Annotated in this window: 35 protein-coding genes and 3 pseudogenes; 24 read left to right on the forward strand and 14 right to left on the reverse strand. The window is 72.6% G+C overall.

Annotated features, from left to right (window positions below):
• Nucleotides 1-21: 21 nt before the first annotated feature.
• Nucleotides 22-630 (forward strand): annotated as a pseudogene (locus AOK23_RS18730) (beta-xylosidase family glycoside hydrolase); the annotation flags it as partial.
• A 126-nt stretch (nucleotides 631-756) separates the two neighbouring features.
• Nucleotides 757-2,466 (forward strand): cellulase family glycosylhydrolase, encoded by a 1,710-nt coding sequence (locus AOK23_RS18735; RefSeq protein ID WP_079049553.1) that lies wholly within the window; start codon nucleotides 757-759, stop codon nucleotides 2,464-2,466.
• 378 nt (nucleotides 2,467-2,844) lie between these two features.
• On the opposite strand, the gene AOK23_RS18740 is transcribed toward AOK23_RS18735, so the two are convergent.
• The 4 genes from AOK23_RS18740 to AOK23_RS18755 form a co-directional block, all read right to left on the reverse strand.
• Nucleotides 2,845-4,068, reverse strand: a complete 1,224-nt coding sequence (locus AOK23_RS18740; protein ID WP_055713843.1) for a DUF418 domain-containing protein — start codon at nucleotides 4,066-4,068, stop codon at nucleotides 2,845-2,847.
• Between the two features lie 198 nt (nucleotides 4,069-4,266).
• The gene (locus AOK23_RS18745) at nucleotides 4,267-5,247 is read right to left on the reverse strand and encodes a LacI family DNA-binding transcriptional regulator (protein WP_240496442.1); all 981 of its coding nucleotides are present in this window, start codon (nucleotides 5,245-5,247) and stop codon (nucleotides 4,267-4,269) included.
• A gap of 193 nt (nucleotides 5,248-5,440) precedes the next feature.
• Nucleotides 5,441-6,370, reverse strand: coding sequence for a sensor histidine kinase (locus AOK23_RS18750; protein ID WP_206336235.1), 930 nt, complete (start codon nucleotides 6,368-6,370; stop codon nucleotides 5,441-5,443).
• Nucleotides 6,367-6,726 (reverse strand): STAS domain-containing protein, encoded by a 360-nt coding sequence (locus AOK23_RS18755; protein WP_055713845.1) that lies wholly within the window; start codon nucleotides 6,724-6,726, stop codon nucleotides 6,367-6,369. Before AOK23_RS18755 ends, AOK23_RS18750 begins: the two co-directional genes overlap by 4 nt.
• 229 nt (nucleotides 6,727-6,955) lie before the next feature.
• Here AOK23_RS18755 and AOK23_RS18760 point away from each other — a divergent pair, with 229 nt between their 5' ends.
• The gene (locus AOK23_RS18760) at nucleotides 6,956-7,903 is read left to right on the forward strand and encodes a hypothetical protein (RefSeq protein WP_240496443.1); all 948 of its coding nucleotides are present in this window, start codon (nucleotides 6,956-6,958) and stop codon (nucleotides 7,901-7,903) included.
• A gap of 83 nt (nucleotides 7,904-7,986) precedes the next feature.
• On the opposite strand, the gene AOK23_RS18765 is transcribed toward AOK23_RS18760, so the two are convergent.
• The 7 genes from AOK23_RS18765 to AOK23_RS18795 all read right to left on the reverse strand — a co-directional run bounded on the left by AOK23_RS18765 (nucleotide 7,987) and on the right by AOK23_RS18795 (nucleotide 21,874).
• The gene (locus AOK23_RS18765) at nucleotides 7,987-10,368 is read right to left on the reverse strand and encodes a SpoIIE family protein phosphatase (protein ID WP_240496447.1); all 2,382 of its coding nucleotides are present in this window, start codon (nucleotides 10,366-10,368) and stop codon (nucleotides 7,987-7,989) included.
• A gap of 241 nt (nucleotides 10,369-10,609) precedes the next feature.
• Nucleotides 10,610-14,875, reverse strand: a complete 4,266-nt coding sequence (locus AOK23_RS18770) for a HAMP domain-containing protein (RefSeq protein WP_055713847.1) — start codon at nucleotides 14,873-14,875, stop codon at nucleotides 10,610-10,612.
• Between the two features lie 299 nt (nucleotides 14,876-15,174).
• Nucleotides 15,175-16,020 (reverse strand): carbohydrate ABC transporter permease, encoded by an 846-nt coding sequence (locus tag AOK23_RS18775; protein ID WP_055713848.1) that lies wholly within the window; start codon nucleotides 16,018-16,020, stop codon nucleotides 15,175-15,177.
• Nucleotides 16,017-17,375, reverse strand: a complete 1,359-nt coding sequence (locus AOK23_RS18780; protein WP_055713849.1) for an ABC transporter permease — start codon at nucleotides 17,373-17,375, stop codon at nucleotides 16,017-16,019. Before AOK23_RS18780 ends, AOK23_RS18775 begins: the two co-directional genes overlap by 4 nt.
• Before the next feature lie 5 nt (nucleotides 17,376-17,380).
• On the reverse strand, nucleotides 17,381-18,709 hold the full coding sequence (locus tag AOK23_RS18785) for an ABC transporter substrate-binding protein (protein ID WP_055713850.1): 1,329 nt from the start codon (nucleotides 18,707-18,709) through the stop codon (nucleotides 17,381-17,383).
• Nucleotides 18,710-18,762: 53 nt separating this feature from the next.
• Nucleotides 18,763-20,409 carry a glycoside hydrolase family 13 protein gene (locus AOK23_RS18790; RefSeq protein WP_055713851.1) on the reverse strand — a complete coding sequence of 549 codons (1,647 nt, stop codon included), beginning with the start codon at nucleotides 20,407-20,409 and terminating at the stop codon, nucleotides 18,763-18,765.
• A 196-nt stretch (nucleotides 20,410-20,605) separates the two neighbouring features.
• Nucleotides 20,606-21,874, reverse strand: a complete 1,269-nt coding sequence (locus tag AOK23_RS18795; RefSeq protein ID WP_055713852.1) for an ABC transporter substrate-binding protein — start codon at nucleotides 21,872-21,874, stop codon at nucleotides 20,606-20,608.
• Nucleotides 21,875-21,999: 125 nt separating this feature from the next.
• Between AOK23_RS18795 and AOK23_RS18800 the strand changes: the two genes are divergently transcribed.
• The 4 genes and pseudogenes from AOK23_RS18800 to AOK23_RS18815 all read left to right on the forward strand — a co-directional run.
• Complete coding sequence (locus AOK23_RS18800; RefSeq protein ID WP_055713853.1) at nucleotides 22,000-22,515, forward strand: PadR family transcriptional regulator; 516 nt, start codon at nucleotides 22,000-22,002, stop codon at nucleotides 22,513-22,515.
• Nucleotides 22,512-23,261, forward strand: coding sequence for an ABC transporter ATP-binding protein (locus AOK23_RS18805; RefSeq protein WP_055713854.1), 750 nt, complete (start codon nucleotides 22,512-22,514; stop codon nucleotides 23,259-23,261). The genes AOK23_RS18800 and AOK23_RS18805 overlap by 4 nt, the downstream gene beginning before the upstream one ends.
• Before the next feature lie 3 nt (nucleotides 23,262-23,264).
• Nucleotides 23,265-25,556 carry an ABC transporter permease gene (locus AOK23_RS18810; RefSeq protein WP_055713855.1) on the forward strand — a complete coding sequence of 764 codons (2,292 nt, stop codon included), beginning with the start codon at nucleotides 23,265-23,267 and terminating at the stop codon, nucleotides 25,554-25,556.
• Nucleotides 25,557-25,596: 40 nt separating this feature from the next.
• Nucleotides 25,597-26,796: pseudogene (locus AOK23_RS18815) on the forward strand (amidohydrolase); the annotation flags it as partial.
• A 79-nt stretch (nucleotides 26,797-26,875) separates the two neighbouring features.
• On the opposite strand, the gene AOK23_RS49930 reads toward AOK23_RS18815, so the two are convergent.
• Complete coding sequence (locus AOK23_RS49930) at nucleotides 26,876-27,289, reverse strand: response regulator transcription factor (protein WP_079049554.1); 414 nt, start codon at nucleotides 27,287-27,289, stop codon at nucleotides 26,876-26,878.
• 254 nt (nucleotides 27,290-27,543) lie between these two features.
• On the opposite strand from AOK23_RS49930, the gene AOK23_RS18825 reads away from it, so the two are divergent.
• The 11 genes and pseudogenes from AOK23_RS18825 to AOK23_RS49935 all read left to right on the forward strand — a co-directional run.
• Nucleotides 27,544-28,233, forward strand: coding sequence for a response regulator (locus AOK23_RS18825; protein ID WP_055713856.1), 690 nt, complete (start codon nucleotides 27,544-27,546; stop codon nucleotides 28,231-28,233).
• 170 nt (nucleotides 28,234-28,403) lie between these two features.
• Nucleotides 28,404-29,675, forward strand: coding sequence for a sensor histidine kinase (locus AOK23_RS18830; RefSeq protein WP_240496444.1), 1,272 nt, complete (start codon nucleotides 28,404-28,406; stop codon nucleotides 29,673-29,675).
• 207 nt (nucleotides 29,676-29,882) lie between these two features.
• Nucleotides 29,883-31,298 carry a phytoene desaturase family protein gene (locus AOK23_RS18835; RefSeq protein WP_055713857.1) on the forward strand — a complete coding sequence of 472 codons (1,416 nt, stop codon included), beginning with the start codon at nucleotides 29,883-29,885 and terminating at the stop codon, nucleotides 31,296-31,298.
• Nucleotides 31,299-31,510: 212 nt separating this feature from the next.
• Nucleotides 31,511-31,801, forward strand: coding sequence for a hypothetical protein (locus AOK23_RS18840; protein ID WP_240496445.1), 291 nt, complete (start codon nucleotides 31,511-31,513; stop codon nucleotides 31,799-31,801).
• Nucleotides 31,802-31,948: 147 nt separating this feature from the next.
• Nucleotides 31,949-33,919, forward strand: coding sequence for an alpha/beta fold hydrolase (locus AOK23_RS18845; protein WP_055713858.1), 1,971 nt, complete (start codon nucleotides 31,949-31,951; stop codon nucleotides 33,917-33,919).
• The gene (locus tag AOK23_RS18850) at nucleotides 33,916-34,548 is read left to right on the forward strand and encodes a hypothetical protein (RefSeq protein ID WP_055713859.1); all 633 of its coding nucleotides are present in this window, start codon (nucleotides 33,916-33,918) and stop codon (nucleotides 34,546-34,548) included. Before AOK23_RS18845 ends, AOK23_RS18850 begins: the two co-directional genes overlap by 4 nt.
• 2 nt (nucleotides 34,549-34,550) lie before the next feature.
• On the forward strand, nucleotides 34,551-34,676 hold the full coding sequence (locus AOK23_RS51425; protein WP_276205744.1) for a hypothetical protein: 126 nt from the start codon (nucleotides 34,551-34,553) through the stop codon (nucleotides 34,674-34,676).
• Complete coding sequence (locus AOK23_RS18855; RefSeq protein WP_079049555.1) at nucleotides 34,673-36,508, forward strand: ABC transporter ATP-binding protein; 1,836 nt, start codon at nucleotides 34,673-34,675, stop codon at nucleotides 36,506-36,508. Before AOK23_RS51425 ends, AOK23_RS18855 begins: the two co-directional genes overlap by 4 nt.
• A 40-nt stretch (nucleotides 36,509-36,548) precedes the next feature.
• Complete coding sequence (locus AOK23_RS18860) at nucleotides 36,549-36,740, forward strand: hypothetical protein (protein ID WP_055713860.1); 192 nt, start codon at nucleotides 36,549-36,551, stop codon at nucleotides 36,738-36,740.
• Entirely contained in the window at nucleotides 36,737-37,615 is an 879-nt protein-coding gene (locus AOK23_RS18865) for a class I SAM-dependent methyltransferase (protein ID WP_079049556.1), read from the forward strand. The genes AOK23_RS18860 and AOK23_RS18865 overlap by 4 nt, the downstream gene beginning before the upstream one ends.
• 158 nt (nucleotides 37,616-37,773) lie before the next feature.
• A pseudogene (locus tag AOK23_RS49935) lies at nucleotides 37,774-37,943 on the forward strand (RICIN domain-containing protein); the annotation flags it as partial.
• A 49-nt stretch (nucleotides 37,944-37,992) separates the two neighbouring features.
• Here the strand turns inward: AOK23_RS49935 and AOK23_RS18870 are convergent.
• Nucleotides 37,993-38,472, reverse strand: coding sequence for a DUF5709 domain-containing protein (locus AOK23_RS18870; protein ID WP_055713862.1), 480 nt, complete (start codon nucleotides 38,470-38,472; stop codon nucleotides 37,993-37,995).
• Nucleotides 38,473-38,662: 190 nt separating this feature from the next.
• Between AOK23_RS18870 and AOK23_RS18875 the strand changes: the two genes are divergently transcribed.
• From AOK23_RS18875 to AOK23_RS18890, 4 genes are all read left to right on the forward strand, one after another.
• Nucleotides 38,663-38,896 carry a DUF6480 family protein gene (locus tag AOK23_RS18875; protein WP_055518518.1) on the forward strand — a complete coding sequence of 78 codons (234 nt, stop codon included), beginning with the start codon at nucleotides 38,663-38,665 and terminating at the stop codon, nucleotides 38,894-38,896.
• 93 nt (nucleotides 38,897-38,989) lie between these two features.
• Nucleotides 38,990-39,709 (forward strand): YqjF family protein, encoded by a 720-nt coding sequence (locus tag AOK23_RS18880; protein ID WP_169800310.1) that lies wholly within the window; start codon nucleotides 38,990-38,992, stop codon nucleotides 39,707-39,709.
• Complete coding sequence (locus tag AOK23_RS18885) at nucleotides 39,706-40,404, forward strand: hypothetical protein (RefSeq protein WP_240496446.1); 699 nt, start codon at nucleotides 39,706-39,708, stop codon at nucleotides 40,402-40,404. Before AOK23_RS18880 ends, AOK23_RS18885 begins: the two co-directional genes overlap by 4 nt.
• A 66-nt stretch (nucleotides 40,405-40,470) precedes the next feature.
• A complete protein-coding gene (locus AOK23_RS18890) occupies nucleotides 40,471-41,745 on the forward strand; it encodes a cytochrome P450 (protein ID WP_055713864.1) in 1,275 nt (424 codons plus the stop codon).
• Nucleotides 41,746-42,007: 262 nt separating this feature from the next.
• On the opposite strand, the gene AOK23_RS18895 is transcribed toward AOK23_RS18890, so the two are convergent.
• A complete protein-coding gene (locus AOK23_RS18895; RefSeq protein ID WP_055713865.1) occupies nucleotides 42,008-42,988 on the reverse strand; it encodes an SDR family oxidoreductase in 981 nt (326 codons plus the stop codon).
• Nucleotides 42,989-43,273: 285 nt separating this feature from the next.
• Between AOK23_RS18895 and AOK23_RS18900 the strand changes: the two genes are divergently transcribed.
• Nucleotides 43,274-43,687: an SRPBCC family protein gene (locus tag AOK23_RS18900; protein WP_055518512.1), complete on the forward strand. Its 414-nt coding sequence runs from the start codon at nucleotides 43,274-43,276 to the stop codon at nucleotides 43,685-43,687.
• A 229-nt stretch (nucleotides 43,688-43,916) separates the two neighbouring features.
• On the forward strand, nucleotides 43,917-44,428 hold a 512-nt coding region (locus AOK23_RS18905), incomplete at its 3' end, for a hypothetical protein (protein ID WP_055713866.1).

Below are 44,428 nucleotides of genomic sequence, written 5' to 3' on the forward strand. Positions count from 1 at the left end.
AGATTTGTATAACAGACAGCCCCCGCCCCCGTCGAGGAACGGCGCGACGACTTCGACCTCGCCGAACTCCGGCCGTGCTGGATCTCCCCACGGGACCGGCCCGCCGAGCACTACGGCACCAAGGAGCGCCCCGGCTGGCTGACGCTCCGGGCGCGCGGCGGCTCCCTGGACGAGCCCGACGTGGTGTTCGCCGGCCGCCGCCAGCAGCATCCGCGGTGCCGGGCGCGCGCGGTGGTCGACGCCGCCTCGGGGCGTGGTGGCCTCGCCGTACGCCTCGACGAGCGGCACCACTACGAGATCGAGGCGTCCGCCACGGACGTCCGGGTGATCGCGCGCGTCGGCTCGCTGCGCACCGTCGTGGCCTCCCGGCCCCTGCCCGACGGGCCGGTCACCGTCCTCCGCGTGGACGTCGGTGAACCGTCGGCCCCGCACGACGCGCGCACCGGGCCCGACGCGCTCACCTTCGGCGTCGAGGCACCGGACGGCACGTTCACCGCGCTGGCGACCCTCGACGGCCGCTATCTGTCGACCGAGGTGGCCGGCGGTTTCACCGGCCGGGTCCTCGGCCTGTACGCCGCCGAAGGCACCGTCCGCTTCGACTGGTTCGACTACGAGCCGCTCGCCCCCTGAAGCGGACGCCGCCCCCCCTTCCGCCACCCCAGCCCGCACGACCGACCGAGAGAGGAACAGCACGTGCACACCTCGCAGTTCAGACGCCGCCGAGGACGCGGCCCAGGACGACTGACCGGACTCCTGATGACGCTGGTCGTCATCCTCGGACTGTCCTCCGCCACGGTGTCCGCCGCCCCGGACGACAGGACGGCTCCGACCAGGTCGGCGGTCCGGGTCCCGGCCCGCGCGATGGACGTCGTCGCCGCGATGCAGCCCAGCTGGAACCTGGGCAACACCCTGGACGCCATTCCGGACGAGACGAACTGGGGCAACCCGAAGGCCACACGGGACCTGTTCGCCGCTCTCCGCCAGGAGGGTTTCCGCAGCGTCCGGATCCCGGTGACCTGGAGCGACCACCAGTGGGCCACCGCCCCCTACACCGTCGACGCCGCGTACCTGAGCCGTGTGAAGGAGGTCGTCGACTGGGCGCTCGACGAGGGCCTGTACGTCGTGCTCAACGTGCACCACGACTCGTGGCAGTGGATCGACGACATGCCCACCGACCACGACCGGGTGCTGGCCCGCTTCGACGCCACCTGGTCACAGATCGCCAGGACGTTCCGCGGCGCGCCGCGCGCCCTGATCTTCGAGAGCGTCAACGAACCGGTCTTCGACAAGGCCACCGCCGAGGAGAAGACCAGGCTGCTGCGCGAACTGAACACCTCCTTCCACAGAAACGTCCGCTCCTCGGGCGGCGGGAACACCGACCGGCTGCTCATGCTGCCCACGGAGGGGTGCACACCCTCCCAGAGCCTCATGGACGACCTTTACACCACGATCAAGTCGCTGAAGGACCGGCACCTGATCGCGACGGTGCACTACTACAGCTGGTACCCGTTCAGCGTGAACATCGCGGGCGGCACCCACTACGACGCCGCCGCCCGGAACGACCTCGACGACGCCTTCGCCCGGATGCGCGACACCTTCGTCGCCAGGGGCATCCCCGTCTACCTCGGTGAGTACGGCCTGCTCGGCTGGCCCGACCACAACCATCCCTCCCGTGTCGAGCGGGGCGAGGCGCTGAAGTACTACGAGCACCTCGGGCACGCGGCCCGCCTCGCCGGGGTCACCACCGCGCTGTGGGACCCCGGGACCTGGGCCTATCTGAACCGGGAGACCCTGAAGTGGACGGACCCCGCCCTGTTCGCCTGGATCAGGTCCAGCTGGACCACCCGTTCGGGCACGGCCTCCTTCGACAAGGTGTTCGTGCCGAAGTCGGAGCCGATCACGGCCAAGGGGCTCACCCTGCACCTCAACGGCACCACGTTCCGGGGCCTGTGGCACGGGAAGAAGCGGCTCGTCGAGGGACGGGACTACACCCTCTTCGACAGGACGCGGCTCGTCCTCACCGCCGGCGCGCTGACCCGGCTGACGGGCGACCGCGCGTACGGGGTCAACGCCACGCTCCAGGCCCGGTTCTCCCGAGGACTGCCCTGGCGGATCGAGGTGGTCACCTCCGACGACCCGGTGCTGTCCGACGCCACGGGCACGACCGACGCGTTCGCCGTCCCGACCCAGTACAGGGGTGACTCGCTGGCCACGATGGAGGCCCGGTACGGTGACGGCGGCAACGCCGGACAGACCGGCTGGACCCCGTTCCAGGAGTTCAACAAGGCGTTCTCGCCGGACTATCCGAACGACAGGATCGTCCTGCGGCCCGAGTTCCTGGACGCGCTGCGCGACGGCGACCTGGTGACCCTGACCTTCCACTTCTACAGCGGCGAGAAGGTCCTGTACCACGTCAAGCGGTCCGGCGACTCGATCACCGGCACACGCGTCACGCCCGCCTCCTGACCCGACCGTCCCCGCGCCCGAACCCCTCCCCGAATCCCGTCGCCGGGGTCCGCCCGCCGGATCCCGGCGACGGCACGCCGCAGCACCGAGGCACCGCAGTGCTGCCTCGCACCCGCACCCCGACCCAACGGCTGGGGCGACCTCCCCGCCTCCGTCACCGTCGCCGCCTCCCCACCGGCCCCGACGGGCGCCGCGTGCACGTGGTCCGCAACTGGAGCTGGACGCCGAGCGGGGTACGGGCGCCCGTGGACCTCGTCGACGCCCTGGGGAACCACTCGGTCCCGGCCGGCACGGTGGTCGATCTCGGCGCGTGGGACGTCCGTGTGTTCACCACCGTGCCGGGTGAACTCCGGCCGGTCCTGGAGGCGGTCCCGACCGTCACCGGACGTGGCGTGCGACGCCGGTCGCCTTCGCCATCAGCCACTCCAGCGGGCCGCGGGAGGCATACCGCGACCAGACGGTCGCGAAGACCATCACCGCCGCGATGAAGCCGAGGAGGACGTGCAGCGGGGAGCCCGGCAGTTCCTCGATGCCCAGGAGCTGGATGCCGACGATGTGGAAAACGTAGGCCGTCAGCGACATCGAGCCGACCGCGACGACCGGCCGCGCCAGACGGCCCAGACGGGGGAAGGCGTCCATCGCGGACAGGCAGCCGGCCACGACGGCGATCGCCACACCGGTGTTGGCGACGATCGACAGGGTCGTCTCACTGTGCGGGGAGGCGACCAGCAGCGCATGGGCGCTGCCCCAGGGGTAGCCGCCCGTGTCGGACCACCACAGGTCACCGGGGTCACCGCCCCAGGTGGACGCGCCGAGCGCCGCGTACGCGCCGGGCACGAGATGGATCGCCAGCCACGAGCCCCCGTAGCCGGCGACCGCCAGCGCGGCACCCGTCAGCGCGAGCCGTGCGCGGACGGCGGTGGCGGTGAGGTCGAGGCGGACGACGGCCATCCCGGCGATGACGAACGGGATCCAGGTCAGCGCGGGGTAGCTTCCGGTGAAAAGCAGTGAGACGGGCCCGTCGTAGCCGCCCTCCGGTCCGAGCCCGCTGTCCAGGACCGTCTGCCGCAGCACGTACAGGATCTGCGGCAGCACCAGCGCCGTGCCCGCCGCGATCATCGCGAGCGGACCCGCGCCGAGCCGGTACAGCGGCAGGACGAGGAGGAAGTACACGCCGTAGAAGGCGAGGATCACCTCGACCGGGGTGCCGGACATCGTCAGCGCCGTGCCCACGGCCAACAGGATCACCGCCCGGATGACCACCTTGGCGACGGCCTGGCGGCCCGCCCGGCCCGTCTTCGGCACGCTGCGCCCGGTGATGAGCACGACGGCGAACCCGGCCAGGAACGCGAACAGGGCGGAGGAGCGGCCGTGGGCCAGCTCCATCAGGAAGCCGGTCACCCCGCCCTCGCTGGGGTCGGGGCCGACATGGGCCGCGTACATGCCGAAGACGGCGAGACCACGGGCCAGGTCCAGGCCGATCAGCCGGCCCACGCCGGGCGCGCCGGGCGAGGGATCGGCCGAGCGGGGTACCGGTGACGTCCCGTCGGCCGGGGGCGGCGCGATGCCCGGGGGCAGCGTGGTGGCCGAGTGCTGTGTCATGGCGTTCAGCCTGGAAAGAACGCGCCCCGCGGAGTATCCGGCGACCGGCTGCACCACCCCTGCCGACCGGAGGGCGCATCCCCACCAGGCGGCGGGAGGCGTCCTTCGTGAGGGCGACGAGGACATGACTCAGGACGGCATGGAGCGACCGCCCTGCGCACCGCTCCGCACCACGTGACCGCCGTCCGGCGGCCCGGCTCACTGCTCCTTCGGCGGGGCCGTGCTCTCCCGAAGGGTCAGGGTGGTCGCGATCTCCAGTCCGACCTGCGGCACTTCGTCACCGCGGCCGAGGGCGAGCGCCAGTTCCGTGGCAGCCGTCGCCATCTCGGCGAGGGGCTGGTGGACGGTGGTCAGGGGCGGATCCATCCAGGCCACGGCCGGAACGTCGTCGAAGCCCACCACGCTGAGATCGTCCGGGACGCGCAACCCGAGTTCACGGGCGGCCTGGTAGACGCCGACCGCCTGCATGTCGTTCGCGGTGAACACGGCGGTGGGCCGGTCGGGCCGGGACAGCAACTCCCGTGCGGCCGCGTACCCGTGCTCGCGGGTGAGCTGGGTCCTGACCACCAGGCGGGGTTCCGACGGCAGGCCGGCCTCCGCGAGAGCGGACGTGTAGCCGGACAGCCGGGCGAGGCAGAAGGCGTGGTCGGGCCCGCTGATCATCGCGATGCGCCGGTGCCCGAGTCCGATGAGGTGCCGGGTCGCCGCCTGACCGCCCCTCCAGTTGGTGGCGCCCACGAACGGCACATCGTCGGGCAGCTCGTCGATCGGGTCGAAGACGACGAACGGAATGCCCCGCGCCCTCAGTTGCTCGCGCTCCGCCTCGGAGAGCTGCGCCACCGACAGGACGCACCGGGGACGTCGGCCGACGGTGTCGTCGATGGTCATGCCGGAGGTGTCATGGAGCCCGAACTCCGACACCAGCACACCGATCCGGTTCTTCCGGGCCACCCGTTCGACCCCGCGGATGATCTCCACGGCCCACATGCTCTCCAGTTCGCGGAAGACCAGCTCCACGAGGTTGCTGCGGTTCTTGGGAGGCTTGCGGTAGCCGTGCTGGTGGATCAGCTGCTCCACGCGGGCCCGTGTCTCGTCCGACACCCCGGACCGGCCGTTGAGCACCTTCGACACGGTGGGTACGGAGACGCCCGCGGACTCGGCGATGTACGCGATCGTCACCGATACGGGTCCCTCGCCGCGCTCCCCGTGGTCCTCCGTCGAAGGTTGTCCCGCTCGGTTGTCCGGCACGGTCGCCCTCTCCCCTCCCCTGGCCTGCTGCCCCGCCATTCTGGCACCTCGCGCCGGGGAACCGGTGATCGTCCGTCGCGCAGCGACGGCGCCCCGTCGGCGGCCGGCGGCCGACGGCCGGCGGTCAGCGGTCGAGGTGGAAGCGGACGGTGGTGCCCTCGGACGCGGTGTGGAGGCGGACCAGGTCGGTGATGTGGTGGACCAGCAGCAGGCCGCGTCCGCCCAGTTGGTCGCGTGCCGGGGGCCTGCGGCCGACCAGGGGGTCGGTCAGCTGCCCGAGGTCGTGGACCTCGCAGACGATCTGCTCGCCCTCGGCCCAGATCCGCAGCGTCCCCGATCCACCGCCGTGCACCACGGAGTTGGTGGTCAGCTCCGCGACCGCCAGCGTCAGATCCTGCATCCGCGCCTCCGCCAGGCCGAGCCGGCGGGCCTCCCGCACCGCGAACGCGCGGGCCCACGGCAGCGCTTCCGCGTCGAACGGCAGGGCCGCCGCTCCGGGCGGGCCGGCGAGGGGCTCGTTGTAGCGGGCGACGACCTGCTCGGGAGCGTAGGTGGCGCTGGGCCGTTCGACACCGGAGTCGATGACGACGGGATGCGTGGCGCGGGCGTCGTCGAGCACCGCCGGGGTCAGGGCGTCCGCGTCGTACGGGCAGAGGATCGTCACCGCACGGCCCTGGAAGGCCGCGTTGATGAGGGCCTCGTGCTGGACGCACGCCGGGTACTCCGCCGCCGAGCGGCCGGCCCAGATCGGCTCCCCGATGATCCTCACCCGGCCGCCCGGGTGGGCGTCGGCGAAGGCGCGCAGGACGCCGGGGATGATCCGCCCGGGGTTGCGGCCCGCCCGCGTCATGTCGAGGAACTCGACCCCGGCGGCGTCGGCGCCCAGCCCTGCCTCGATGAGGGCGAGGCGGGGGCCCGGTACGGCGACGGCGACGGCCTCCCCGGCGGCCAGACCGTCCCGGAGGAACGGCACGGTGCCCGCCAGGTACTGCTCCTCACCGCGGTAGAACAGCGCCGGGTGCACGAAAGGTCCAATGTCGGCGGCCGTGGTCATCGCTCCGCCACCTCGATCGCCGCGAGGCCGGGCCAGAACAGGTCGAGGATGCGCGTCAGCTCCGGCGGCGGACGGTGCACGACGATACGGCCGGTGGTCAGTCGCTGCGCGGTGACCGCCAGCACCGCCGCCCCGCCCACGTCGATGGACATCAGCCCCGACAACTCCACGTGGGAGACGCCCCCATGGGTGCTCGCCACCTTCTTCAGGGCCTGTTCCCAGGATGAACGGGTGATCACGTTGATCTCTCCAGCGGCACGGATACCAGGACGGCCGGACAGCGAACGGATCTCCAGCGCGGCGCCCCCGGGCCGCGGTGCCGGGACCCTCGCGTCCTCGTCGTCGGCGGCATCCACGTTCCCTCCCTGTGTCGGGTACCGGGGGGCGACGCTCCCCCGTGTCGCCGCTCACCGCATCCCCGGAAACGACGGACCTAAAGACACGTCATCGTATAACCCACCGGTCGACCGGACCTGATTGCGTGTCCGGTGTTTACGGATGGGCTTTCGGGACAGTCCAGTGCCTGTCATGGACACAGGCGTTCGAGCGCCCGGTGGGGCGATCGACCGACGGAGGGGGAACAACGTGCTCACCCACACAAGACGGTGGCGCCGCTTACTCGGCGCCCTGACGGGCGTGACCGTCGCGCTCGGACTCACGGCGGGGGCGGCGCAGCCCGCCGCGGCGGCCGGCGGTACGCCCCGGGCCGTGACCGCCTACCGCCACACCAGCGAGGCCGGCGACTGGATCGGGCAGGGCTCCGCCGTCGCGTACACCCCGTCCACGGCGAGCATCACCGTCGAGGGCGCTCTGGAAGTCGTACGGTTCCGGGTCGAGAACGACACCGCGTGGTGGGACGTGGTGCTCGCCGCCCCGCACGGCGAGAAGCTGCACCCCGGCGTCTACCGCGACGCGGAGCGGGCGCACTCCGCGACGGGCCGGGCCCCCGGCCTCGACGTGAGCGGACAGCACCGCGGCTGCAACGTGGTGTACGGGCAGTTCGCCATCCACCAGATCGAGGCCGACGCCTCCGGGGACATCACCCTGCTGGACGCCACCTACACCCAGCGCTGCGAGGCTCCGGACGCCCCCGCGCTCAAGGGTGTCGTCAAGTACCGCGCGTATCCGCTGTCGTTCACCTACGCCAGCGACCCGGGCGACTACCCCGGACAGGGCCGCTCGGGCACCCACACGGGGGCCACGAGCATCTTCGCGCTGCGGGAGTGGGGCGTCGGCGGCCTGTCCTGGGACGCGTCCGGCAAACGGGAGTCCTGGTCGGCTCTGCTCGTCCCGCCCACCGGCGAACGCTTCGAGGCGGGGCGCACCTACCGGACCGAACGCGGCAGCGGCCCCGGCATCGCCGGCCTCGACGTGTCCGGCTTCGGCGGCTGCAACCGCAGCCACGGCACCCTGACCCTCACCAAGCTGGCCCGGGACGCCGACGGTACGGTCACCGCCTTCGCCGCCACGTTCGAACAGCACTGCGAGGGAGCCGAGCCCGCACTGCGCGGGACGATCCACTACTACGCCTGACCGCACGGAACGGCGCGGACCCGCGGGGCACACCCCGGGTCCGCGCCGCACGCGACCCGTCTCCGGGAGCCGGCGTCGGACGTCTAGTCGACCCGGACGCCCACGATGCAGGTGTCGTCGTCCGTGTCGGACTTGCTGTAGGTGAGCAGGCGGTCCAGTTGCTGGTCGAGCGTGGGCGGGACCGTGCTCGCGGCCGTCAGCAGCTGGGCCAGCGACTCCTCCACGGAACGGTCACGGCGTTCGATCAGACCGTCCGTGTACATCAACAAGGTGTCGTCGACGGCCAGTTGGAGTTCGTGCTCCTCGTACGTCGCCTCCGGCACGGCGCCGAGCAGCAGGCCCTTGACCAGGGGCAGCGGTGCCGCCTCGCCGTCGCGCACCAGGACGGGCGGCAGATGGCCTGCCCTCGCCCAGCGCAGGGTGCGGACCTCGGGGTCGTACAGGCCGCAGACCGCCGTGGCGGTGACGGCGCCGTTCAGATGGTGGGCCACCATGTTGAGCCAGGACAGCAGTTGGGCCGGTCCCGCTCCCGTCACGGCGAGGCCTCGCAGCGCGTTGCGCAGGACCACCATGCTGGTGGCCGCCTCGATGCCGTGTCCGGCGACGTCCCCCACGCACAGCAGCACCAGCCGGGACGGCAGCACGACCGCGTCGTACCAGTCGCCGCCGACCAGGTTCTGCGTCTCCGCGGGCCGGTAGCGGACGGCCACCCGTAGTCCGGGGGCCTCCAGGGGGGCCTGCGCGGGGGGCATGATCGCGTGCTGGAGCTGGAGGGTCAGCCGGTTGCGTTCGCTCGCCTGCTGCTCGGTGTGGGCGAGCTGGTCGCGGGTCGCGGCAAGGGCGACCTCCGTCCAGTGGTGGGCGGAGATGTCCTGGTAGGCGCCCCGTACGACGAACAGCCGGCCGTCGGAGTCGAGGACCGGTTCGGCCACCACGCGGATGTGCCGGGTCACGCCGTCGGGCCGCTGGAGCCGGAACGCCGTGGACGCCGGGCGGCGGTGGTGCAGCAGGGTGCGCAGGAACCTCCCGATCGCGACGGCGTCGTCGGGGTGGGCGTGGGCGGGCAGTTGCTCCAGCGGGACCGGGCCGCCGACGGCGGGCTTGCCGTAGAGGCTGTAGAGCTGCCCGTTCCAGGTGATCTCGCCGGTGAGGAGGTTCTCCTCGAAGCCGCCGATACGGCCGAGGCGCTGGGCGTGCTGGAGCAGACTCGCCAGGCGCGCCGTCTCGTCCTCTATCCGCCAGATGAGCAGGACGCTGCCCCCGTGGCGGCTGATGTTGACGTCGGCGACCGCGGCCAGCGGGACGTCGTCCACGAGGGCGGTGAGCCGCATGCGGTGGGCGCGGAACGGCTCGCCCGTGGCGTAGACCCGTTCGACCTGGCCGAAGAGTTCGCTGTCGCCGGCGGCCATCGGGTAGGCCTCCAGCAACAGCGCCCCGTTGACGACGCCGCGGGGCCGGCCCGCCGGGTCGAGGAAGCGCCGGTTGACGTGGTGGATGCGGAAGTCGACCAGTTCCCCGTCGGCGTCCAGGTGCGGGACGAGCACCAGCGCGGGGTCGTGGAGGCCGTCGGCCAGGTCCATCAGCTCGGCGACGGCCGGCAGGACTCCGGGCCGGGTGTCGCCGTCGGGCCGGCGCGGGACGTATGTCTCCAGCGTGTGCGCGCACAGCTCCGCCAGGGCCTCCACCTGACGGACGATCTGCGGGGGCTGGGGCTCCAGCGGTGTGGGCCAGACGATCTCCAGCACGCCGTGGATGCGGCCGCCGGTGCCCGCGGGGAGGGCGACGCGGCCTCCGTCGGGGTGGTGGTGCTGGCCGATGGACGGCAGCCCCGTCTTCGACAGACAGCCGATCCACTGGCCCGTCCGCTCGCCCAGTCCGCGGCGTGCCACGGTCGCCACGCCCGGCGGCACATACCGCCAGCGGCCGGCCTCCGCCGTCGAGAACCCGGCGCTGCCCGCCAGGGTGAGGGAGCCGTCGGCGTCCAGCGCCCAGATGGCGACGGCCTCCGCGCCGAGCGGTGTCAGGGCGTGTTCGAGCAGGGAGTCGGCCACGGCCTGCGCGTCGTCCGCGGCCAGCGCCCCGCTCTCGGCGGTCCGCAGCCGTACGGCGAAGGAGTCGCGCCCCGCCTCGGTGGTGTCGCCGCGGTGCGCGGTGGTCGCGAGGAACGCGGTCGTGACCTCCGAGAGCCGGTCGCGCGAGGCCTGGTTGATGACCTCGACGGCGAACTCCAGGGGGGTCACGCCCGCCTGCTCGGTCAGCTCGGCGAGCTGCCGTGCCGCCTGGGCCGGCCCGCAGTGGAGGCGTTCGACGAGGATGCCCTTGGCCAGCTCGACCAGGGCGCGGCCGTCGGCTTCCGCCTGGGCGGCCTGCACCTCGCGGCGCAGGCGCTCGACGGTCGCGGCGAGCCGTCCGACCGGGGAGGACTGCCCTGTGCCGTCCTTGTCGTCCGGGCCGGTGACGGCCACCGCGTCATCGTCCGGGGCCCGGTCGGCGGGGGGCGGGGCGACGGTCGTCCCGGCGGTTCGGCCGCTGGCGAGCAGATCGGTGCCCGCCGCCGGGTCGGCGGCGGACGGCTCGCCCGTCGGGGCGCCGGGGCCCGGCGGGTCGGTGGGCTGGTGGAGGTTGCTCACGGTTGGCCTGTTCCTGGGCTCGGGCGTCCGGGGACGCCAGGCGGTCGGCTGCTGTGCGTGGCGGGGCGGCTCCCCGTCACGTGGACAGCCAGCGTCGGACGCGGCCGATGAGGTCGTTGGTGTCGACGGGCTTGGTGACGTAGTCGTTGGCGCCCGACGCGAGACTCTTCTCCTGGTCGCCGGGCATGGCCTTCGCGGTGACGGCGATGATGGGCAGCTCGGCGTACTGGGCCATCGCGCGGATCTCCGCGGTCGCGGTGTACCCGTCCATCTCCGGCATCATCACGTCCATCAGGACGAGCGAGATGTCGGGGTGGGCGAGCAGCATCTCGATGCCCTTGCGGCCGTTGTCGGCGTGCAGGACCTGGAAGCCGTGCAGTTCGAGGACCCCGCTGAGGGCGAAGAGGTTGCGCGCGTCGTCGTCGACCACGAGCACGGTACGGCCGAGGAAGGCGTCGTCGACGACCTCGGCGGCCGGGCGCTGCAGGTCGTCGCCCCGGACCAGGGACAGCACGTCGCCCGGCTCCTCGGCGGACAGGTGCAGGGTGATCCGTTCGCGCAGTTCGTCCAGGCTGGACAGGAAGTCCAGCGGGCGGCTCTCCGCGCGGGAGCGCAGCGTCTGCTCCTGCGCCAGGTCCACGCGGTGTCCGGTGTGCACGAGGACGGGCACGCTGGCGAGCGCCGAGTCGCCCTCCATGGCCTCCAGCAGCCGGGCGCCCTCGCCGTCGGGCATGCCGAGTTCCAGGACGACGCAGTGGCAGGGGTCGGCGGCCAGGGTGCTGGCCGCTTCCTGCGCCCCGACTGCCGTGATGATGTCGATGGCGCCGAGCGGGTCGTCGGGGTCGGGCGCGATGTCCGCGACGGCGCGTTCGGCGACGAGGGTCAGCAGCCCGCGGGGCCGTTCCTCGACGACGAGGAGGCGCCGCCTGCGCCGTTCCGCCGACACGGTGGGAGCGGTGTCCGGCCGGGTGGCCGGAGGGAGTTCGGCGGTGTCCGACTGCTCCACGGGCCGGGCGCCGCCGACGAGCCCGTCCTCGAAGTCGGCGCGCGCCACGGGCAGGTAGAGCGTGAAGGTGCTGCCCTGACCGGGTGTGCTGTCGACCGTGACGGCGCCGCCCAGCAGATGGGCGATCTCCCGGGTGATCGACAGACCGAGGCCGGTGCCGCCGTACTTGCGGCTGGTGGTGCCGTCCGCCTGCTGGAACGCGCCGAAGATCGCCTCCAGCTGCTGCTGGGGGATACCGATGCCGGTGTCCTTCACCCGGAAGGCCACCACGGGGCCGCCGCGGAGGACGCCGAGGGGCACCTCCCGGTCGGCAGCGGGTTCGATGCGCAGTTCGACACCGCCCTGCTCGGTGAACTTCACCGCGTTGGAGAGCAGGTTGCGCAGGATCTGCCGCAGCCGGGAGTCGTCGGTGAGCAGGTCGGCCGGTGTGCCGGGGGCGGTGGCCACCGTGAATTTGAGGCTCTTCTGCGTCGTCATCGGCCGGAACGTCGCCTCGACGTACTCCAGCAGCTTGCGCAGCGGGACCCGTTCGGGGGTGACGTCCATCTTGCCGGCCTCGACCTTCGACAGGTCGAGGATGTCGTTGATCAGCTGGAGCAGGTCCGAGCCGGCCGAGTGGATGATGCCCGCGTACTCGACCTGCTTGGGGGTGAGGTTGCGGGAGGGGTTCTGTGCGAGCAACTGGGCGAGGATCAGCAGGCTGTTGAGCGGGGTGCGCAGTTCGTGGCTCATGTTGGCCAGGAACTCCGACTTGTACTTGGACGCGAGCGCCAGTTCCTGGGCGCGGGTCTCCAGTTCCTGCCGGGCCTGTTCGATCTCCAGGTTCTTGGCCTCGATGTCGCGGTTCTGCGAGGCGAGCAGCGACGCCTTCTCCTCCAGTTCGGCGTTGGAGCGCTGGAGTTCGTCCTGCTGCACCTGCAACTCGGCGGAGCGGGCCTGGAGTTCGGCGGTGAGCCGCTGGGACTCGTCCAGCAGTTCGTCGGTGCGGGCGTTGGCCACGATGGTGTTGAGATTGACGCCGATGGTGGGCATCAGCTGGGCGAGGAAGTCCTGGTGGATCTGGGTGAAGCGGGTGACGGAGCCCAGTTCGATGACGCCGAGGACCTGGTCCTCGACCACGATGGGCAGCACCACCAGGGCGCTGGGCACGGCCTGTCCGAGGCCGGAGGAGATGGTGACGTAGCCCGGCGGCAGTTCCTCGACGCTGATGGGTCGGCGGTTGCGGGCGGCCTGCCCGACGAGGGAGCGCCCCACGGGGATGCGGTCGGGCCGGTCGGTGTCGTCGGGGTAGCCGTACGAGCCGACGAGCCGCAGCTCGGGGCCGCGGGTGGTGTCCTCGGCGAGGTAGAAGGCGCCGTACTGCGCCGAGACCAGCGGCGCGAGTTCGTCCATGACGAGTTCGGCGACGACGGGCAGCTCGCGGTGGCCCTGCATGAGGCCGGAGATCCGGGCGAGGTTGGTCTTCAGCCAGTCCTGCTCCTGGTTGGCCCGCGTGGTCTCGCGCAGGGACTCCACCATGGAGTTGATGTTGTCCTTCAGTTCGGCGACCTCACCGGACGCCTCCACGGTGATCGAGCGGGTCAGGTCGCCCTCGGCGACGGCGCTCGCGACCTCGGCGATCGCGCGGACCTGGCGGGTGAGGTTCCCGGCGAGTTCGTTGACGTTCTCCGTCAGCCGCTTCCAGGTGCCCTCGACGCCCTCGACCTCGGCCTGGCCGCCGAGCCGGCCCTCGCTGCCGACCTCGCGGGCGACGCGGGTGACCTCGGCGGCGAACGACGACAGCTGGTCGACCATCGTGTTGATGGTGGTCTTCAGCTCCAGGATCTCGCCGCGCGCGTCGACGTCGATCTTCTTCGACAGGTCGCCGTTGGCGACGGCGGTGGTCACCAGGGCGATGTTGCGGACCTGGCCGGTGAGGTTGTTGGCCATCGAGTTGACGTTGTCGGTGAGGTCCTTCCAGGTGCCGGCGACGTTCGGCACGTGCGCCTGGCCCCCGAGGCGTCCCTCGGTGCCGACCTCGCGGGCGACGCGGGTGACCTCGTCGGCGAAGGCGGAGAGGGTGTCGACCATCGTGTTGATGACGTCGGCGAGGGCGGCGACCTCGCCCTTGGCCTCGACCGTGATCTTCTGCGAGAGGTCGCCGCGTGCGACGGCGGTGGCGACCTGGGCGATGGAGCGGACCTGACCGGTCAGGTTGGACGCCATCACGTTGACGTTGTCCGTGAGGTCCTTCCAGGTCCCCGAGACGCCCCGGACGATCGCCTGTCCGCCCAGGTTGCCCTCGGTGCCGACCTCGCGGGCGACACGGGTCACCTCGTCGGCGAACGCGGAGAGCTGGTCGACCATCGTGTTGATGGTGTTCTTCAGCTCCAGGATCTCCCCACGCGCGTCCACGGTGATCTTCTGCGACAGATCGCCCTGGGCCACCGCGGTGGCGACCTGGGCGACGTTGCGGACCTGTGCGGTGAGGTTGCCCGCCATGAAGTTCACGGAGTCCGTGAGGTCGCGCCAGGTGCCCTTGACGCCCTTGACGTCGGCCTGCCCGCCGAGGCGCCCCTCGGTTCCGACCTCACGGGCGACACGGGTCACCTCGTCGGCGAAGCCGGAGAGCTGGTCGACCATCGTGTTGATGGTGTTCTTCAGCTCCAGGATCTCCCCACGCGCGTCCACGGTGATCTTCTGCGACAGATCGCCCTGGGCCACCGCCGTGGTCACCTGGGCGACATTGCGGACCTGCGAGGTCAGGTTGCCCGCCATGAAGTTGACCGAGTCGGTCAGGTCGCGCCAGACGCCGGCGACACCGGGCACCTGGGCCTGGCCGCCGAGGCGGCCCTCGCTGCCGACCTCGCGGGCGACCCGGGTGACCTCGTCGGCGAACGACGACAGCTGGTCGACCATCGTGTTGACGGTCTCCTTCAGCTGGAGGATCTCGCCACGCGCGGGGACGTCGATCTTCTGGGACAGGTCGCCCTTGGCGACCGCCGTCGCCACCTGCGCGATGTCGCGGACCTGGGTGGTCAGATTGCCCGCCATGGCGTTGACCGAGTCGGTCAGGTCCGCCCAGGTGCCCGAGACCCCCGGCACCTCGGCCTGACCGCCGAGCGTGCCCTCGGTGCCCACCTCGCGCGCGACGCGGGTGACCTCCGAGGTGAACACCGACAGCTGGTCCACCATGCCGTTGAAGACCGTGGCGATGTCCCCGAGCAGACCGTCGCCGTCGGACGGCAGCCGGGTGCCGAAGTCGCCGTCCCGTACGGCGGTCAGTCCGGCCAGCAACTGCCGCAGTTCCTGCTCGCCCGGGGCCCGCTCGGGAGCCTCGATCGTCTTGCCGCTCATGCGCACCCTCGTTCCGCTCCCCTAGAGCCCTCACCCCGAGGACTCGGAACCCGCGCCGGGCCCCTGGCGAGGCCCGCTCCTCCTCCGCATTTCCGCAGTTCACGGAAGAGCCGGATGAGAAAATCCGGTGAAGGTTAACTCAGTTGTCGCGCCACGACCAAAGCCTCGTACGGACATCTCGGCCGCCACGAAAAGACCCTGCACCGAGCGGCATACATCGGTGAACGGGGGGCACTCGGCGTGGTTCGGCCCGGCCGTCCGGCCGGCGCCGGAGCTGCGCCGCCGGCGGCCTCGGGGCGCTATTTGACCGACCCTGCCATGACCCCCTGCACGAAGTGCCGCTGGAAGGCGAAGAACACGACCACCGGCACGATCAGCGACAGGAACGCGCCCGGCGCCAGCACGTCGATGTTGCTGCCGAACTGGCGGATCTGCGACTGGAGCTCCACCGTCAGCGGCTGGGAGGAGCTGTCGGCGAACAGCAGCGCCACCAGCATGTCGTTCCACACCCACAGGAACTGGAAGATGGCGAGGCTCGCGATCGCCGGCCGTCCCACCGGCAGGACGAGCCGGGTGAAGATGCGCCATTCGGTTCCCCCGTCCATCCGGGCCGCCTCCAGCATCTCCTTGGGGATCTCGGCGAAGTAGTTGCGCAGCAGGAAGACGGCGAACGGCAGGCCGTAGGAGACGTGGAAGAGGACGACACCCGGGATCGTGCCGAACAGCCCGAGCTGGCCGAAGAGTTTCGCCACCGGCAGCAGACCGATCTGCACCGGCACCACCAGCAGGGCGACCACCAGCAGGAACAGCGTGTCGCGGCCGGGGAAGTCCAGCCAGGCGAAGGCGTACCCGGCGAGCGCGGCGATCACCACCACGAGCACCGTCGTGGGTACGGAGATCAGCACCGTGTTCCAGAACGCGCGGGTGATTCCCGCGTTCTCCAGCAGCGCCGTGTAGTTGTCGAAGGACAGCTGCCCGGGGCTGGTGAACGTCGTCCACCATCCGCCCCTGGCGGTGTCCTCGGCGGACCGCAGGGACGACAGGAGCAGTCCGGCCAGCGGGGTGAGCCAGATCAGCCCGATGACCACCAGGAAGGCCTGAACCAGGCTGTTGCCCAGTCCGCGCCGGAGCGCACCGAGATTCATCGCTGACTCCCTCGGAATCGACGGACGTTGAAGACCATGGCCGGGATCACCAGCAGCAGGAGCAGGACCCCGAGGGCGCTGCCCAGGCCCTGGTTGTTGCCGCCGCCGAAGGACACCAGCCACATCTGGGTGGCCAGCACGGTCGCGTCCTCCTGCACGGGTCCGGGCGCGATGATGTAGACGAGGTCGAACACCTTCATCACGTTGATGACGAGGGTCACGAAGACCACGGTCAGCACGGGCGCCAGCAGGGGCACGGTGATCCGGCGGAACACCTGCCACTCGTTGGCGCCGTCCATCCGCGCCGCCTCCAGCGTGTCCCGCGGCAGCGTGGACAGGCCCGCCCCGATGAGCACCATGGCGAAACCGGTCCAGATCCACAGGTAGGCGCCGATGATCGCGGGCGTGACGAGCGCCGGGCCGAGCCAGGAGACGCCGTCGTAGGGCGGGGCGAAGTTCGAGCCGGGGAGCGCGACGGTGTACGTGCCGTCGGCGAGGCCCGCGAAACGGAAGGAGCCGTCGGCCCCGGTGGTCGTGCTCGCGACCGCCTTCCCGTCGCGCACCGCCTCGACGGTCATCCGGGGCAGCCCGCTCTCCTCGGGGTCGACCCGGCCGGGCTCTCCGCCCCCGCCACGCGTGAAGTCGAGGTAGACGACGCCGCGCAGCTCGTCGGGGGCCGCCTCGCGGGCGGCCGCCGTACGGGCCGGTCGGGCACCCTCGGGCAGGTCCTTGGGCGCGACGCCGACCAGGCCGAGGGCGACCGTGTCGCCGGGCGAGACCGTCGTGCTGGTGCGGTAGGAGCCGTCGGCGCCCTCGCTGAGGCCCTGGCCGTCACGGGCGCGGGCCGTCGGGTACGACGAGGAGCCCTGGAATGCGTCGTGGACGCCGACCACCGCCGCGTTCAGGACGCCCTTGTCGGGGTCCTCGTCGTAGGCGAGCCGGAAGATGATGCCGGCGGCGAGGAAGGAGACGGCCATGGGCATGAAGAGGAGCAGCTTGAACGCGGTGGCCCAGCGGACCTTCTCGACGAGCACCGCGAGGATCAGCCCGAGCCCGGTCAGCAGGGCCGGCGCCACCACGACCCAGATCGCGGTGTTGCGGACCGCCTTGAGGGTGGCCGGGTCGCGGAACATCTCGGTGTAGTTCTCGCCGCCGACGAACCGGGTGCCGGTGGCGTCGAAGAGGCTGCGGCCCACGGAGAACAGCACGGGGTAGACGACGAGCGCGCCGAGCAGGAGCAGGGCGGGGAAGACGAAGAGGAGGGCGACGATCCGGCCCCGCCGCCGGGCGCGCCGTTGACGCACGGCGGGTTCGGCGGCGGGGGGAACGGCCACCTTCGTGGCAGTGGCGGTCATCGCGGTCAGCCCTTGTACGCCTTGGCCGCGGCGGCCTCCAGCTGTGCGGCGGTCCCCTTCGGGTCGGACGGGTCGCGCAGGAAGTCCTGGAGGATCTTCCACTCGCCGGCGCCCTTGGTCCCGCCGAAGGCGGCCGGGGCCTGGTCGGACATGTCGAAGCGGACGGAGTCGCCGGCGGCTATGAGGGATTCGGCGGTGGTGCGGGTGACGTCGTCGCCGTAGGCGGCGGGGTCGACCTTCTTGTTCGGGGAGAGGAAACCGCCCGCCTCGGCCCACACGGCGGCGGCCTCCGGGGTGGCCAGGTACTCCAGCAGGGCCATGCCGGCCTCGGTGTTCTTGCCGTCCTTGAGGACGACGGCCGCGTCACCGCCGCTGACCACGGGTGCCTTGCCGCCGTCGACCGGCGGGAACGGGAAGAAGTTCGCGTCCTCGCCGATCTTCCGGCCGAACTGGTCCTTGGCGACGCCGGCGACGAAGTCGCCCTCGTAGACCATGCCGGCCTCGGGCTCGGGGCCGAAGACCTTCTCGACGGAGCCGGGGAAGTCGGTGTTGAGGGCGCCCTTCTGCCCGCCCTCCAGCAGCTGCTTGTCGCCGAACAGCTCGCCGAGCGTGGTGAGCGCGTCGACCACGCTGTCGTCCGTCCACTTCAGCTTGTGGGCGGCGAGGGCGTCGTACTTCTCGGGGCCCGCCTGGGAGAGGTAGACGTTCTCGAACCAGTCGGTGAGCGTCCAGCCGTCCTGCCCGGCGACGGAGAAGGCGGCGAGACCCGAGTCGGAGACGGTCCGCCCGGCCTTCAGCATCTCGTCGTACGACTTCGGCGGCTTGACGCCGGCGGTGTCGAGGGCGTCGGGGCTGTACCAGACGGTCGACTTGTGGGCGGCCTTGAAGTACAGGCCGTAGAGGGTGCCGTCGACGCTGCCGTAGTCCTTCCACACGGTCGCGTAGTTGGCGTCGACGGACTTCCGCGTGGTGCCGGACAACGGCTTGAGCCAGCCGTTCCCGGCGAACTGCTGGAGCACGCCGACCTGCGGGACCATCACCACGTCGGGGGCGTTGCCGCCCTCGATCTTGCTGCCGACGACGGTGGAGACGTTGTCACCGGTGGAGACGAACTGGGTCTTGGCGCCGGTCTTCTCGGTGAAGGCGTCCAGCACCTTCTGGAAGTTCTTCTGCTCGCTGCCGGACCAGACGCCGGCGACGGTGACCGTCTGGCCGTTCAGCGCCTTGTCGCCGCCGCCCGCGGCGACGGGTCCGCCGCCTCCGCAGGCGGTGGCGCCGAGCGCCAGGGCGAGGGCGGTGCAGCCGGTGAGCAGGGTGGTACGTCGTCGCATCATCGTTGATGTCCCTTCGGAGCGGGGGGAATGGACGGTGTGAGGGGTGTGGGGGCTCAGGAACCGGCGTCGTCGCCGATCCACCAGGCGGCCGTGGAGCCGGGGAGGACCCCGGCCGGGCAGGGGCCGCTGGACAGCAGGGGGGTGCCGGCGACGGGCGCGGGCGAGGGGGCGGTGCCGAAGTTGACGGCGCAGACCAGGCCGTCACCGCGGACGAAGCCGAGGACGCCGGGCTGGGTGTCCAGCCAGCGCATCTCGCCCTCGCCGAGCTGGGGCAGGGCGGCGCGCAGTTGGAGACCGTCGCGGTAGAGGTGCCAGAAGGAGCGGGTGTCGGCGAGCGCGCGGTCGGTGGCGTACTCGGCGAAGTACTCGGGCTGCGGCAGCCACGGCTTGGCGCCCTCGACCCCGGAGGTGAAGCCGAACGGGGAGGCCTGCCCGGACCACGGCAGCGGCACCCGGCAGCCGTCGCGGATCCGGGCGCGGCTGCCGGTGCGGCGGAAGATCGGGTCGGTGAGCACGTCGTCGGGCAGGTCGACGACCTCGGGCAGGCCCAGTTCCTCGCCCTGGTAGATGTAGGCGGCTCCGGGCAGCGCCAGCATCAGCAGGGCGGCGGCGCGGGCGCGGGCGGCGCCGAGGCCGCTGCCCTCGACGGCGGGCTCGCCGTAGCGGGTGACCGTGCGGACCTGGTCGTGGTTGTTGAGGACCCAGGTGACGGTCGATCCCGTGCCCGCGATGTCCTGCATGGCCTCGGTGATCACCTTGCGGAAGGCGTCGGCGTCCCAGGAGGCGCTCAGCAGGTCGAAGAAGAACGCCTGGTGGAGTTCGTCGGGGCGCACGTACAGGGCGTGCTCACGTGCCGTGGGGACCGAGACCTCCCCGACGAGGAGCCGCTCGCGGCCGTCCCGCTCGGTGTACTCCTCGCACACCGCCCGCCAGTGCCGCCACACGTCGTGGACCTCGGGCTGGTTCCAGGCGAGCGGGTTGACCGAGTCGCGGGTGCGGGCGTCGGCCTCGGGGTCCGGCGAGTCGGGCAGCTCGGGGTGCTTGAAGAGGCCGGCGGCGACGTCGATGCGGAAGCCGTCGACGCCCCGGTCGAGCCAGAAGCGCAGGACGCGGTCGAAGTGGGCGCCGACCTCGGCGTCACGCCAGTTCCAGTCGGGCTGCTCGGGCGTGAACATGTGCAGGTACCACTGGCCGGGCCGGCCGTCGGCCTCGGTGACGCGGGACCAGGCGGGGCCGCCGAACATGGCGTGCCAGTTGTTGGGCGGCTCGGCTCCGTCCGCTCCCCGCCCGTCGGCGAAGTGGAAGCGGGCGCGGGCCTCGCTGCCCGGCGCGGAGGCCAGGGCCTCGCGGAACCACGGGTGATCGCTGGAGCAGTGGTTCGGCACGATGTCGAGGAGCACCTTGACGCCGAGCCGCCGGGCGGCCGCCACCAGCAGGTCGAACTCGGCGAGGTCGCCGAAGAGCGGGTCGACGTCGCAGTAGTCGGCGACGTCGTAGCCGTGGTCGTGCTGCGGGGAGGGATAGAAGGGGCTCAGCCAGATGCCGTCGACGCCCAGCTTCTTGAGGTACGGCAGTCCGGCCCGGACCCCGGCGAGATCGCCGACGCCGTCGCCGGTGCTGTCCAGGAAGCTGCGGACGTACACCTGGTAGATCACTGCGTCACGCCACCAGTGACGCGATTCGATGCGCTTGGAGCTCACCCCGTTGGCCTGTCTGTGCGAGCTGACGGTTATGCATGCATGTTATGTAGGCGTTTCACGGGGGTGTCAACGAGTGAACAGCAGGTATCTGGAACCTGGCCCTTTATATGCGGATATTCCGCCCCAAGAGGAGGCAGGCCGATACGGGGGCGTTACCTAACATGTAAGTAGGCGGGGAGAGGCGACGGTGAAGGGGTCAGCCGCGGCTGGAGATGTCGGCCAGCTCCCGGGTGAGCCGCCGCACCGCTGCCTCGGGCGTCGAGTGGCCCGTCATCGCGTCCTGGACGACCGCCTGCACGACCATGCTGACCTGGTCGTAGCGCGGGCTCTTGGGGCGCGGCGCGGCCGCGAGGACGCTCCGGCGCAGCGTCGGCAGATAGGGGAACTCCCGGATCAGCTCCGGATCCCGGTAGAGGTCCGCGCGCACGGGGGGCAGCGCGCCCCGGGTGAGGACCTGCCGCTGGACGCGCTCACTGGTGAGGTACGTGATCAGGCGTGCGGCGGTGTCGGGGTGTTCGGCGTGCGCGTTGACGGCGAGGTTGGAGCCGCCGAGCACACTCGTGCCGGGCCCGTCGGGGCCGGGCAGCGGTGCGGCGCCGATCTTCCCGGCGACCGCGGAGCCAGGGGCGGAGGCGCCGACGTAGGCGTAGGGCCAGTTGCGCAGGAAGAGCAGCCGGCCGTCCTGGAAGGCCCGCTTGGACTCCTCCTCCTTGTACTCCAGCGCCTCCCGGGGTATCCACCCGTCGCGTACGCCGCGGGCGAGGAACCCGATGCCCTCGCGGGCCGCCGAGCCCACGGTGACGCGTTCGCCCTCGTCGCCGAGGATCGTGCCGCCCGCCGAGTAGACGGCCTCGGCGGCGTTGACGGTGAGGCCCTCGTAGGGCAGGAACTGGCCGGCGTAGCCGTCGAGGCCGTGCTCGGGCGCGATGGTCCGCGCGTAGTGCTCCAGCTCGGCCCAGGTGCGAGGCGGCGGGACGCCCTCCTCGGCGAGGACGTCCTTGCGGTAGAGCAGAAGACCGGCGTTGGTGACGTAGGGGACGGCGTAGAGGCGTCCGTCGTACGTCGCCGTGTCCACGACCGGCCGGAGGAAGCTACCCAGCGGGAAACGGTTGCGCGGCAGCGGGCGGATCCACCCGGCGGCGGCGAACTCCGAGGTCCAGGTGACGTCGATGTTGAGCACGTCGAAACGGCCCCGGTCGCCGCCGCGCAGATCGGTGATCATCTGGGCGCGGGTCTCGTCCGCGGAGTCCGGCAGTTCGACGAGGGTGACCCGCTCTCCGGGGTGGGCGCGGTTCCAGCCCTCCAGGAGGGGGCCGAGGTAGCCGGTGAGGTCGCCCGCGGTGGCCAGGGTCAGCGGACCGCGGCCCCGGAGTCCGCCCTGGGCCTGCGCGCCGGAGGCGCCGTAACCGGCCAGGACGACCGCGAGAACGAGGAGGCCCCTACCGGCGGCGCGTATCCACCGCATAGGTTCCTCCTTGTGCACCCGGCGCCGGGCACCTTCGCCCGGAGTCAGAGGCTATGTATACCCGTTAGGTATGGGCGATACTAGGGCCTGGAACACAATACGAGGCTGCGAGGAGGACAGCTCGAGTGCGCCTGCCCCTCCTGGCCTTGCTGGCGCGCGGCCCGGCCCACGGCTACGAGCTCAAGCAGGACCTTGAGCAACTCCTGGGTGCCGCGTACCCTCAGCCGAACATCGGCCAGATCTATGTGACCCTCGGCCGCCTCGAGAAGTCGGGTCTGATCGAGGGCGAGGAGGTCGAGCAGTCGAGCCGGCCCAACAAGAAGATCTACCGCCTCACCGCTGCCGGGCAGGAGGCGCTGAGCGCCTGGTACGAGGAGACGTCGGACGAGCCGCGGGTACGGGACGAGTTCTTCATGAAGCTCGCGCTCGCCCCGCAGACCGGTCTCGCCGACCAGGTCGTCCTGATCAACCGACAACGGCGCCACTACTTGAACACCATGCGCAATCTGTCGAAACTCGCCACGGCCGACCACCGGGACAACCGCATCGCCCTGCTGCTCATCGAGGGCGCCATGCTGCATCTCCAGGCCGATCTCGACTGGCTGGAGCGCTGCCAGGAGGAACTGGAGAAGCCGGAATGAGCGACGCTCCCACTGCTGTGCTGCGGGCCGAGGGGCTCGTCAAGACCCACCACGGGGAGGGCGCGCCCGCCCATGCCGTGCGCGGGGTGGACCTGTGTGTGCGGCGGGGTGAGTTCGTGGCCGTCACCGGCCCGTCCGGCGCGGGCAAGTCGACGCTGCTGCATCTGCTCGGCGGGCTGCAGCGCCCGGACAGCGGCAGCATCTGGCTGGACGGCGAGCGCACGGACGCCTACAGCGAGGCCCGCTGGGCCGTGGAGCGCCGCCGCCGTATCGGCATCGTCTTCCAGTTCTTCAACCTGGTCTCCAATCTGTCGGTCGCGGACAACGTGGAACTCCCCGCGCTGCTGGCCGGGGTCTCCGCCAAGCGGGCCCGCGCCGAGCGGGCGGAGCTGCTGGCCGAGCTGGGGCTCGCCGGCAAGGAGCGCAGCATGCCGGGCGAGCTGTCGGGCGGCGAGCAGCAGCGGGTCGCGCTGGCCCGGGCCCTGGTCAACCGCCCTCCCTTGCTGCTGGCCGACGAGCCTGCGGGCAGCCTGGACAGCAAGGGCACCCGTGAGGTGATGCGGCTGCTGTCGCGTTTCCACCAGCGCGGCCAGACGATCCTCCTCGTCACCCATGACGCCCGGCTGGCGAGCGCCGCGGACCGGGTGATCAGCTTCTTCGACGGCCGGATAGCCGACGACGTAGAGCTGGACGGCGCCCCGTCGTCCGGCGCGGGGGTGCCCGCCGTGCTGGAGCTGAGGGACTGACGGATGCGAGCCATGTTGCGCTGGGCGCACTCGGACCTGCGCACCCACCGGGGCGAGGCGCTGTTCCTGGTGCTGGCCACCGTCGGCGTCGTGACGTCCCTGCTGCTGGCGACGGCGCTCTTCGGGTACGCGACGAACCCGTGGCAGCGTCTGTTCACGCAGTCCCGCGGCGCCCATGTGTGGATCCACACCGCCCCCTCCGCCGAGGTGTCCGAGCTGGCCCGGCTGGCGGGCGTCGAGTCCGCGGCCGGCCCCTACCGGACCGCCGACACCGCGGTCACCTCCCGCGGCACCCGCGCCTCCGTCGAGCTGCGCGGCACCTCCGAGCGGCCCGAGGTGGGCCGGCCGCTGCTCACCTCCGGCCGGTGGCTGGATCCCGGCCGGCCCGGCGGTGTGGTGCTGGAGAGCAGCCTCGCCCGGACCCTGCTCGCCGGCCCCGGTGACGTGCTGTCCCTGCCCGGCGGCGGGAAGCTGACCGTGCTGGGCGTCGCCGACAGCGCCGAGCCCCGCTACCGCAAGGGCGAGCGGCCGGGCCTGGTCTGGGTCCCGCCGGCCGCCCTGCCCCGCACCGCCGCCGAGCAGGGCCAGGTGATCGGGCTGCGTCTGACGGACCCCGACGACACCGACTACGCCGTCCAGCGGGCCGTCACCCTGCTCGGCGCGGGTGCCGTCAGCGAGGTCTCCGCCTGGCAGCAGGCGCGGGCCGAGGCGGAGGGCGACAACCGGCTGCTCGGTCTGGTGCTGGGGCTGTTCGGGCTGGGCGCGCTGGTCGCCGCCGGGCTGGCCGTGCACGGGGCGATCGGCACCCGTATCCGGGGGCATCTGCGGGACATCTCGATCCTGAAGGCGATCGGTTTCACTCCGGGCCAGGTGGTGCGGATCTTCCTGTTCCAGCATCTGGCGTACGCGCTGCTGGGTGCCGTGGCCGCGGCGGCGCTCACCCAGGCGCTGGGCCCGCTGCTGCCCGGACGCCTCGGGGACGCGGTCGACCTGTGGCAGGGCATGCCGGGGCACACCGCCGCCCTCGTCGCGGTGCCGGTGGGGGTGGTGCTGTTCATCGGGGCGACCACCGGGCTGGCGGCCTGGCGGGCGGGGCGCGTGCCCCCGGTCCCGGTGCCGCGGGCCGCCGTACCGGCCGGCGGGCGGCTGTCGGGGGCGGCGCGGCGGGCGCTCGGTCTCGGGCTGCCGCCCGCGCTGGTCCTCGGCTGGCACCGGGCCTTCACCCGCCGCGCGCGGTCTCTGGCCACCATCGCCCGCCTCGCGTTGCCGCTGACGCTGATCGTGGTGGCGATGAGCGCGTGGACGACCATCGACCGCTTCCACAGCGAGCCGGAGCGGATGGGGCTGGCGTCCGCGCTCACCGTCCGCGCCGGCGACGGCCTCGGCGACGCGGAGGCCCGGGCGCTCCTGGCGCGCAACCCGGAGGTCGCCGCGGCCCATCCGGGTGTCGAGGTGGCGGCCCTGGTGTCGGGCCAGACGGCCACGATCGCGTTGCGGGGCCTCGGCACGGAGGCGAAGCCGTACCCGTTCACGCTGGCCGAGGGCCGTCCCGCCCGCGGTCCCGACGAGGCGGTGGCCGGACAGGGCCTGCTCGACCTGCTGGACGTGGCGGTCGGCGACCGGGTGCGGCTGACCGTGGCCGGCCGGCCCCAGATCCTGCACATCGTGGGACGCAGCATCGAGCCGGAGAACGCGGGTCGGACCATCTCCACCTCGCTCGACACCCTGCGGGAGAACGACCCCGGGCTGCGGCCGACGCTCTACCAGGTACGGCTGCGCGACGGGGCGGATCCGCAGCGGGTCGCCGCCGAACTGACCGCCGCGGCCGGACCGGGCCGACTGGACGTGCACACGGTGACCAATCCCGCCGACGGTCTGTCGCCGCTGCGGGGTGTCGTCGTGGGCCTGCTGGGCGTCCTCGCGCTCATCGGGCTCGTCGAGCTGCTGACGGCCATCGGCGGCACGGTCCGCGAGAGCGAGCGGGATCTGCTGGCGCTGAAGGCGATCGGGCTGTCGCCGCGGCAGATCACCGGCATCACCGTCACGGCCACCGGGTGCACCGCCCTCGCCGCGACGGCGGGCGCCCTGGCGCTGGGGCTGCCGCTGGCCCACTGGCTGATCGACGCGCAGGGCAGCTCCAGCGGCATCGGGGCCGGGATCGCGCGGGGCCCCTCCCCCGTCGTGCTGTCGGTCTTCGCCGCGGCGGCGGTGCTGGGCGCCCTGGCGCTCGCGGTCCTGCCCGCGCTCCGCGCGGCCCGCCGCCGCCTCGCGGACACGCTGGGCGCGGTGGCGTAGCGCGTCGGCGCCCGGGCGGGGCTCACCCGCCCGCGCGGCCAGTGCGGCGCTGGAGCGGGCCGGCATCGACGCCCGTACGCCGGACCCCGTCGACGGCCGGATCGAACGCGACGGCGACGGCAAGCCGACCGGCATGCTCCAGGAGGGGGCCGTCCACCTCGTGGACCGGCTGGTGCCCGCCCCCACGGCCGAGGAGCAACTGACCGCGCTGCTGCGCGCCCAGAGCGTGCTGCACTCCCACGATGTCACCGCCTGGCAGGACGCGATCGTCGGCGCGTACGCCAACATGGCGGACCCGGCGCCTTCGTACCGGGCGGCCCTGGACCGGGGGCTCCTCACCGCCCGGGTGGTCGGCGCGCTGTGGTGGGGCCGGGAGCGGGGCGCCGAGCAGTTACCCGAACTCGTCGCGCGGCGAGAGGAGTTGAGCGGCGGCCGGTTCCGCGCCGGCACGGTGAAGATCATGCAGGACGGCATCGCCGAGAACCACACGGCGGCCATGCTCGACCCGTACCTCACCGGCTGCGGCTGCGCGTCGGGCACCAGCGGCATCAGCTTCGTCGAACCCGGCGAGCTGAAGAAGTACGTCACGGAACTCGACGCGCTCGGCTTCCAGGTCCACTTCCACGCGCTCGGCGACCGCGCGGTGCGTGAGGCGCTCGACGCGGTGGAGACCGCCCGGGCCGCCAACGGCAACCGGGACACCCGCCATCGTCTGGCGCACCTCCAGGTCGTCCGCCCCGACGACCTCCGGCGCTTCCGGGCGCTGGGCGCGGCCGCGAACCTGCAGATGCTGTGGGCCGCCCACGAACCGCAGATGGACGAACTCACGCTGCCGTTCCTGGGGCCCGAACGCGGCGCCCGCCAGTACCCGTTCGGGGATCTGCTGCGGGCAGGGGTGACCCTCGCCGCGGGCAGCGACTGGCCCGTCAGCAGCCCCGACCCGTTGCAGGCCATCCATGTCACCGTCAAGCGCGTCTCCCCCGACGCGCCCGACGGCACCCCCGAGTTCCTGCCCGGGCAGCGTCTCGACCTGGGCACCGCCCTCGCCGCCTGCACGGCGGGCAGCGCCCATGTGAACCACCTGGACACCCTCACCGGCAATATCACCGTCGGCAAGGCGGCCGACCTGGTCGTCCTCGACCGGGACCCGTTCGCCGGCCCGGCGGAGGAGATCGCGGCCACCCGGGTCCTGGAGACCTTCGTGGACGGCCGCCGGGTCCACGCGGCGCCCGACTCCTGACGGCGGCCGGCAGCCGTCGCGAGGGTCAGGGCATCGAACCGTCGGAGTTCCAGGCGACCATGAGGAAGACGGCGAGAGTTCAAGCGCGGCAGCTGACTCCCCGCCGCGGGTGTACCCCGCTGCGCCCCGTCAAGCGGAACGTTGCATCGGGACGGTCCGTCCGGTCCGGCCACCACGGCCCAACGGGACGGGCCGTTCGCTCCGTGCGGTCCGCGTACCCCGTGCGGTCCGTTCGCTCCGCGCGCTCCGTGTGGTTCTCGCGCTCCATGCCGTCCGTGTGCAGCGCGAGGATGCCCGCGCGCAGTGCCAGCGCGATGAGGTGGGTGCGGTTCCTGGCGCACAGCTTCTCCCGGATGCTGCGCATGTGGGAGGCCACCGTACGCGGGGAGATCGACAGCCGGCGGGACATGTCCGCGTCCGACATGCCATGGGCCGCCAGAAGGAGGATCTCCAGCTCCCGGTCGCTCAGTCGGCCAGAGGTGTCCACTGTCATGGTTCCTGCCTTGGTTCGAAGGGGTCGGGGACCAGCGACGTCGTCCGCCTGGTGCGGTGAGACTCTTTCGTGACTAGCTCCGTCCGGTCATCGACCGTTCGACCGATACCCGGCAGTAGTCATCGGCCGATCGACCTCGGCCCTTCCGCCCAGTCGACGCCCGTTCACCTGAGACACCCAACTTCCGTGCCCCTGGGGCGGGTTCGGTACTTCGACATTCAAAGACCGCCGGACCGGGACCGGTGATCCATGGCATGCTCGGCCGCGTGAGCAGCGCCTCGACCCGTGTGGTGATCGCCGACGACCAGGATCTGATCCGGGCCGGCTTCCGTCTCATCCTCGACGCCCAGGACGGCATCGAGGTGATCGGGGAGGCCTCGGACGGGCTCGCGTGCGTGGAGCTGGCGCGCGCGTTGCGGCCCGACGTCTGCCTCGTGGACGTCCGGATGCCGAAGCTGGACGGCCTGGAGGTGACCCGGCTGCTGGCCGGCCCCGGTGCCACGCATCCGACGCAGGTCGTGGTCGTCACCAGCTTCGACCAGGACGACTACCTCAATGTGGCGCTGCGCAACGGCGCTTGCGGATTCCTCCTCAAGGACGCGACGCCCGCGCTGCTCGTGGAGGCGGTGCGGGCGGCGGCCCGCGGTGACGCACTGGTCTCGCCCGCGGTGACGGTCCGGCTGCTGAGGCAGCTGGAGGAGCGGGCGGCGGCCCCGGCGAACGGAACGGGTGTACCGGAATCGGCGCTCAGCGCACGGGAGTTGGACGTGGCCCGGCTGGTCGCGGTGGGCCGCACCAACCAGGAGATCAGTGACGAGCTGTGTCTGTCCCTGTCCACGGTGAAGACGCATCTGGGCCACATCCATCACAAGCTGGGCGTACGCAACCGCGTCGAGGTGGCGGCGTGGGCATGGGCCAACGGGACCGTGCGGCCGGGGCGTTGAGGGGGATTCCGTGATCGCCCGTAGTAGATCTGTGTCTCTGCCCACAGATCCGACCACCATCTGCCCGGCGGGCATGTGCATGCCTAGCCTCCGGTGGTATGACCACATCGTCACTCGCGGCACTTTCGGCACGAGCGACCCAGCCGCACCTCGGTCCTCCCCGGTTACCCGTGCGGCGGTGGGACCACCGCACGCTGTACCCGGCGCTGGGCGTGCTGTGGCTGATCGACATGGGGATCATCGTGGCCCACCACCGGGGCCCCCTCGACTGGCTGCCGCTCGCCACCGGCCCCGTCGCGCTGGCGCTGCTCCTCGTACCGGAGTGGCGGCTGAGCATCGAATGGCGGGCCGGGCTCTGCGCGGGCCTGTCGACGGCGGTGACACTGGGCACGTGTCTCATGGGCTGGGCCATGCCCGAGTGGGGTCTGCTGGAGACGGCGTGCATGCTCGCGTTGCTCGCCCGCACCTGCCGCCATGTGACCCGGCCGGGCGCCACCCTCGGTCTGGCGGCCGCGATGGGCGCCAGCGTCATCGACGAGCCCCTGCGCACCGGGGGCACCGGCATCACCCTGACGTACCCCTTCCTGCTGACGTTCGCCGTCGGCGGGGCCATCGGAGCGGGCTGCCATCTGCGCACGCAGGACGCCAGGCGGCAGCGGACGATCGCCGCCGTACGGCTCGCCGAGCGGCTGCAACTCGCGCGGGAGCTGCACGACTTCGTCGCCCACCATGTGACGGGCATCATCGCGCAGGCGCACGCCGCCGGGGTGGTCCACGAGAGCGCGCCGCAGCAGATCGGCCCCATCCTCGACAACATCGCCGAGGCCGGGCAGCGGACCATGGACTCCATGCGCCGTCTGATCCGGGTCCTGCGGGAGGAGGGCGAGCAGACGGTCATCGAGCGTCCCGAGGAGCCGTACGAGGAACTCACCAAGCTGGTCTCGGCGTTCAGCGGGCAGGGCGACGGCTCGACCGCCCAGCTGGAGATCACCGGTGCCGCCCGGCAGAGCGGTCTGCTGCCCGAGGTGGGCTCCGCGGTCCACCGCGTGGTGCAGGAGGCGCTGACCAACGTACGGCGGCACGCGCCGGGCGCGCAGGCGACGGTACGGGTCCACCGCACCCGCGGTGACCTGCTCCGGGTCGACGTGTACAACACCGGCGCCCCGCACAGGGGCTCCCGGCCCACGGGGGGCCAGGGCGGCTACGGTCTGATCGGGCTGCGCGAGCGGGTGGAGGCGGTCGGCGGTTCCGTGACGGCGGGGCCCGCCGACGACGGGGGCTGGTGGCTCATCGCCCATTTGCCGGTGCTCGCGGAATCCGCCCTCCCGAGCGGCGGGGGATCCGCCGATCGGGTGCCGCCCACGCACGGGAGCCAGGGCCGCCATGGACGCCACGCGAAACGCAACGGCCCCACACCGAACATGAGTTGGGACGCGAGTTAGCGGAGTTTAGGCAATTCTGCGCACGCGGCGGGTCGATGGGTTCCTCTAAGGTCAAAGGCCCCAAGGCGCCGGGACGGACTTCTCCGTCCCGCAGAGTGGTGAAACGGCCCAGGACCGGACCCCTACGGGTCCGGTCCACCCCGTGCCCGCGCACCGCGTCGCGCATCGGCGGCACGGCGCCCGGCGTCGAGGAAGCGCAGGAGGCTCATGAGTACGGCTGTGGTGGTGGGCAGCGGGCCGAACGGTCTCGCCGCCGCCGTGTTCCTCGCCCGGGAGGGTGTCGAGGTCACCGTCCTGGAGGCCGCCGACACCATCGGGGGCGGCACCCGCACCAGCGAACTGACGCCGGGCCTGCTGCACGACCATTGCTCCGCCACCCACCCGATGGCCGTGGGCTCCCCGTTCCTGAGCGGCCTCGACCTCGGCAGGCACGGCCTCACCTGGCGTCTGCCGGAGGTCGACTGCGTGCACCCGCTGGACTCCGGCGCGGCCGGGGTGCTGCACCGCTCCGTGGAGGAGACGGCCGAGGGTCTCGGCGGTGCCGACGGACGCCGCTGGCGGACCCTCTTCCGGCCACTCGCGGACGGCTACGACGCGCTGGCCGAGGATCTGATGCGGCCGCTCCTGCATGTGCCCCGGCATCCGCTGCGCCTGGCCGGGTTCGGGCCGCGCGCCCTGCTGCCCGCGGCCGCGGTGGCCCGCCGGTGGCGGTCGGAGCCGGCCCGCGCCCTGTTCGCCGGGGTGGCGGCCCACGCGTTCCGCCCGTTCGGGCGGCCGGCGAGCGCCGCTGTCGGCCTGACCATCATCGCCGCGGGTCACCGGTACGGCTGGCCGGTGGCGGAGGGCGGGTCGCGCGCGATCAGCGACGCGCTCGCGGCGCGGCTCGGGGAGTTCGGCGGCCGTGTCGAGACCGGCATCCGGGTGCGCTCGCGGGCCGACCTCCCGCCGGCCGATCTGGTCCTCTTCGACGTCGCTCCGCGCGCGGTCGCCGACATCCTCGGGGATCTGCTGCCGGGGCGGGTGGCGCGGGCCTACCGCCGCTACCGTCACGGCCCGGCCGCCTTCAAGGTCGACTTCGCCGTCCAGGACGGGGTGCCGTGGACCTACGAGGCGGCCCGGCGGGCCGGAACGGTCCATCTCGGCGGGCCCTACGAGGAGGTCGCCGCCACCGAACGGGCGGTCCACGCCGGGCGGATGCCGGAGCGGCCGTTCGTCCTCGTCGGCCAGCAGTACCTGGCCGATCCAGGGCGCTCGAAGGGCGACGTGCATCCGCTGTGGACGTACGCGCACGTCCCGCACGGCTACGACGGCGACGCCACGGAGGCGATCGTCGCGCAGATCGAGCGGTTCGCCCCCGGCTTCCGTGAGCGGGTCCTCGACATGGCGGTGCGCTCACCGGGCGGCTTCGAGGAGTACAACCCCAACTATGTGGGCGGTGACATCATCGCCGGCGCCAACACCGCCTTCCAGCTCGTCCTGCGTCCCCGGGCCGCCCTGGACCCGTACTGGACCGGCGTGCCCGGCATGTACGTCTGCTCCGCGGCGACCCCGCCGGGGGCTGGGGCGCACGGTATGTGCGGGGCGAACGCGGCGGCGTCGGCGCTGCGCCGCCTTCGCCGGTGAACACCTCGCGAGGAGCGACGACCTGTATTCCATGAAAGGCCCGGACTTCACGGTCCGGGCCTTTTCTCACGCCTTTCGCGGCCTGTGAACCAGGTCACTTCGAGGGTCGGCATTTTTGTCGATGTGGCCATTCGGTGCGAGCCGTACTGTCTTTTCTCGAAGGGCACGGAGAAATAATTCTTCGAAGCCCTCGAGACGAAAGGAAAAAGCGCATGAGCAGCATCGCGAAGGCAATGGACCGTATGGACATTCCCGTCGAGGCGGTCATCCTCGCGTCCGCCCGTCCCACCCTCGGCACCCCGCGCATCGGCCGGGTCAGCGGGGCCAACGCCCTGAACGCGCTGGCCGGTCTGGCGGATCTGGCCCAGGCCGCCGGCGGTGTCGCGTCGGTGGTCGGCGCCGCCAGTGCGGTGGAGGCCAACAACGCCGCGGCGGAGGCCAACCAGGCCGTCGCGAACGCCGCGAACGCCCAGGCCGCGGCGGCGGGCGGCGTCCCCGCCTGATCCGTTCCGCACAGCCTCACTCCCCGCGGCTGAAAGAACAGAACGGGAAAGTGCAGAAAAACTGCCGGGCCAGAGGTGTGTTCTGGCCCGGCAGCGCGCTTCAACGCGACAAGGCGTCTGATCGAGGTTACCACGAAAGAGAGACCCGTGAAATTCAGCGGAAGAATTCCCGCCGTCATCCCGGAAAGGATCACCTCCGCGGTGTTCGGTCCGGCTCCGGTCGGCCGGGAACGCGCCATCGGCATGTCCGAGCGGCTGGCCGCCGTGTCCAGCCTGCAGTCCTCGCTGGAGTACTTGAGCCGGCGGAAGGACATCGAGAAGGGAGGCATGAACGACTGGGAGGTCGCCCGGCAGAACCTGGCCGCGGCCGGCCCGCTGACGCGCAGGCTGGTCGACGGGGTCAGCGGGGTGCGGACCACCACGGCCCTGCATCTCGCCCGCTCCGCCGTGTCCCTCGGCATGTTGCTGCCCGGGGACTCCCGCTGGCGGGGCGCCGGCAACGTCTTCCTCGGCGCGTCGTCGGCGCTGCTCTCCCCCCGCCACCACTACGGCGGCGACGGCTCCGACCAGGTCGCCACCCTGGTCCAACTGGCCACCGGCGCGGCCCGTCTGGTGCCCTCGCCCGCGGCCAAGGACGCGCTGCTGTGGTACGCCGCTCTCCAGGGCAACCTGGCGTACGCGGTCTCCGGCTGGGTGAAGCTGTTCGGCAGGCCCTGGCGGGACGCCTCCGCGCTCGGCGGGGTGATGCGCACCCGGACGTACGGGCACGACGGGATGTACCGGTGGACGCAGGAGCACCCGAGGACCACCAAGGTGCTCACGCACAGCGTGCTCGCACTGGAGTGCCTCTTCCCCCTGGTATACGCCCGCGGCGGCCGACTGACCCGCTCCATGATCACGAGTGCCGCCGCGTTCCATGTGGCCAACGGCTACTTCATGGGCCTCAGCCGGTTCGTGACCGCGTTCCCCGCGTTCCACCCCCTGGTCGCCTACACCACCACGCCCCGGTCCCACCCGGCCGTCGCCGGCCGTGACGACCGGGCCCTGGCTGTCGCGGCCACCGCCCTCGCCGGCGCCACGACGGCCGCCGCCGTCACCGCCGTACGGCGTCGGCTGCGCACCACGGAGGGCTGGCACACCTCCCGCACGCTGACCACCCGGTACGGCAACCGGCTCCAGTACGAGGAGTACTCGCCGGGCGCCCCCGACCAGCCGGTGTTCGTGCTGGCGAGCGGACTGCTGTCGACGAGCGAGCACTACGCGTGGATCGCCGAGCGACTGGCCCACGAGACCCGGTACGGGGTGGTCGTCTACGCCCGCGCCGGATACGCGGGCAGCCACCGCCGGGCGACCACCGGGTTCCGGCTGGCGGAGTCCGTGCACGACCTCGTCGACCTTGTGAACGGCGCCGTCGCCCCGCACCGCCGTGTGATCCTCGTCGGCCACTCGATCGGTGGCGAACTCGCCCGCCGCGCCGCCCGCCACCTGGGCGACCGTCTGGCGGGCATCGTCTACCTGGACTCCTCCCACCCCGGTCAGTTCACCAGTGGTCTGGGCACCATCGAGCGGGGCCTGGCCGGCAACTTCTCCGCCGTCAGCCGGGCGCTGCGGCTCGGCACGGGTCTCCTCCTCACCCGTCCGGCCTGGATCGATGAACTGCCGTACGCCTACCGGAAGAAGGTGTTCGCGCAAGTCGGGGACGCGCGGATGTGGGAGGCCGCGCGCCGCGAATGGAAGGCGATACGGGACGACTTCGGCTCCTTCACGGGTGCGCTCGCCCGGATCGAGGGCGTGCCGGCGCTGGTGGTCTCCGCCCAGCGGACCGTGGACCGCAACCCCGAACAGCTGCTGCTCCACCGGGAACTCGTCGAGGCCCATGTCGGGGCGCGCACCGAGAGCGTGGTCGTGGAGGGAGCCACCCACGAGAGCATGCTGATCAACGCCCGCCACGCGAACCAGGTGACGGACCGCGTCATCGCGTTCTTCGAGGGCGTCTCCCCCACCGCCGCGCCGGCCTCCGCCACTCCCTCCGCCGGCGCCGCGTCGTCCAGTTCCTCCGCTTCCTCCACCGTCGCGCGCCCTGCTCGGGCCGTCTCCCGGAAGGAGGCCGCCCGATGAGGTCCCTGCCCCGTCCGCGGTTGAGGGACGTCCTCACCGGAGAGGGCGCCCCCTGGCGGATCGCCGGTGCCGCCGTGCTGCTGCTCACCCTCGCCGGGCAGCACCCGCACCACGACTTCAGCAGGGTCCGGGCCCGCGACCACTTCTCGCTGCTGCCGAACTGGCGGTTCTTCGCCCCGAACCCCGCCATGTTCGACTACCACTTCCTGTACCGCACGGTGAGCGGCGACGGCTCGGCCTCCACCTGGCGCGACTCCAGCGGCATCGAGGACCGCAAGCCGCTGCACCTCGTCTGGTTCCCGACCCGCCGCGCCGACAAGTCCGTCTTCGACGCCTGCCAGGAGATCCTGCCCCGCCTCGAACTGGGTTTCGCGGCCGCCGCGCAGACCCCGGGCTACCGGCTGATCACCGAGCACGTCCGCTCCCGCATCGCCGCCGAGGAAGCGCCGGGGCACGACGTCAGGGGCTTCCAGTTCGCGCTGGCCTCCGGCACCGGCTACGACCTGCGCCAGGACCCCCGGCTGATGTTCGTCTCCCCGTTCGTCCCGCTCGACCCGCACGCCCCGAGCACTCCGCTCACCCCGACCAACACGGCGTCCACCAGGACCGAGACCGAAGTGAGGGCCTGACCATGAGCCTCGACAACCCCTTCTTCCTCAGCGGCCTCGTGCTGATCGGACTGGGCTTCATCCGGGCGGCGTTCCTGTACGCCCAGGTCGTCCGGGAGCGCAAGCAGGACGGGAGTGACGCCGAGTGAGCCCCGCCGGCCCGCGGCCCGCGGCCAGGCCGCGGGCCGTGCACCGGGCGGTTCCCCAGCTCCATCTGCATCTGCTGTGGGGCAAGGGCGCCAAGCCCTGGCAGGCCCTCGGCCGCCACCGCGGCCTGATCGGACTCGGCATCGTGCTGGGCCTGTTGGGCGCCGCGGCCTCCCTGGCCCAGCCCGCGGTGATCGGCGCCCTGGTCGCCTCCGTGGAGCAGGGGCGGCCGGTGACGGAGCCCATCATGATCGCCGCGGCGCTGTTCCTCGCCGACGCGGTGCTCGGCGCGCTCCACTCGTACGTCATCGGGCTGGCCGGGGAGAACATCGTCTACGACATCCGCAGCACCCTCGCCTCCCGGTTGCTGCGCTCCCGGTTCCGGGCGTACAGCGGCTGGAAGCAGGGCGACGTGTTCGCCCGGATGGTCAGCGACACCCTCCTGGCCCGCACCACCATGACGCACGCCGTCGACAGCATCATCCAGAACGGCTTCCTGGTCGTCGGCGGTATCGCGCTGATGGCGTGGGTCGACGAGATCCTGCTCCTCGCCACGCTCGGCTGTCTCGGTGTCACCAGCGTCATCTCGCTGTGGCTGGCGCGCGGGGTGCGGAAGGTGTCGATCACCAACCAGACCGACACCGGCAACTTCGGCTCGGCGCTGATGCGGGTACTGGGTGCGATGCCGACCGTGAAGGCGTCCCGCGCGGAGGCCCGTGAGGCCGAGGGCATCGCGGACATCGCCCGGCAGGCCCGCCGGTCCGGGATCAAGGTGACGGTGCTGTCGTCGCTGCTGGACCCCACGATGAGCATCGGCACCCAGCTCGCCCTCACCGTCGTCATCGCCCTGGGCGCGGCCCGTACGGCGACCGGCGACATGAGCGCCGCCGATCTGACGTCGTTCATCCTCTACCTGTTCTATCTGGTGGCCCCGCTGCTGACGCTGTTCACGTCCATCGCCCAGTTCCAGGTGGGTCGGGCGTCGATCGACCGGCTGGCGGAGCTGGGCCGGATCGAGGTGGAGGGCGACCGGCGGACGGATCGGCCGGCCGAGCGGAAGCGGGGCGGCCGCCCCACCCGGTCCGCGTACGACGGCGGCCTCGCCTTCGACCGGGTGACGTTCGCCTACCCCGGCAGCGACAAGGTCGTCCTGGACGACGTGTCCTTCGGGGTGCCCGCCACCGGACTCACCGCCGTCGTCGGCCCGTCCGGCGCCGGCAAGAGCACCGTCTTCCAGCTCATCGAGCGCCTCTTCGACCCGCTGGCCGGCGCGATCCGCATCGACGGCACGGACATCACCGAGCTGCCGCTGAACCAGCTGCGGTCCATCGTGGGCTACGTCGACCAGGACCACACCCTGCTGCGGGGCACCGTCCGGGAGAACCTCACCTACAGCGCGCCCGACGCGGGCGACAAGGACATCGCCGAGGCGCTGCGCATGGCCAACCTGACCGAGGTGATCGCCGCGCTGCCGCAGGGCCTGGACACCGAACTCGGCGACCGGGGCGCGGGGTTGTCGGGCGGTCAGCGCCAACGCCTCGCGATCGCCCGGACGTTGCTCCAGGCACCCCGGTTCCTGCTGCTGGACGAGGCCACCGCCAACCTGGACAGCGAGTCGGAGAACGCGCTGCGCGACAGCATCGCCATGATCTCCGACTTCTGCGCGGTCATCGCCATCGCCCACCGGCTGTCCACCGTCACCGAGGCCCGGCGGATCGTGGTGCTCGAACAGGGCCGCGTGCACGCCGTCGGCACCCATGAGGAACTCCACCGCCACAGCGACCTCTACCGCCGGCTCGCCCGGCTCCAGGAGCTCAGCGACGTGGCGCCCTGACCCGAACCCCCGGGAGACGTCATCCCGACAGGAGAAGCCCGTGAACGACTTTCTGCTCATCCCGTCCGTGGTGGCCCTCGGCATCGTCGGCTTCCTCATCGCCACCCGGGCCGTCAGCGCCCCCGCCGTCATCGGGGTCGCGCTCGTGGTGCTGTGGGGCGCCTGCTCCCAGGCCAGAGGCAACGCGCACGCCAGGAACACCCCGTCCAAGAAGCGGAGGCACCACCCATGAGCACGACATCAACCACGACCAGGACATCGACCACGGCATCCCGGGCGTCCGCCGCCGGCCCGTCCCCCGCGCCGGCTCCCGCGGTGTCCGGACCGTCCGCCGCCGGCTCGGCCGGCATCGTCGCCGACATCGGCTACGGCCGGCAGTTCGACGGCTGGTACCACCGGCTGTTCCCCGACGACGCCTCCGTCCTCACCGAGGTGGAGCGCCTGGTCGCCCTCCACCCCGACCCGGCCTCGGGGACCGTCGAGTTCGGGGTCGGCACCGGGCGGATCGCGCTCCCCCTGTCCCGCCGGGTCGGCCGGGTCACCGGCGTCGACTCCTCCCCCGAGATGCTCGACGTGCTGCGCCGGGCCCGCACCGACGACACCCCCGTGGAGCCCGTGCACGCCGACATCTGCGTCTACACCGACGACCGCACGGTGGGGCTCGTCTACTGCGTGTGCGCCACCCTGTCGATGCTGCTCACACCCGAGGAGCAGCAGCAGGCGGTGCGCCGGGCCGCCGAGCTGCTGGCCCCCGGCGGCAGGCTCGTCATCGAGACCCACAACAAGCCGGCCGTGGTCGAGCTGCACGAGGGGCGCAGCCGTGCCACGTACTTCACGCCCTACCCGGAGCCCAACACCGGGCTCCAGAGCCACTCCCAGCTGCTGCCCGAGTCGCTGTGGCACCTCGCCCACGTCTGGTACGAGTCCGACGGCACGACCCGGGTCGGCACCGAGGTCTCACGGCTGACCTCGCCGGAGGAGATGGACGCCTACGCCCGCGCCGCCGGTCTGGAGCCGGAGTCCCGCTTCGGGGACTGGCCCGCCGACGCGGAGCCGTACGGGCCGCGATCACCGCTGGCGATCTGCACGTACGTCAAGCGGCGGTGAGGGTCGAGGGCCCTGGTGAGGGCCCTCCGGGCGCCGGTCCGGCACGCCTCCCCCGTGCCGGGACCGGCGCCCGTTCCGCTGCCCCCGTGTGTGACGCATGTGTTCCGAACATCGTCGGCCGGTACTCCGGCCACCCGGCCGTCATCGGCTTCCAGGTGTGGGTCGACAACAGCCCCACGGGCAGCTGGAACCTGGTGAAGACCTCCGACGGGTCCTACCGGCTCCAGTCGGTCAAGAGCACCGGTCTGTACCTGACCGGCGCGTCCGCGGGGGCACCGCTCACCTCCAGACCTCCACCGGGGACGGCTCGCAGGAGTGGGAGCTGGTCGAGTGGCCCGCGGGGAGACTGCCTGCGAGGCGGGGCGCCGGTGCGGGCCTCAGTCGTCCGGGCCCGGGAGGCGGTCGTCGGGCACGATGTGCACGGCGGCCTCCTCCGCGCCCGCCGCTCCGCCGTCGATGCCCTCGTCCTCGGCGACGAGTTCCTTCGTGGTGTCGGGGTGCGCGCCCTCGTCCGGTGCCACGAGGCGACCGGCACGATCGGCGCCGGCCTCCGGGTCGACGGGCTCGCCCTCACCGCCGGGAAGGTCGCCGACGCCGTCGCCGGGCGGGACCGTCACATCGGGGACCTCCTGACGCAGTCGTTCGTCGAGGGACTCGCCCTCGTGCTGCTCGGCGGCCGTGGTGCCGGTCCTGGAGACGCCCAGTGGCCTCTCGGGCGGGGAGTAGCCCTCGTCCAGCATGTCGTCGTAGGTGCGCTCGTCGACCGCGTCCTGGAGATCCAGCGGGGCGGCGTCCTCCTGCTCCTCGTTGCCGCCGGTGGGCTGGTAGGCGTCGGTCGCCGGGGTCTCTTCGCTCATGGTCGCCTCCCGCTGACGGTGACTGGTTCCTGTCCCCGTGCGGAGTACCGAGGAGCGGCGGTGTGACACCCCTGTCGCAGCTGTTTCGCCGGGTGCACCGGGGAAACCCGGACCTCGTCCTCCCCACCCCTCACGAGGATGAGGACCGTGGGTGAGGGAAGTGACAGGGCGAGCGGGAGGAGGGTCTGCCATGACGAGCCCTGACCCCGAGCCGAACCGGACCACCGGCCTGGAACCGGGTGGCGGAGTGCCCCCGGGTGAGACGCCGCCCGCCGAGGGCGGGACCTCCGGCGTCGCCCGTCCCGACCCGCCCGCTGTGCGGCGCAAGGGATGGGGTGCCCTGCCTCTCGTCCTTATCATCCTGCTCGCGGCGGTGATCGCGATCGGGCTGATCGGCATGGCGGTGGTACTGATCGTCCAGTGAGGCGCGGCCCGTTCCCGGCGTCGGTCTGCCGCGTTTCCACGGGCCGCGGCCGGGGACCCGGACGCTGTGGTGGCCTATGGAGCAGAGGAACGGGTGCGGATGCCCGTTCTGCGGGCCGGATGGTCGACGCAGGCATTCGTGCACTGGCCGTTCCGTCCCGACCAGGTACAGGCCCTCCTGCCGGAGGGCCTGGAGGTGGACACGTACGAGGACACGGCGTGGGTGAGTCTCACGCCGTTCGTCATGGCCGACGTCCGCACGCCCGGCCTGCCCGCGTCGGCACGGGGGCTCCCGACGTTCGCGGAGACCAATCTGCGGACGTATGTGCGGACGCCGGACGGGCGGGACGGGCTGTGGTTCCTCTCCATCGAGGTGGGCTGCCCGCTGATGCTGGCGGCCCGTGCCTTCGGCGCCCCGTACCGGCTGGGCCGGCTGCGGACCTCGCGGGACCTGACGGCCGTGTCGTACGCCGGTGCCCGGTGGAGCGGCGGGGCGTCGTACCGTCTGGTGGTCCGTCCCGGTGAGCCGATCAGACCGGCCGAGCGGGACGTGTGGCTGACCTCGCGCTGGCGGGCGTACACCAGCCGGTTCGGCCGGATCTGGGAGACGCCCGTGGAGCACGAGCCCTGGCCGCTGTGCGAGGCCACCGTGGACGCGGTCGAGGAGACCCTCACGACGGCGGCGGGGCTTCCCGCGCCGGGCGCCGAGCCCCTCGCGCACTTCTCACCGGGGGTCAGGCACGTCCGGCTCGGGCGGCCCCGACCGTGCACGGCGGAGGTCGAGCGCGGCGGCGCTCGCGAGCGGAGCCGGTGACCGTGCGTCGCGGTGGCTCCGGGCGGCTGGTCCTCGGCTGGGGCTCCGGGCGGCTGGTCTTCGAAGGGTGGATCGCGGGCCTCGGCACGTCCTCGGGGACCCGTGTCGTGGTGGGGCACTGGGAGGTGTCGCCGTTCGGGCCGTTCGGGGACGTGATGATCGAGCGGGCGGACGGACACCGGCTGCTGCTGGCACCGACCCGGCGGACGGCGGACTTCATCGCCGGCACGTACCGCTTCGACGAGGTGCGGGTCGTGCCGGTCGACGTGCGCCGCGGCCGGGAGGCCTGGACGGTCCGGGCCGGGCCACTGGACCTGCGGTTCACCCTCGGTCGGAGCGGTCCGATGGGGCTGCTGCTGCGCGCCCTGCCGGGCGCTCTCGCCCGGCGGCCGGCCTGGAGCGCCCTGACCGACCTCCCCGCCCGGCTGCTGCTGCGGGGCGTGCGGACGCGCGGCAGCGCCGGCTCGGGGCGCCGCGAATGGTACGGCGCGAGGGATCTGCGGCCGGTCCGTACGCTGTCGGCGGCCTTCGCGGGGGACGACCTCGGGGCGTCGGCGCCCGTCGATCCCCCGGTGCGGTTCGGGTTCGGTTCGGTGCCCCGGAGCCCGGGCGTCACCCGCGTCGTCACGACGGTGGCACCGGTCCGGGCGCGCCGACCGGCCCGCGCCGACCGGCGGACAGCCGGGGGCGGATGACGCGGGTCGGCTGTCCCCGGGGACGACGCGGCGTTACCGACGGCGCGGGGAGGGCACTCGCGCCGCATGAATCCAAGTCGCCCCCCGCTCGGGGACAGCTCGCTCGCGGCACTCGTCAAGGGATACAACTGGCTGCCCGACCTCAGGAGCCGCACCGCCGGACCTCTGGTGCGTGTACGAATGGCGGGACGGCACGCCGTCGCCCTGCGCGGCCCGGAAGCCGTGCGGTTCTTCTACGACGAACGGCATGTGGAACGCGCGACGGCGCTCCCCGGACCGGTGCTGAGCACCCTGTTCGGCCGCGGAGCCGTGCACACGCTGGACGGGACGGCCCACCGCGTCCGCAAGGACATGTTCCTCTCGCTGCTCACCGGCCGGGAGGCGGTCGCCGCCCTAGTGGACGAGGTCGCGTCCGCCTGGGACGAAGCCGTGGACGCGTGGTCCGGGCAGCCGTCGGTGGTCCTCTTCGACGAGGCGAGCCGGGTCCTCACCCGGGGTGTCTGCCGGTGGGCCGGCATCCCCCTCGACCACGCCGGGGAGACGGCCCGCGACCTGGTCGCCATGGTCGACGGCTTCGCCACCGCCGGGCCTCGGCACTGGCGGGCCCGCCGCGCCCGGAGCCGCAGCGAGGCATGGCTGGCGCGTCTGGTGGAGGACGTACGGGAGGGTGCCGCCCCGGCGCCGACCGGGTCGCCGCTGGACACGGTGGCACGGCACCGGGACGCCGACGGCCGCACGCTCGACCCGCACACCGCAGCGGTCGAACTGCTCAACATCGTCCGCCCCACGGCCGCCGTGTGCTGGTTCGTCACCTATGCGGGACACGCGCTGCACTTCCGGCCGGAGATCCGGCAGCGCCTCGCCGAGGACGACCCCGCATACGCCGTGGCGTTCGCCCACGAGCTGCGCCGCTTCTACCCGTTCGCCCCCTTCATCGGCGGGCGCGCCGTCACCGACCTGGAGTGGCAGGGGGAACGCATCCCCGCGGGCACGCTGATCCTGCTCGACCTGTACGGGCAGAACCACGACCCCGACCTCTGGGACCGTCCCCTCGTCCTCGACCCCCGGCGCTTCCTGAAGGCGCCGCCCGGCCGCGACGCACTCGTCCCGCAGGGCGGCGGCGACCGCGCCACCGGCCACCGGTGCCCCGGCGAGGACGCCACGATCGCGCTGCTCGCGGCACTGGGGCCCCGGCTGGCCCGGCTGGAGTACGACGTGCCGGCCCAGGACCTGAGGATCCCGCTGTCCCGCATCCCGGCGCGGGTGCGCAGCGGCTTCGTGATGGAGCGCGTCCACGTACCGATGCGGCCCCTCGCCACCAGCCGGGCGGCGGCGGAGTAGGGCGGAGCCGCCGGGAGGACGCCGAGGGGCCCAGGGCGGGAGGGCGTCGCCGGCTTCGGGGCATCCGTCGGGGCGCCGCTTCAGTCCGGTGTGGTGGGCCGGGAGCGGTGAGTTCGTGTCGTACCGCTTTGGTGGTGGGCCGGGAGCGGTGAGTTCGCGGCGCACCGCCGGTCGCCGCCGGGAGCCGGTGCCGTGGGCCGGGAGCGGAGAGTTCGTGGCGTCCCACGGGTCGCCGACGGTGTCCGCTCCCGGCCCCCGTGTGTCAGGCGGTCCGGCTGAGCCGACGGCCGGCGGCGGCCACCCCCGCTCCGACGAGCGCGACGGTGGCCGTGCGGCGCAGCGCGGTGCGGCGCCGGCCGCCCCAGCCGCCGTGGACCGCGCCCTCTCCGGACGCCGGGACGTGCAGCGCGCCGTGCGTGGCAGGGGCCGGCTCGTCGTGGGACAGGTGGGTCTTGTCGGTCTGCCGCGCCATCGCCCGCTCCGCCACGGCCGGCGACCTCCGCGCCTGCCGTACCAGGGCCTTGCCCGCGGGTCCGACGACGACCTCGCGCCGGGGGTGCCGGACCAGGTCGACGACGGCGTGGGCGACCCGCTCGGGGCTGTACACGGGCGGCATGGCGAGCACCTTGCGCCCGGTGAAGTTGGCCGCCTGCTCGAAGTGCGGGGTGTCGATGGTCGCCGGCATCACCGTGCACACGTCGACGCCCTTCACGCCCTCCACCCGCAGCTGCTGCCGCAGACTCGACCCGAGGCCCTGCACGGCGTGCTTCGACATGCTGTACGGGTGGCTGTACGGCTGGGCGACGGCGCCCGCGACGGACGAGATGTTGATCAGCGTGCCCCGGCCCTGCGCTCGCATCACCGGCAGCGCCGCACGCGCCCCGTACACATAGCCCATCACGTTGACGTCCAGGACCTTGCGGAAGTCCTCGATCGGTACGTCCTCGAAGCGGCCGAAGGCGTTGACGGCCGCGTTGTTGACCCAGACGTCGATCCGGCCGAACTCCCGCACGGCACGCGCGGCCAGCTCCTCGACCGCGCCGACGTCCGTGGTGTCGGTCGGCACGACCAGGGTCCGGGCGCCGCGGTGTTTCTCGCATTCCTGTGCGGTCGCCTCCAGTGCCTCCTCGCGCCGCGCGGCCAGCACCACGGCGCACCCCTCGCGGGCGAACGCCTCGGCCGTGGCCCTGCCGATCCCGCTGGACGCCCCCGTCACCACCACCACGTGATCCCGCAGTCGCATCGCGTACCTCCTCGCACATCGCTGTATCCGGCTGTATCGGCTGGTCGGCCGCATTCAGCTCTTCCGGCTGTAGCCGGCCGTCTCCGGCGGACGCGCCCGTCGCGGCCGCCGCCGACGCACGGGTACCCGAAACCACGCGGTCACCTCCGCCGGCCGACGTCCGGGCCGGCCGCGCACGGCAGTCGTCATCGCCGCCGCCCGGCTGATTCACGCCGGGGGCCGCCGGGTACCCGGCACGCTCACGCGCGGATCCGCTGCGCCGAGACGGGTCAAGGTGGTGCTGCCATGACCGAGTACGAACGTTCCCGCACGATGCCCGCACAACCCGAGCACGTGTTCGACCAGGCCGCCAACGTCGACCAGCTGGACGCCTGGCTGCCGGACGCCCTGCATGTGGAGGCCGCCGGCCTGCCCGCCGTCACCGTGCACGAGGACCGCACGGACGAGGACATGGCCGCGCTGCTGCGCGCCCGGCGCGAGCAGATGCGGCTGGAGTGGGGCACGCGGGGCCGGTCGAGCTACACGGGGTGGCTCCAGGTCGCCGGTATCGACAGCGGGGCCAGCGAGGTGACGGTCCATCTGTCCTTCTTCGACGACAGCCACGATCCGGGCGAGCAGGCCGTGGCCGACGCCCTCGACACCAGCCTGCGGCGTCTGGAGGAGCAGGTGCGGCTGCGCGTCGACCACGCGGCGGGCTGACACCGGGACACGGCCACAGCCCTCGCCCCGGGACACTCACACGACCCTCCCCGTGGGCACGGCCCAGGCCTCGCCCCGGCCCTCACCCCGGACCCGGCCGGGGAACGCCGTCTCCACCCCTGGGTGGAGAGCACACCTCCACCCACGATCCTCCTTGCCTCCGATCCCGTGACCTGCGCTTCCGCCTACTTTGACGGGTACAGGACTTCCCCGTTCCCCGGAGGCGACCATGTCCGAGTCCGTCAACGCGCTGGTGATCGTCGCGGTCGTCGTGTGGGTGGTCGTACGGCAGTTCCTGGCGCAGCGGATCGACCTGGACCGGCGGTGGTGGGTGCTGCCCGTCGTCCTGGCCGTGCTGGCGATGCGGGAACCGGGGCTGCTCGACGGACGGCATCCGGTCGCCGCCGCCACGCTGCTCGGCGCGGAGGCGGTCGTGGGGCTGGTGACGGGCCTCGGCTGGGCGGTGACCCCGCGTGTGTGGCGCGCCCCGGACGGCTCGGTGTGGGCCAAGGGCACCGGGGCCACCGGGCTGGTGTGGCTCGGCGGGGTCGCCGCGCGGGCCGGGCTGTACGGCGCCGGGGCGGCGGCCGGCGTGGAGCAGGGCAGCGGCGCCCTGCTGCTCGGGCTCGCGGTGACCCTGCTGGCCCGCGGCGGGGTGCTCATGTGGCGGGCCCGCGGCCTGGAGCCGACGTACCGTGATGCCGGCCGAGTCGTCATCTCCCCCGCCGCCGCTCGTAAGGA

The organism is Streptomyces torulosus (assembly GCF_001419765.1).
Lineage (GTDB): Bacteria > Actinomycetota > Actinomycetes > Streptomycetales > Streptomycetaceae > Streptomyces > Streptomyces torulosus.

Bases quoted from the DNA above. Each gene is read 5' to 3' on its own strand.
- AOK23_RS18735 (WP_079049553.1), top strand. From the start codon at position 757: ATGACGCTGGTCGTCATCCTCGGACTGTCCTCCGCCACGGTGTCCGCC.
- AOK23_RS18740 (WP_055713843.1), bottom strand. From the start codon at position 4,068: ATGACACAGCACTCGGCCACCACGCTGCCCCCGGGCATCGCGCCGCCC.
- AOK23_RS18750 (WP_206336235.1), bottom strand. From the start codon at position 6,370: ATGACCACGGCCGCCGACATTGGACCTTTCGTGCACCCGGCGCTGTTC.
- AOK23_RS18770 (WP_055713847.1), bottom strand. From the start codon at position 14,875: ATGAGCGGCAAGACGATCGAGGCTCCCGAGCGGGCCCCGGGCGAGCAG.
- AOK23_RS18775 (WP_055713848.1), bottom strand. From the start codon at position 16,020: ATGAATCTCGGTGCGCTCCGGCGCGGACTGGGCAACAGCCTGGTTCAG.
- AOK23_RS18780 (WP_055713849.1), bottom strand. From the start codon at position 17,375: ATGACCGCCACTGCCACGAAGGTGGCCGTTCCCCCCGCCGCCGAACCC.
- AOK23_RS18785 (WP_055713850.1), bottom strand. From the start codon at position 18,709: ATGATGCGACGACGTACCACCCTGCTCACCGGCTGCACCGCCCTCGCC.
- AOK23_RS18795 (WP_055713852.1), bottom strand. From the start codon at position 21,874: ATGCGGTGGATACGCGCCGCCGGTAGGGGCCTCCTCGTTCTCGCGGTC.
- AOK23_RS18805 (WP_055713854.1), top strand. From the start codon at position 22,512: ATGAGCGACGCTCCCACTGCTGTGCTGCGGGCCGAGGGGCTCGTCAAG.
- AOK23_RS18810 (WP_055713855.1), top strand. From the start codon at position 23,265: ATGCGAGCCATGTTGCGCTGGGCGCACTCGGACCTGCGCACCCACCGG.
- AOK23_RS49930 (WP_079049554.1), bottom strand. From the start codon at position 27,289: ATGACAGTGGACACCTCTGGCCGACTGAGCGACCGGGAGCTGGAGATC.
- AOK23_RS18825 (WP_055713856.1), top strand. From the start codon at position 27,544: ATGCTCGGCCGCGTGAGCAGCGCCTCGACCCGTGTGGTGATCGCCGAC.
- AOK23_RS18835 (WP_055713857.1), top strand. From the start codon at position 29,883: ATGAGTACGGCTGTGGTGGTGGGCAGCGGGCCGAACGGTCTCGCCGCC.
- AOK23_RS18840 (WP_240496445.1), top strand. From the start codon at position 31,511: ATGAGCAGCATCGCGAAGGCAATGGACCGTATGGACATTCCCGTCGAG.
- AOK23_RS18850 (WP_055713859.1), top strand. From the start codon at position 33,916: ATGAGGTCCCTGCCCCGTCCGCGGTTGAGGGACGTCCTCACCGGAGAG.
- AOK23_RS51425 (WP_276205744.1), top strand. From the start codon at position 34,551: ATGAGCCTCGACAACCCCTTCTTCCTCAGCGGCCTCGTGCTGATCGGA.
- AOK23_RS18865 (WP_079049556.1), top strand. From the start codon at position 36,737: ATGAGCACGACATCAACCACGACCAGGACATCGACCACGGCATCCCGG.
- AOK23_RS18870 (WP_055713862.1), bottom strand. From the start codon at position 38,472: ATGAGCGAAGAGACCCCGGCGACCGACGCCTACCAGCCCACCGGCGGC.
- AOK23_RS18875 (WP_055518518.1), top strand. From the start codon at position 38,663: ATGACGAGCCCTGACCCCGAGCCGAACCGGACCACCGGCCTGGAACCG.
- AOK23_RS18890 (WP_055713864.1), top strand. From the start codon at position 40,471: ATGAATCCAAGTCGCCCCCCGCTCGGGGACAGCTCGCTCGCGGCACTC.
- AOK23_RS18895 (WP_055713865.1), bottom strand. From the start codon at position 42,988: ATGCGACTGCGGGATCACGTGGTGGTGGTGACGGGGGCGTCCAGCGGG.
- AOK23_RS18900 (WP_055518512.1), top strand. From the start codon at position 43,274: ATGACCGAGTACGAACGTTCCCGCACGATGCCCGCACAACCCGAGCAC.